Annotated in this window: 47 protein-coding genes, 1 tRNA gene and 1 riboswitch (2 of these 49 running past the window's edge); of the genes, 22 read left to right on the forward strand and 26 right to left on the reverse strand. The window is 68.0% G+C overall.

Translation table 11 applies throughout. The features are described 5' to 3' along the window. From ABD017_RS08225 to ABD017_RS08235, 3 genes are all read right to left on the reverse strand, one after another. Positions 1-686, reverse strand: the 5' end (the start) of a protein-coding gene (locus ABD017_RS08225) for a short-chain fatty acid transporter (protein ID WP_343882229.1). Its footprint begins 703 nt before the window's first position; the window shows 686 of its 1,389 coding nt (coding positions 1-686); the start codon lies at positions 684-686; its stop codon lies beyond the left edge, outside the window. 203 nt (positions 687-889) lie between these two features. Continuing rightward, on the reverse strand, positions 890-1,801 hold the full coding sequence (gene yedA / locus ABD017_RS08230; RefSeq protein WP_343881994.1) for a drug/metabolite exporter YedA: 912 nt from the start codon (positions 1,799-1,801) through the stop codon (positions 890-892). A gap of 81 nt (positions 1,802-1,882) precedes the next feature. After that, positions 1,883-2,155, reverse strand: coding sequence for a hypothetical protein (locus tag ABD017_RS08235; protein ID WP_343881996.1), 273 nt, complete (start codon positions 2,153-2,155; stop codon positions 1,883-1,885). 78 nt (positions 2,156-2,233) lie between these two features. On the opposite strand from ABD017_RS08235, the gene ABD017_RS08240 reads away from it, so the two are divergent. Beyond that, positions 2,234-2,575, forward strand: a complete 342-nt coding sequence (locus tag ABD017_RS08240) for a Rieske (2Fe-2S) protein (protein ID WP_343881998.1) — start codon at positions 2,234-2,236, stop codon at positions 2,573-2,575. Positions 2,576-2,581: 6 nt separating this feature from the next. Here the strand turns inward: ABD017_RS08240 and ABD017_RS08245 are convergent, their stop codons facing one another. Further along, the gene (locus ABD017_RS08245; RefSeq protein ID WP_343882000.1) at positions 2,582-4,423 is read right to left on the reverse strand and encodes an SLC13 family permease; all 1,842 of its coding nucleotides are present in this window, start codon (positions 4,421-4,423) and stop codon (positions 2,582-2,584) included. A 309-nt stretch (positions 4,424-4,732) separates the two neighbouring features. On the opposite strand from ABD017_RS08245, the gene ABD017_RS08250 reads away from it, so the two are divergent. Then, positions 4,733-5,080, forward strand: coding sequence for an endonuclease domain-containing protein (locus ABD017_RS08250; protein WP_343882002.1), 348 nt, complete (start codon positions 4,733-4,735; stop codon positions 5,078-5,080). A 103-nt stretch (positions 5,081-5,183) separates the two neighbouring features. Here the strand turns inward: ABD017_RS08250 and trmB are convergent, their stop codons facing one another. Then, complete coding sequence (trmB, locus tag ABD017_RS08255) at positions 5,184-5,888, reverse strand: tRNA (guanosine(46)-N7)-methyltransferase TrmB (protein WP_343882004.1); 705 nt, start codon at positions 5,886-5,888, stop codon at positions 5,184-5,186. 150 nt (positions 5,889-6,038) lie between these two features. On the opposite strand from trmB, the gene ABD017_RS08260 reads away from it, so the two are divergent. The 5 genes from ABD017_RS08260 (at position 6,039) to ABD017_RS08280 (ending at position 9,736) form a co-directional block, all read left to right on the forward strand. Then, a tRNA-Gly gene (locus ABD017_RS08260) sits at positions 6,039-6,112 on the forward strand. Between the two features lie 31 nt (positions 6,113-6,143). Beyond that, positions 6,144-6,605, forward strand: coding sequence for an ATP-dependent zinc protease family protein (locus ABD017_RS08265; protein WP_343882006.1), 462 nt, complete (start codon positions 6,144-6,146; stop codon positions 6,603-6,605). A gap of 7 nt (positions 6,606-6,612) precedes the next feature. Beyond that, positions 6,613-7,491, forward strand: a complete 879-nt coding sequence (gene rimK / locus ABD017_RS08270; protein WP_343882007.1) for a 30S ribosomal protein S6--L-glutamate ligase — start codon at positions 6,613-6,615, stop codon at positions 7,489-7,491. Between the two features lie 288 nt (positions 7,492-7,779). Beyond that, positions 7,780-8,466: a response regulator transcription factor gene (locus tag ABD017_RS08275; RefSeq protein WP_343882008.1), complete on the forward strand. Its 687-nt coding sequence runs from the start codon at positions 7,780-7,782 to the stop codon at positions 8,464-8,466. Then, positions 8,450-9,736: a sensor histidine kinase gene (locus ABD017_RS08280; protein WP_343882010.1), complete on the forward strand. Its 1,287-nt coding sequence runs from the start codon at positions 8,450-8,452 to the stop codon at positions 9,734-9,736. Before ABD017_RS08275 ends, ABD017_RS08280 begins: the two co-directional genes overlap by 17 nt. 114 nt (positions 9,737-9,850) lie before the next feature. Here the strand turns inward: ABD017_RS08280 and ABD017_RS08285 are convergent, their stop codons facing one another. The 5 genes from ABD017_RS08285 to ABD017_RS08305 all read right to left on the reverse strand — a co-directional run bounded on the left by ABD017_RS08285 (position 9,851) and on the right by ABD017_RS08305 (position 16,622). After that, the gene (locus ABD017_RS08285) at positions 9,851-10,771 is read right to left on the reverse strand and encodes a branched-chain amino acid transaminase (RefSeq protein ID WP_343882012.1); all 921 of its coding nucleotides are present in this window, start codon (positions 10,769-10,771) and stop codon (positions 9,851-9,853) included. A gap of 68 nt (positions 10,772-10,839) precedes the next feature. Next, positions 10,840-11,394: a DUF4124 domain-containing protein gene (locus ABD017_RS08290; protein ID WP_343882014.1), complete on the reverse strand. Its 555-nt coding sequence runs from the start codon at positions 11,392-11,394 to the stop codon at positions 10,840-10,842. 175 nt (positions 11,395-11,569) lie between these two features. Further along, positions 11,570-12,394, reverse strand: a complete 825-nt coding sequence (gene metF, locus ABD017_RS08295; RefSeq protein WP_343882016.1) for a methylenetetrahydrofolate reductase [NAD(P)H] — start codon at positions 12,392-12,394, stop codon at positions 11,570-11,572. Positions 12,395-12,601: 207 nt separating this feature from the next. Further along, complete coding sequence (gene ahcY / locus ABD017_RS08300) at positions 12,602-14,041, reverse strand: adenosylhomocysteinase (RefSeq protein ID WP_343882018.1); 1,440 nt, start codon at positions 14,039-14,041, stop codon at positions 12,602-12,604. Positions 14,042-14,123: 82 nt separating this feature from the next. Further along, a riboswitch (S-adenosyl-L-homocysteine riboswitch) is annotated at positions 14,124-14,233 on the reverse strand. A 61-nt stretch (positions 14,234-14,294) separates the two neighbouring features. After that, a complete protein-coding gene (locus ABD017_RS08305) occupies positions 14,295-16,622 on the reverse strand; it encodes a nitric-oxide reductase large subunit (protein WP_343882020.1) in 2,328 nt (775 codons plus the stop codon). A 265-nt stretch (positions 16,623-16,887) separates the two neighbouring features. Between ABD017_RS08305 and ppc the strand changes: the two genes are divergently transcribed. Beyond that, a complete protein-coding gene (ppc, locus tag ABD017_RS08310) occupies positions 16,888-19,599 on the forward strand; it encodes a phosphoenolpyruvate carboxylase (protein ID WP_343882022.1) in 2,712 nt (903 codons plus the stop codon). Positions 19,600-19,647: 48 nt separating this feature from the next. Here the strand turns inward: ppc and ABD017_RS08315 are convergent, their stop codons facing one another. The 4 genes from ABD017_RS08315 to ABD017_RS08330 all read right to left on the reverse strand — a co-directional run bounded on the left by ABD017_RS08315 (position 19,648) and on the right by ABD017_RS08330 (position 23,719). Then, a complete protein-coding gene (locus ABD017_RS08315) occupies positions 19,648-20,409 on the reverse strand; it encodes a TerC family protein (RefSeq protein ID WP_343882024.1) in 762 nt (253 codons plus the stop codon). Between the two features lie 361 nt (positions 20,410-20,770). Beyond that, positions 20,771-21,040: a GIY-YIG nuclease family protein gene (locus ABD017_RS08320; protein ID WP_343882026.1), complete on the reverse strand. Its 270-nt coding sequence runs from the start codon at positions 21,038-21,040 to the stop codon at positions 20,771-20,773. 4 nt (positions 21,041-21,044) lie between these two features. Then, the gene (locus tag ABD017_RS08325) at positions 21,045-21,674 is read right to left on the reverse strand and encodes a glutathione S-transferase family protein (protein WP_343882028.1); all 630 of its coding nucleotides are present in this window, start codon (positions 21,672-21,674) and stop codon (positions 21,045-21,047) included. Between the two features lie 188 nt (positions 21,675-21,862). Next, positions 21,863-23,719 carry an ATP-binding cassette domain-containing protein gene (locus ABD017_RS08330; protein ID WP_343882030.1) on the reverse strand — a complete coding sequence of 619 codons (1,857 nt, stop codon included), beginning with the start codon at positions 23,717-23,719 and terminating at the stop codon, positions 21,863-21,865. A 121-nt stretch (positions 23,720-23,840) separates the two neighbouring features. On the opposite strand from ABD017_RS08330, the gene ABD017_RS08335 reads away from it, so the two are divergent. After that, positions 23,841-26,747, forward strand: coding sequence for a serine/threonine-protein kinase (locus tag ABD017_RS08335; protein WP_343882032.1), 2,907 nt, complete (start codon positions 23,841-23,843; stop codon positions 26,745-26,747). A 117-nt stretch (positions 26,748-26,864) separates the two neighbouring features. On the opposite strand, the gene metK is transcribed toward ABD017_RS08335, so the two are convergent. Both metK and ABD017_RS08345 read right to left on the reverse strand, forming a co-directional pair. Beyond that, positions 26,865-28,064: a methionine adenosyltransferase gene (gene metK, locus ABD017_RS08340; RefSeq protein ID WP_343882034.1), complete on the reverse strand. Its 1,200-nt coding sequence runs from the start codon at positions 28,062-28,064 to the stop codon at positions 26,865-26,867. A 140-nt stretch (positions 28,065-28,204) separates the two neighbouring features. Continuing rightward, positions 28,205-30,097 (reverse strand): LTA synthase family protein, encoded by a 1,893-nt coding sequence (locus tag ABD017_RS08345; RefSeq protein ID WP_343882036.1) that lies wholly within the window; start codon positions 30,095-30,097, stop codon positions 28,205-28,207. 168 nt (positions 30,098-30,265) lie between these two features. Between ABD017_RS08345 and glnE the strand changes: the two genes are divergently transcribed. Together glnE and ABD017_RS08355 are read left to right on the forward strand one after the other, a co-directional pair. Beyond that, positions 30,266-33,106 carry a bifunctional [glutamate--ammonia ligase]-adenylyl-L-tyrosine phosphorylase/[glutamate--ammonia-ligase] adenylyltransferase gene (gene glnE, locus ABD017_RS08350; RefSeq protein WP_343882038.1) on the forward strand — a complete coding sequence of 947 codons (2,841 nt, stop codon included), beginning with the start codon at positions 30,266-30,268 and terminating at the stop codon, positions 33,104-33,106. Positions 33,107-33,197: 91 nt separating this feature from the next. Further along, positions 33,198-33,908: an MgtC/SapB family protein gene (locus ABD017_RS08355; protein WP_343882040.1), complete on the forward strand. Its 711-nt coding sequence runs from the start codon at positions 33,198-33,200 to the stop codon at positions 33,906-33,908. 3 nt (positions 33,909-33,911) lie between these two features. On the opposite strand, the gene ABD017_RS08360 is transcribed toward ABD017_RS08355, so the two are convergent. Further along, on the reverse strand, positions 33,912-34,883 hold the full coding sequence (locus tag ABD017_RS08360; RefSeq protein ID WP_343882042.1) for a mitochondrial fission ELM1 family protein: 972 nt from the start codon (positions 34,881-34,883) through the stop codon (positions 33,912-33,914). Positions 34,884-35,024: 141 nt separating this feature from the next. On the opposite strand from ABD017_RS08360, the gene ABD017_RS08365 reads away from it, so the two are divergent. The 6 genes from ABD017_RS08365 (at position 35,025) to ABD017_RS08390 (ending at position 39,901) form a co-directional block, all read left to right on the forward strand. Beyond that, on the forward strand, positions 35,025-35,618 hold the full coding sequence (locus ABD017_RS08365) for a malonic semialdehyde reductase (RefSeq protein WP_343882044.1): 594 nt from the start codon (positions 35,025-35,027) through the stop codon (positions 35,616-35,618). Between the two features lie 33 nt (positions 35,619-35,651). Next, complete coding sequence (locus tag ABD017_RS08370) at positions 35,652-36,236, forward strand: YceI family protein (protein WP_343882046.1); 585 nt, start codon at positions 35,652-35,654, stop codon at positions 36,234-36,236. 142 nt (positions 36,237-36,378) lie between these two features. Then, the gene (locus tag ABD017_RS08375) at positions 36,379-36,588 is read left to right on the forward strand and encodes a zinc-finger domain-containing protein (protein ID WP_343882048.1); all 210 of its coding nucleotides are present in this window, start codon (positions 36,379-36,381) and stop codon (positions 36,586-36,588) included. A 77-nt stretch (positions 36,589-36,665) separates the two neighbouring features. Then, positions 36,666-37,790 carry a glycosyltransferase gene (locus ABD017_RS08380; RefSeq protein WP_343882049.1) on the forward strand — a complete coding sequence of 375 codons (1,125 nt, stop codon included), beginning with the start codon at positions 36,666-36,668 and terminating at the stop codon, positions 37,788-37,790. A 78-nt stretch (positions 37,791-37,868) separates the two neighbouring features. Then, the gene (locus tag ABD017_RS08385; protein WP_343882051.1) at positions 37,869-39,140 is read left to right on the forward strand and encodes an O-antigen ligase family protein; all 1,272 of its coding nucleotides are present in this window, start codon (positions 37,869-37,871) and stop codon (positions 39,138-39,140) included. A 2-nt stretch (positions 39,141-39,142) separates the two neighbouring features. Beyond that, positions 39,143-39,901 (forward strand): glycosyltransferase family 2 protein, encoded by a 759-nt coding sequence (locus tag ABD017_RS08390; protein ID WP_343882230.1) that lies wholly within the window; start codon positions 39,143-39,145, stop codon positions 39,899-39,901. Here ABD017_RS08390 and lpxL read toward each other — a convergent pair. Then, the gene (gene lpxL / locus ABD017_RS08395; RefSeq protein WP_343882053.1) at positions 39,895-40,821 is read right to left on the reverse strand and encodes an LpxL/LpxP family Kdo(2)-lipid IV(A) lauroyl/palmitoleoyl acyltransferase; all 927 of its coding nucleotides are present in this window, start codon (positions 40,819-40,821) and stop codon (positions 39,895-39,897) included. The genes ABD017_RS08390 and lpxL overlap by 7 nt on opposite strands. A 229-nt stretch (positions 40,822-41,050) precedes the next feature. Between lpxL and waaA the strand changes: the two genes are divergently transcribed. Beyond that, positions 41,051-42,316, forward strand: a complete 1,266-nt coding sequence (gene waaA / locus ABD017_RS08400) for a lipid IV(A) 3-deoxy-D-manno-octulosonic acid transferase (RefSeq protein WP_343882055.1) — start codon at positions 41,051-41,053, stop codon at positions 42,314-42,316. A 72-nt stretch (positions 42,317-42,388) separates the two neighbouring features. On the opposite strand, the gene ABD017_RS08405 is transcribed toward waaA, so the two are convergent. After that, the gene (locus ABD017_RS08405) at positions 42,389-43,741 is read right to left on the reverse strand and encodes a TolC family outer membrane protein (protein WP_343882057.1); all 1,353 of its coding nucleotides are present in this window, start codon (positions 43,739-43,741) and stop codon (positions 42,389-42,391) included. A gap of 34 nt (positions 43,742-43,775) precedes the next feature. Next, positions 43,776-44,435 carry a protein-L-isoaspartate O-methyltransferase family protein gene (locus ABD017_RS08410; RefSeq protein ID WP_343882059.1) on the reverse strand — a complete coding sequence of 220 codons (660 nt, stop codon included), beginning with the start codon at positions 44,433-44,435 and terminating at the stop codon, positions 43,776-43,778. 284 nt (positions 44,436-44,719) lie between these two features. Here ABD017_RS08410 and ABD017_RS08415 point away from each other — a divergent pair, with 284 nt between their 5' ends. Both ABD017_RS08415 and ABD017_RS08420 read left to right on the forward strand, forming a co-directional pair. After that, on the forward strand, positions 44,720-45,319 hold the full coding sequence (locus ABD017_RS08415; protein WP_343882061.1) for a TetR/AcrR family transcriptional regulator: 600 nt from the start codon (positions 44,720-44,722) through the stop codon (positions 45,317-45,319). Between the two features lie 151 nt (positions 45,320-45,470). After that, positions 45,471-46,064, forward strand: a complete 594-nt coding sequence (locus tag ABD017_RS08420) for a ferritin-like domain-containing protein (RefSeq protein ID WP_343882063.1) — start codon at positions 45,471-45,473, stop codon at positions 46,062-46,064. Positions 46,065-46,099: 35 nt separating this feature from the next. Here the strand turns inward: ABD017_RS08420 and ABD017_RS08425 are convergent, their stop codons facing one another. After that, entirely contained in the window at positions 46,100-47,116 is a 1,017-nt protein-coding gene (locus tag ABD017_RS08425; protein ID WP_343882064.1) for a zinc-binding alcohol dehydrogenase family protein, read from the reverse strand. A 53-nt stretch (positions 47,117-47,169) separates the two neighbouring features. Then, positions 47,170-48,399, reverse strand: coding sequence for an MFS transporter (locus ABD017_RS08430; protein WP_343882066.1), 1,230 nt, complete (start codon positions 48,397-48,399; stop codon positions 47,170-47,172). Positions 48,400-48,498: 99 nt separating this feature from the next. Here ABD017_RS08430 and ABD017_RS08435 point away from each other — a divergent pair, with 99 nt between their 5' ends. Both ABD017_RS08435 and ABD017_RS08440 read left to right on the forward strand, forming a co-directional pair. Next, complete coding sequence (locus ABD017_RS08435) at positions 48,499-49,407, forward strand: LysR family transcriptional regulator (protein ID WP_343882067.1); 909 nt, start codon at positions 48,499-48,501, stop codon at positions 49,405-49,407. 46 nt (positions 49,408-49,453) lie between these two features. Further along, on the forward strand, positions 49,454-50,479 hold the full coding sequence (locus tag ABD017_RS08440) for a DUF2333 family protein (protein ID WP_343882069.1): 1,026 nt from the start codon (positions 49,454-49,456) through the stop codon (positions 50,477-50,479). A gap of 618 nt (positions 50,480-51,097) precedes the next feature. Here ABD017_RS08440 and ppa read toward each other — a convergent pair. From ppa to ABD017_RS08460, 4 genes are all read right to left on the reverse strand, one after another. Further along, entirely contained in the window at positions 51,098-51,643 is a 546-nt protein-coding gene (ppa, locus tag ABD017_RS08445) for an inorganic diphosphatase (protein WP_343882071.1), read from the reverse strand. 107 nt (positions 51,644-51,750) lie between these two features. Continuing rightward, positions 51,751-52,599 (reverse strand): 2OG-Fe(II) oxygenase, encoded by an 849-nt coding sequence (locus ABD017_RS08450; protein ID WP_343882073.1) that lies wholly within the window; start codon positions 52,597-52,599, stop codon positions 51,751-51,753. A gap of 86 nt (positions 52,600-52,685) precedes the next feature. After that, the gene (locus ABD017_RS08455; RefSeq protein WP_343882232.1) at positions 52,686-54,758 is read right to left on the reverse strand and encodes a prolyl oligopeptidase family serine peptidase; all 2,073 of its coding nucleotides are present in this window, start codon (positions 54,756-54,758) and stop codon (positions 52,686-52,688) included. 344 nt (positions 54,759-55,102) lie between these two features. After that, positions 55,103-56,886 carry the 3' portion of a sodium-translocating pyrophosphatase gene (locus ABD017_RS08460; RefSeq protein WP_343882075.1) on the reverse strand. The gene runs 268 nt beyond the window's last position, so only the last 1,784 of its 2,052 coding nucleotides appear in the window; its start codon lies beyond the right edge, outside the window; it ends in the stop codon at positions 55,103-55,105.

Below are 56,886 nucleotides of genomic sequence, written 5' to 3' on the forward strand. Positions count from 1 at the left end.
GGGGTGGAGCTTTCGCCGATGTCGAAGTCTTTCGCGGTGCGCGCGTTCGCATCCGACGGCGCGGTGAACCAGCACACCAGCAGCGAAACCACGATCAGCACCGCGGTCAGCACGATCGACTGCCACAGGAAGATGGTCTGGCTGAAGGGCAGCACGCCGGTGATCGCCAGCAGCCCCGGCGGCATGCTGGCCGGGTTAGCCTGCAACTGCGCCGCCGACGACGACAGCCCCATCGCCCAGATCGCGCCCAGGCCGAGATACGCCGCCGCGCCGGCCGCGCGGTAATCCATGTGCAATGCGTCGCGCCGCGCCAGCGCGCGCACCAGCAGGCCACCGAACACCAGTGAAAAGCCCCAGCTCAGCAGCGAGGCCAGCATGCTGACCAGGGCGATGTAGACGATCGCGCCGCGCCCGCTGCGCGGCGCCCGCGCCAGCACGTCGATGAAACGCGCCACCACCGGTGCGGTGGCCAGCACGTAACCGCCGATCACCACGAACGCCATCTGCATGGTGAACGGGATCAGGCTCCAGAAGCCGCTGCCGAATGCGTTGACGGTGGCCGTTGGCGTGGCGCCGAAGGCAAACGCGGCCAGTGCCACCACGACCACGCCCAGTGCGGCGAACACCCAGGCGTCGGGAAACCAGCGTTCCGCCCATGCGGCGCTGCGCAGGGCCGCGCGCGCCATCCAGCGGTCTTGCCGTGTGTTCATGCTGCGCACCCCCGCTTTAATGAAACAGCGCCAGCGCCGCCAACGGCGGCGTTCCGTTTGCCCCTCCCCCTGCTTGCAGGGGGAGGTTGGGAGGGGGTAGCGCTTTTGACGTGAAGATCAAAAGCACCCCTCCCCAACCCTCCCCTGCTTTGCAGGGGAGGGAGCAAGTAGCAGCGAGGCTAACGCTTCTGCTTGGCCAGCGTGATCGCCCCCACGCCGACCAGGATGATCGCCATGCCCACCAGGTCATACGGCCCCACGTGTTCGCCGGCCAGCAGCACGCCGAACAGCACCGCCACCGGCGGGTTCACGTAGGCGTAGCTTGTGGCCAGGGCGGGGCGCGCGTGCTTCAGCACATACAGGTAGGCGCTGAACGCGATGATCGACCCGAACACCGCCAGGTAGGCCAGCGCCAGCGTGGCGTGCAGGGTGGGGTGCGCGGGCAGATGTTCGCCGGCGGCATAGCCAACCAGCAGCAAGGCGACGCTGGCGCAGAGCATCTGCGCGGCGGTGTTCATCGGCCCTGGCGGCATGTCGCGGCCACGGCTCCAGACCGAGCCGAAGGCCCAGCAGGCGGCCGCCACCAGCAGAGCCAGCGCGCCCACCGGCGAGCCGGACAGGCTGCTGCCCAGGTTCAGCACGATCACGCCGGCGAAGCCGATCGCCAGGCCCAGGCTTTCGCGGCGATGGGGCCATTGGCCGTACATCCCGGAGAACAGCGCCGCGAACAGCGGCATGCTGGCCACCGACACGGCAGCGATGCCCGAGCTGACCCGCTCCTCGGCAAAGCACACCAATCCGTTGCCCATGCCCAGCAGCAACAGGCCGGTGAACGCCGCGTTGCGCCATTGCGGGAATGTGGGTGCGGCCATGCCGCGCAACCGCAGGAAGCCGTACATGGCCACGCCGGCGCACAGGAAACGCATGCCGGCAAGCAGGAACGGCGGGTAGCTTTCCAGCGCGAAGCGGATGCCGAGATAGGTCGATCCCCAGATCACGAACAGCGCGAACAGCGCCAGCGGAATCAGCAAACGGGGATCGGCCAGGGAGCGCGGCGCTCCAGCCGCCGCGCAGGTCGAAAGGTCGGACATGGTGGGGTGGGATATCCGGAGACGGCGCTGGATTATCCGCCTCTTGCCACCCTTTTTGCGCGTCTACGCGCTGGCCAGCGCTCAGTGAGCCATCGGCCGGTGGTGGTGCAGCACCACGAATTCGCCTTCCAGCACTTCCGGCTGGCGTGCGCGCGGGGCCGCGGCAGGCGCCAGCTTGCGGCCGTTCGTCCAGTACCGCCATGCCAGCAGCACCACGCCGCCCACCATCAGCACCCCGGCCACCACCAACCCGAACACCAGCAACACACCGACCAGCGCCATGCCCAGCAACAGCGACAAGGCACGGGCCAACGGATGGCGGGAGCGACGCATGGAGGGGAGTGAAAAGTGCATGTGTTAAAAATCCGTGTGGTAAAATCAATGACTTGCGAGCGCAACCATGGGGCCAACCGGCCTCCGAGGCAAGTGCCGATGGACACAATCACCACCGTTTCGCCGCTGTGCCGGCTGATGGATATTCCCGACGGCGGCGCGACAGCGGTCGATGCGCCGCTGGCCGATGGCGGGCAAAGCCTGATCCTGCTGCGCGATGGCGCGCAGGTTCGCGGTTATCGCAATGTGTGCCCCCATGCCGGCCGCCGTCTCGACTACGCGCCGGGGAAATTCCTGCTCAAGGACGACACCCTGATCTGCGCCGTGCACGGCGCCAGCTTCCTGCGCCAGGCCGGCGTGTGCGTGGCCGGCCCCTGTCGCGGCGAAAGCCTGCGCGCGGTGCCGTTGCGGGTGGAGGGCGACCAGGTCTGGCTGGCCTGAGCCCGATCAGCGGAAGACCAAGTTGATCGCCACGATGGTCACCGTGAGCACCAGCGCCGTCAGCGGCAGGCCCACGCGCAGGAAATCCTTGCTGCGATAGCCACCCGGACCGGTCACCATCATCAGCGCCGGATGGCCCGAGCTCAGCAGGAAGGTGTTGGACGAGGACACCGCCACGATCAACGCATACGCCGACGGGTTGCCGCCGGTGGCCACCGCCACGCTGATCGCGATCGGCACCATCATCACGGTGGCGCCCACGTTCGACATCACCTGCGAAAACAGCAGCGTCAGTACGCCCAGCACGACCTGCAGCACGTACGGCGAGGCGCCGCCCAGGTAATGCAGCACCTGCTGCGCCAGCCACGCGGCGGTGCCGGTGGAATCCATCGACCAGCCCAGCGGGATCAGGCAGGCGGTGACGAAGATCGTCTTCCAGTTGATCGCCTTGTACGCCTCGTCCATGTTCAGCACGCCCGACAGCAGCATCGCGATGGCGCCGGTCATCATCGCCACCGACAGGTCGAGGTTGGTGAACAGGGCCAGGCACTTGGCCATCACGAAGAAACCGACCGCCTGCCAGATCTTGCCGGGGCGCTGCTCCTGCTTGGGGATGTCGGTGACGACGACCAGGTCCTTGTCCTCGGCCGCCAGCGACAGGTCGCGCCAGTTGCTGTGCAGCACCACGGTGTCGCCGGCGCGCAGCGAGACCGCGCGCACATCGTCGCGAAACACCTGGTCGCCGCGGTTCACCGCCAGCACCGAAATGCCGTAGCGCTTGCGCAGCCGCAGCTCGCCAATGGTCTGCTTGATGAAACGCGACACCGGCGGAATCACCACCTCGGAAATGCCCGCGCGGGTCGGGTTGAACAGCTCGCCCAATTGGCGCATGCGTGGCGACAGCCGGCACAGCTGGTTGTTGGCGAACTGGCTGAGCTGCTCGCGCGGGCCCAGCACGCCCAGCACCGAGCCCACCCAGATCACGTGATCGGCCGGTGGCGCCATGCGCGCCTCATTGCCGCTCTTGATCGCCAGGATCAGCGGCGCCTCGTGCAGTTGTTCGGCCTCGCCGATGCTCATGCCCACCAGCGGGCTTTCCGCGGTGACGGTGAGCTCGGCCGTCTCGCCGCCGATGCCGTAGGTTTCGGCGAAATAGCTCTCGGTGCGACCGGGCGTCACCTTCAGCCGTTCGTCCTCGTGCCCGGGCAGCAGCTTGCGGCCGAAGAAATAGAAATAGCCCACGCCCACGAAAGCCAATGCCAGGCCAATCGGGGTGACGCTGAACAGGCCGAATTTCGGGATCGTGTGGGCGCCCGGCGGCAAGTTGGCGTTGGCGCTGGCGATCAGGTCGTTCAGCACGATCAGCGGCGAGTTGGCGATCAGCGTGGTGTTGGTGGCGGTGAGGATGCAGAACGCCATCGGCAGCAACAGCCGCGACAACGGCACGCCGGTGCGCGCCGACAACCGGCTGCTGACCGGGATCATGATCGCCGCCAGCGCCTGGCTGGGGATCACCGCGCTGAACAGGCTGGCCACCAGGTTGATCACCACGCCCAGACGCGACTCCGCCCCGCGCGCCATGCGCATCACGAAGTTGGCAGTGAGGTTGAGCACGCCGGCGCGGTCCAGCCCCTCGCCCATGATCATGATCGCGATGATCGCGATCACCGCGTTGCCGGCGAAGCCGTTGAACACGCGATCGGCAGGAATCAGCCCGGTCAGCCCGATCACCACCACCACCAGCAGCGCCACCATGTCGGCGCGGATCCACTCCAGCACCAGCATGATCATGGTGAAGCCCACCAGGCCCAGCACCAGGATCATGTCGGGGGTGAGCGACAGACCCATCAGCGTGCGTCCCGCGTTGGCGTTGCGCGCAAGTGGCTAGGCGATGGCAGTGGAAGCTTCACGCTGCGACGATTCGTCCCTGGATGGATCGCGTGAGTATAAGCGGCGCGGAGCGGTTGCTGGTGAACTGGAGGGCAAGAGCGCCCCCTCCCCAACCCTCCCCTGCTGCGCAGGGGAAGGAGCAAAGCGCAGCGCCCCTCACGATCCGAGCGATGAGGGAGTACGCGGCTCTGCTCCTCCCCCTGCTTGCAGGGGGAGGTTGGGAGGGGGTTACGCTTTTCCGCACGACAAACAGCGAAAGGATTCGCCATGCAGCGCCAATGGACCCGCGCCCGCCAACTGCGCAACGGCAGCACCGACGCCGAGCGCCGTCTGTGGCACTTCCTGCGTCGCCGTCAATTGGCTGGCCACAAGTTCCGCCGGCAGTATCCGCTGGCCGGCTACATCGTGGATTTCGTGTGTGTGCCGGCGCGGTTGGTGATCGAGCTGGATGGCGGACAACATTTGGACGCCATCGAATACGACGAACGGCGCAGTGCGGCTTTGCAACGCGAAGGCTATCGCGTGCTGCGGTTCTGGAACGACGATGTGCTGTTGCGCACGGAGGATGTGGTGAGGGAGATTTTTCGGGTGTTGGAGGAAAAGTCAAAAGCTTGACCCCCTCCCAACCTCCCCCTGCAAGCAGGGGGAGGAGCAAAAGCCGGTTGTTCTCCCTCCCCTGCTTGCAGGGGAGGGTTGGGGAGGGGTAAAGCTCTTGCTCTCAAACCCTGCGATACAACAAATCCCATACCCCATGCCCCAGTTTCAATCCGCGCCGCTCGAAGTGCGTCTCGATGCGCGAAGCAGGTTTCTCTGCGTATTGGCCGGGTCCCAGGTCATTGCGCCAATCCGGTGCCGCCTCCATCACGTCCAGCATATGCGTGGCGTACGCCTGCCAGTCCGTGGCCAGGTGCAGCAAGCCACCGGGCGCCATGCGCGAGGCCAGCAAGGCGACGAACTCCGGCTGGATCAGCCGCCGCTTGTTGTGCCGCGCCTTGTGCCACGGGTCGGGAAACCAGATGCGCGCCTCGGCCAGCGTGCCGGGGGTGATCTCGTGTTCCAGCACCTCCACTGCGTCGTGCTTGTACAGGCGCACGTTGGTGGCATCACGCTGGGCCAGCGTGTTCATCAGCCGGCCCACGCCGGGCCCGTGCACTTCCACGCCGATGAAATCGCGCGCGGCGTCATGCTCGCTGGCCCACGCCAGCGCTTCGCCGTTGCCGAAGCCGATCTCCATCACCAGCGGCGCCGTGCGCCCGAAGCGGGCCGAAAAGTCCTGCGCCGCGCCGCGGTAGTCGATGCCGAAGCGCGACCACAGCGTGTCGAACGCGCGCTGCTGCGCGGGCGTCATGCGCCCTTCGCGCAGCACGAAGCTGCGGATGCGGCGCATGTAGTGGGGGGCGTTGTCGTGCGGCGTGTCGGTCATGCGTTGATCGTGGATGCGTGGCGCGGCGGGCGGCGGGCCGGCTTGCCCGGGGCGAAGGGGCGGCCATTGTAGCGACTGCGAGCGTGCGCCCGGGCGCGTGTGGCGGGAGTTCCAACCGCACGAATCCCGGGTTACCATGCCGCGACCAGCGCGGGTGTAGCTCAATGGTAGAGCTGTAGCTTCCCAAGCTACTGACGAGGGTTCGATTCCCTTCACCCGCTCCATCCCCGGTCCCAGTCGACGTCTCGAACCTGCATGATCACCGCGGATCTCCTGGTACTGGGATGGCGCGAGCGGCTTTGCCTGCCGCAGCTGGGCATCGGCCTGCTCAAGGCCAAGCTCGACACCGGTGCGCGCAGCAGCGCGTTGCACGTCGATACGCTGGAAACCTTCGACCGCGATGGTGCCATCTGGCTGCGCTTCGGCATGCACGTGGGCCGCAGGCAGCCGCAGGCGATCCGTTGCGAGGCGCCGGCATTGGACCGGCGCGTGGTGACCGACACCGGCGGTCGGCGCACTGAGCGCTGGTTCATCCGCAGCGCGGTACAACTGGCCGGCCAGCAATTCGAGATCGACATCAACCTGGTGGACCGCCGTCACATGCTGTTTCCGATGCTGCTCGGCCGCAGCGCCCTGACCGGGCGCTTCATGGTCGACCCGGCCCGTTCCTATACCCAGCCGCGGCCGCCGATGCCGGCCGCGGCCCCTTGCCGATGACCCTTGCATGAAAATCGCGATCCTGTCGCGCAATACCCGGCTGTATTCGACCAAGCGCCTGGTGGAGGCGGCGCGCGAACGCGGCCACGTGGTGCGCGTGCTCGATCCGCTGCGCTGCTACGTGCGCATCGCGCCGGGCGCGGTGGCGATCCGCTACCAGGGCAAGGCGCTGCGCGACATCGATTGCGTGATCCCGCGCATCGGCACCTCCAGCACGTTCTACGGCACCGCGGTGCTGCGCCAGCTGGAGATGATGGGCGTGTACACGCCCAACCCGTCCGACGCGGTGCTGCGTGCGCGCGACAAGCTGCGCTGCCTGCAGATGCTGGCAGCCCAGGGCATCGACATGCCGGTGACGGTGTTTGGCGACAACCCCGACGACACCGCCGACGTGCTGGCGATGCTGGGCGACCCGCCGCACGTGATCAAGCTCAACGAGGGCAGCCAGGGCACCGGCGTGGTGCTGGCGGAAAAGCGCAGCGCCTCGCAGAGCGTGATCGAGGCGTTCCGCGGCCTGTACGCCAACTTCCTGGTGCAGGAGTTCGTGGCCGAGGCCAACGGCAGCGACCTGCGCTGTTTCGTGGTGGGCAAGAAGGTGGTGGCGGCGATGCAGCGGGTGGCCAGTGCGGGCGAGTTCCGCGCCAACCTGCACCGCGGTGGCAGCGCCGTGGCGGCCACCTTGAGCGCCGACGAGAAGCGCATCGCAGTGCGCGCCGCCTGCACGCTGGGGCTGGGCATTGCCGGGGTCGACCTGCTGCGCTCCAATCGCGGTCCATTGCTGCTGGAGGTGAACGCCTCGCCCGGCCTGGAAGGCATCGAGGCGGCCACCGGGGTCAACGTTTCCGGCCACATCATCCAGCACCTGGAGCAGCACGCGGGCAAGTGAACGGCTGGGCGACGGCGCAAAACACGCGGGGTTAACCGAGCTCTAACTTTCCAACGTCTATAACGATCCCACTGTTTTTGTCTGGCACCTCAACCGCGAGGCGGTGACGGCAGATGACGGTATCGGGGCAGTAGCTTGGGTCCAGGTGCGGCGACGGCGAGTCGTTTCACCTGGGCCTTTTTCTTGCCTGCGCTTCGGCGTCAGGAATGCAAGCGCCCTTCATCCAAGCTTTGTTAAGCTTGCAAACCCCAGCCGGCCCCTGCCGCCGGCTGCGTAGCGGAGTGACGCATGCGCGTTCTGGTGATCGAAGACAACACGGACATCGCCACCAATATCGGCGATTACCTGGAAGACCGCGGCCACGTGGTGGACTTCGCCGGCGACGGCGTCACCGGGCTGCATCTGGCGGTGGTGCACGACTTCGACGTGATCGTGCTGGACCTTACCCTGCCCGGCATGGACGGGCTCGACGTGGCGCGCAAACTGCGCCACGAGGCGCACAAGCAGACGCCGATCCTGATGCTCACCGCGCGCGATGCGCTGGAGCAGAAGCTGACCGGTTTCGAATCCGGCGCCGACGACTACATGACCAAGCCGTTCGCGCTGCAGGAGCTGTCGGCGCGGCTGGAAGTGCTGGCCCGCCGCGGCAAGGGCCCGCAGAGCCGCGTGCTGAAAGTGGCCGACCTCACCTTCAACCTCGACACGCTGACGGTGAACCGCGAGGGCAAGTCGATCCAGCTCAACCCGATCGGGCTGAAGCTGCTGCAGGCGCTGATGGAGGCCAGCCCCTCGGTGGTGACGCGGCAGGACCTGGAGCAGAAGGTGTGGGGCGAGGAGTTGCCGGACAGCGATTCGCTGCGCGTGCACATCCACGGCCTGCGCGCGGCAATCGACAAGCCGTTTGACAAACCGCTGATCCACACCCGCCACGGCATTGGCTATCGGATGGTCGAGCCGGATGCAGTCCAGGCGTAAGCTTCGCTTTCGATTGATCGTCTCCTTCGCGCTGTTCGGCTTCGGCCTCAGCGCGTTGTTTGCCGTGGCCGCGTTGTATGTGCGGGCCAAGGTAGAGGATCAGTTGGTGGTTTCCTCGTTGCAGCGAGATGCGGACAGCTATGTCCAGCAGATGCATGAATCGCCGGGACAGCCGTTTTATTCCAAGTTGATGACGGGTTGGGGCTGGAGCGATCGCACGCTCTACAAGGCGCCGCTGTCCTGGCAGGCATTGCCCAGTGGCGTGCACGACATCTATGAAACTGATCCGGATGGCGAAATACGGCATTACAAGCTTGCCGTGAGCCGGAAATACGGCTTGATCGCGTTCGTCAAATACGACGTCAGCCGCGACGACCTTGGCAAGCAGCAACTGCTGATCAGCGTGATCGGCGCGGTGTTCCTGTTCGGCCTGCTGTCGCTGGTGCTGGGGCTGTGGCTTTCGCGCAAGGTGCTCAAGCCGGTGACCGAGCTGGCCAATCGTCTGCGCGACTTCCGCAAGGTGGGCAAGGCCGAGCCGCTGGCGCCGTATTTCGCCGACGACGAGGTGGGCGAGCTGGCACACGCGCTGGACGAGTATTCAGCGCGGCTCACCGCGATGGTGGAGCGCGACCGCGAGTTCAACTCCGACGTCAGCCACGAATTGCGCACGCCGCTGGCGGTGATCGCCAGCACCACCGAGCTGCTGCAGGGTTCGCCCGATCTCACCCCGAAACTGGCCGAACGGCTGAAGCGGATCGAGCGCGCCTCGCGCCAGGCCACCGAGCTGATCGAGGCGCTGCTGCTGCTGTCGCGCGCCGAGCGTCGCGGCCCCACCCGCGGCGAAACCACCGAGGTGGGCAAGGTGGCGGCCGACGTCATCGAAAGCCAGCGTCCGCAGGTGCGCGGCAAGCCGCTGACGATCGAGCTGGCGGTGCGCGAGCCGGCGGTCAGCGTCAACGCGCCGGCCTCCGTGCTGGCGGTGGCGCTGACCAACCTGATCGGCAACGCGATCAAGTACACCCTGGAAGGCTCCGTGCGGGTCGAAGTGGGTGACGGCCGCATCGAGGTGATCGACACCGGCCCCGGCATCAAGCCAGAGGACGCCGAGCGATTGTTCCAGCGCGGCGTGCGCGGCGAAGGCGCCGGGGGCAGCGGCGCCGGATTGGGCCTCGCGATCGTGCGCCGGCTGTGCGAGCTCTACGGATGGGATGTCTCCATGCGCCCGCGCGACGACGGCAACGGCGCGGTGGCCTGCATCAAGTTCGGCTGAGCTCTTGGCTCCTCCCCCTGCTTGCAGGGGGAGGCTGGGAGGGGGTGCTTTTGACGTCGGCGAAGAGCACCCCTCCCCAGCCCTCCCCTGCTTTGCAGGGGAGGGAGCAGGCGGCTACACCTGCTCCAGCCAGCCCCACTTGTCGTGCGTGCGGCCGTCGAACAGGCCGAAGAACAATTCCTGCAGGCGCAGGGTGACGCGGCCGGCCTTGCCGGTGCCGATCTGTTTGCCATCGACGGAGCGGATCGGGGTGATCTCGGCGGCGGTGCCGCACATCAGGATCTCATCGGCGAGGTAGAGGTATTCGCGCGGCAGGTCGCGCTCGACCACCTCGATGCCGTCCTCGCGGGCCAGCGTCACCAGCGTGTGGCGGGTGATGCCCGCCAGCAGCGAGGCGCTGGCCGGCGGCGTGTGCAGTACGCCGTCGAACACCAGGAACAGGTTCTCGCCCGCACCCTCGCTGAGCAGGCCGGTGGACGCCAGCGCGATGCCCTCTCCGAAACCGAGCCGGCGCGCCTCGCGCGCGATCAGCTGGCCGGAAAGATAATTCCCGCCGGCCTTGGCGCCGGCCGGGATGGTGTTGGGCGCGAAGCGCTGCCAGCTGGACACGCAGGCGTCGATGCCGTTCTCGAGCGCTTCGGCGCCCAGGTAGGGGCCCATCGGCCAGGCGGCCACGGCCACGTCGATCGGTGTATCGGCGGACAGCCCGAAGCCGCCCAGCCCGCGATAGGCCACGGGGCGCAGGTAGGCGGCGTCGAGGCCGTTGCGGCGGATGACCTCGCGGCAGGCGGCCGCCAGCTCGTCGGCGCTGTACGGGATCGTCATGTCGTAGACGCGGGCCGACTGGTAGAGCCGGTGCAGATGGTCGGTGAGGCGGAAGATCGCCGCGCCGTCAGGTGTCGCGTAGCTGCGGATGCCCTCGAACACCGAGGAGCCGTAGTGCAGCGCATGCGACATCACGTGGGCGGTGGCGTCCTGCCAGCGCTTGATGCTGCCGTTCTGCCAGATCCAGTCGGGGTATTGCTGCTGCGCCATGGTGGGTTCTCCGTGGGGAACCACCATGATAACGCTGCCCGCCAATGCCGACGTGATGAGCCCAGCCGTCAATCCGCGTTGCGCAGCCACAGGCAGCCGGCGCGGTGCACCAGGTCGAAATGCCATTGGCGCGAACCGCTGCCCGTGCGATCGGCGACGTCCAGCACCAGCATCGATGCGGCCGGCGTGGCCGTTGCGGGCACCGCCGCGTCGGGATAGGGCGCTCCCGTGCTGTTGGCCGGCGCGGGATCGCCGGGAAACTCGATGCCCAGCAGTGGCTGCCGCACCAGGTTGGCCAGGGCCTGGATATCGGCGATGGCGGCTCCGCGGCCGTAGCCGTTCCAGAGCATCAGGCCGGCCAGCCGATTGGCATCCTGCTGCGCGAAGGCGTCCACCACGCCTTGGCGCAAGTCATCGCGGGTGGCGGCGCACAGCATCGGCGGCGCGGCTGGCGGCGCGTCTTCCGGGCTGGGCGATGCACGCACCGGCGAGGCCTGCATGGTGGCGCAGGGTTGGTCGGTGAACACGGGGTTGCCGCTGGCGCCGATGCAGCGATGGATGGCCGTCTGCGCCGGGGCCATGACGGGCAGGGCGGCGACCAGCAGGGCGAAAGGCAAGCGCATGGTAGGCAGCATAGCTCGCTACCCAGAGAGGCCCGATCAGTTCTTTGCCGTCATTCCAGCGAAAGCTGGAATCCAGTGCCTCCATGTGACAGCCGAGGCACTGGATCCCAGCGTGACCGGCCCTTCGGCCGTTGAAAAGCGTTTCGCTGGGACGACGATTCCTCAGGACTTCGCCCTACGCCAGTTGCTTCAGCACCGCCTCGGTGGCCTTGGCCCGGTTCAGCGTATAGAAGTGCAGCCCCGGCGCACCGCCATCGAGCAGGCGCCGGCACAGCGTCGTCACCACCTCGGTGCCCAGCTTGCGCACGGCGTCGGCATCGTCGCCGTGGGCGCGCATGCGCTGGGTGATCCAGCGCGGGATCTCGGCGCCACACATGTCGGAGAACCGCTGCAGCTGGCTGTAGTTGGTGATCGGCATGATGCCCGGCACGATCGGCACGTTCACGCCCAGCCGCTGCACGTCGTCGACGAAGCGGAAATAGGCATCGGCGTTGAAGAAATACTGGGTGATCGCGCCATCGGCGCCGGCGTCGACCTTGGCCTTGAAATGCTGCAGGTCGCGCAGGGCGTCGTCGGCCTGCGGATGGGTTTCCGGGTAGGCCGCCACCTCGATGTGGAAATGGCCGCCGCTGTGCTCGCGGATGAAGCGCACCAGTTCGGCGGCGTAGCGGAAATCGCCCGGCGTAGCCATGCCCGAGGGCAGGTCGCCGCGCAGCGCCACGATGCGGCGATAGCCGGCGGCGCGGTAGTCGTCCAGCAAGGCGGCCAGCTCGGCGCGGTTGCCGCCCACGCACGAAAGATGCGGCGCGGCGGACAGCTTGTGCTGCTGGTGCAGGTGGCGCGCGGTCTCGCCGGTATAGCTCAGGGTGGAGCCGCCGGCACCGAAGGTCACCGATACATAGTCCGGCTGATACGACTTCAGCGCCGTCACGGTGCGGTCCAGCTGCACGCGCTGCTCTTCGGTCTTGGGCGGAAAAAACTCGAAACTGACGGCCGGCATCGTGGGGCTCCCTGTCGTGATGCGGGCAAGTATATCTTTGTTTCGCGATGAAGCGATGGATGGCTGGGTTGGGGAGCGGGGAACGGGGAACGGGGAACGGGGGCGCTCTGGCTGGTCCGCATGGTGGACACAAAAAACGGGACGCAGCGCTGCGTCCCGTTTTCCGGGGAACCCGCTTTCCGTTCCCCGTTCCCCGTTCCCGGCTCCTCAGTACCGGTAATGCTCCGCCTTGTACGGCCCCTCCACCGGCACGCCGAGGTAGGCGGCCTGGGTGGGGGTGAGCGTGGTCAGCTTCACGCCGATCTTCTCCAGGTGCAGGCGCGCGACCTCTTCATCCAGTTTCTTGGGCAGGATGTAGACCTTGTTCTCGTAGCTGTCCTTGTGCGCCCACAGGTCGATCTGGGCCAGGGTCTGGTTGGAGAACGAGTTGGACATCACGAAGCTCGGATGGCCGGTGGCGCAGCCGAGATTGACCAGGCGGCCTTCGGCCAGCAGGAACAGCGCGTGGCCGTCGGCGAACACGTACTTGTCCACCTGCGGCTTGATGTTGATCTTCTCCACGCCGGCCAGCGCGTTGAGCGCATCGACCTGGATCTCGTTGTCGAAGTGGCCGATGTTGCACACGATGGCCTGGTCCTTCATGGCCTTCAGGTGGTCGATGGTCAGCACGTCGCGGTTGCCGGTGGTGGTGACGTAGATGTCGCCGCGGCCCAGCGTGCTTTCGACCGTGTTGACCTCGAAGCCTTCCATCGCCGCCTGCAGCGCGTTGATCGGGTCGATCTCGGTGACCACGACGCGCGCGCCGTAGGCACGCAGGGAGTGCGCGCAGCCCTTGCCGACGTCGCCGTAGCCGCAGACCACGGCCACCTTGCCGGCCAGCATCACGTCCATCGCGCGCTTCAGGCCGTCGGCCAGCGATTCGCGGCAGCCGTACAGGTTGTCGAACTTGGATTTCGTCACCGAGTCGTTGACGTTGATCGCCGGCACCAGCAGCGACTTGGCCTCGGCCAGCTGGTACAGCCGGTGCACGCCGGTGGTGGTCTCCTCGGAGACGCCCTTCCAGTCCTTGACCACGGTGTGCCAGTAGCCCGGGCGCTCGACGGCCACGCGCTTGAGCAGGTTCTTGATCACCTGCTCCTCGTGCGAGGAGGCCTTCTCGTCCACCCACTTCGAACCGTTCTCCAGCTCGTAGCCCTTGTGGATCAAGAGCGTCACGTCACCGCCGTCGTCCACCACCAGCTGGGGCCCGAGGAAACCGCCCTTGCCGTCGGGGAAGGAGAGCGCGTCCAGCGTGCAGTCCCAGTATTCCTCCAGCGTCTCGCCCTTCCAGGCGAATACCGGCGTGCCGGTTTTCGCGATGGCGGCGGCGGCGTGGTCCTGCGTCGAGAAGATGTTGCACGAGGCCCAGCGTACGTCGGCGCCGATGTCCTTCAGCGTCTCGATCAGCACCGCGGTCTGGATCGTCATGTGCAGCGAGCCGGTGACGCGCACGCCCTTGAGCGGGGCATCGGGCGCGTACTTGCGGCGGATCGACATCAGGCCCGGCATCTCGTGCTCGGCGATGTCCAGCTCCTTGCGGCCGAAATCGGCCAGCGAGATGTCGCGGATCTTGTAGTCGTGCGTGGTTTCTTTGAGTGCGGCGTTCATGGATATCTCCGGTTAGTGCGAGCTTTTGTGAAGCGTCCGGCCATGGATGGCCGGTCCTGCTTCGCGAAGCGACTCGCGTAAAAGCAACCGGGCGCCGTTGTGGAACGTGCCGCGCCGAGCCTGGCCGTTTTCCGTGACACGCGCAGGCATCCGCCTTAGCGTTCACGAACGGTCGCAGCGCCCCTCGGCGGGCAAGCGAAGCGGCCATTGTAACCGGAAGCCCCGGCGGCATGAATCCGCCGGGGCACCCTCGCTACGGCGCGCGATCGGCGGCCACGCTGCCATCGGCGCGCATCAGCCGCCAGCCCTTGACCGCGGCGATGAACAGCGGCACCGAGCCGAACACGATGAACACCATGTCGCCCGGCATGCGCATCCATTCCAGCGTCTTGGCCACCGTGTCGCCGGTGAACGCCGGCGAGCGGGCGTGCCAGTAGCCGTTCTCGATCACGTCCCACATCTGCCAGACGCCGCCGGGGAACAGGCTCAGCGCCATCATCAGCACCAGCCCGCCGTTGGTGCCGAAAAACGCCACCTTGATGTACTTCTCCACCGCCGGCCAGCGCCTGTCGTCGATGGTCTGGCGCAACACGAAGACCATCAGCGCGATCGCCAGCATGCCGAACACGCCCATCAGGGCGGCGTGGCCATGGTTGGGCGTGAGGATGGTGCCGGTTTCGTAATAGCTGACGATCGGCAGGTTGATCAGGAAGCCGAACACGCCGGCCCCCACGAAATTCCAGAAACCCACCGCCATCAGGAAATAGAACGTCCACTTGTGCGGGATGTTGATCGCCTTGCCGCATTCGTCGCACTGGCCGCGCGTGGTGCGCACGAACGCCCACGCGTCGAGCGTCAGCAGGGTCAGCGGCACCACTTCCAGCACCGAGAACAGGCCGGCCAGCGCCATGTTGATGTGCGTCTGCCCGCTGAAGTACCAGTGGTGCCCGGTGCCGACCAGGCCGCCCAGGAAATACAGGATGGCGTCCAGGTAGATCACCCGCAGCGCGGTGTTCCGGCGGGCCAGGCCCAGCTGGTAGAAGGTCAGCGCCACCACCGTGGTGGCGAACAGCTCGAAGAAGCCTTCCAGCCACAGGTGGATGATCCAGAAGCGCCAGGTGTCGACCACGGTGAAGTTGTCGTGCGATCCGATGAACAGCGCCGGCACGTAGAACACCGGTACCGCCAGCGCGGCAATCAGGAACATCACCGCCAGCGGCCGCGCCTGCGCCGTCACCACGCGCGGGCGCACCAGCGTCCACAGCATCGCGAACCACGCGAACAGGCCGACCACCAGCAGCACCTGCCAGAGTCGTCCCAGTTCCAGGTATTCCCAGCCCTGGTTGCCGAGCCAGTACCACCACTGGCCCAGCTGCTGCGATACGCCGGCCCATTCACCCAGCAGGCTGCCCACGATCACCACGGCGAAGGCGCCGAACAGCAGGTGCACCCACAGCGCGAACGAGCGCGGCTCATCGCGCCGCAAGGTGCGTCCAAGGAACAGCGCGGCCGCCACGTAGGCGGTGGCGATCCACAGGATCGCGGTCTGCAGATGCCAGGTGCGCAGCAGGTTGCTGGGCAGGATGTTGTCCAGCGGGAACCCGTAGAAATCGCCCGGCTCCGCCCGCGAGTGGGCGATGGCGCCGCCCACCAGCGTCTGCATCAGGAACAGCGCCGTCACCACCACGTAGAACTTCACCAGCGCACGCTGGCCGGGGCTGGCCGCGCCCGGCAGCACCTGCGGGTGCACGTGGTGGCCGTGGCTGATCCAGCCCAGGTTCTCGAAGCGCCCGAAAATCAGCAGCACCGTGGCGATGCCCGCCAGCAGGACCACCAGGCTGAGCGCGCTCCACAGCACGGCGCCACCGGTGGGCACGTTGCCCACGCTGGGGTCGTACGGAAAATTGTTGGTGTAGGAAAAGTTCTTGCCCGGACGATTGGCCACCGACGCCCACGCCGCCCAGGTCACGAACGCGCTGAACTGGCGGATCTCGGTGGGGTCGGTGATCAGGTTGGGCTTCAGTCCGCCATTCTCGGCGGAGCGCTTGAAATAGCCGGCCCAGTGCGGAATCTGCTTGCGGTACGCGTCCGCTTCGGCCGCGGTCAGCCGCAAGGTGTCGCTGTCGGCATCGTAGCGGTTGGTTTTCAGGACCACCGCCGTCTCGGCGCGCAGCGCGGCCCGCGAACCCTCATCCAGCTGATCGGATGGATTGCCGAAGCGTTGCAGCGCCAGCGCCTCGGAGACGTCCATGCCGATCATGTGCAACGCCAGCGCCGAGTAGTCCGGGCCCAGGTAGGCGCCATGGCCCCAGATGCTGCCGTTGTCCATCAAGCCGTAGCGCAACATCACTGCCTGGCCGTCGCGGATGTCCGCGCCGGTGAACAGCGTGGTGTTTTGCGCATCGACCACCTTGCCGGGGATCGGCGGCGCATGCCGGTAGGCCAGCGTGGTGATCATCACCAGCAGGGCGAAGCCGCCCACCATCACCATCACCAGGGTGCGCACCCACCATGGCGACACCGGGCCGTCATCGCCCAGCAACGGTTCGGAAACGGTATGAGCGTCGACCGGCGTAGTCATGATCAATCCCCTGGCGGCTGTGGAAGACAGGCACGGCGAGTGGGCGAACGGACGGCTCATGCGGCGGCAGGCGCCGCGTCGCGATGCATGGTTCGGTCCCGCTGCAGCAGATAACGCGCCGTGCGCGAACATCATGTGTCGCGTTCCGCCACGGATGCAAGTGGGCGGCCATGGCGAAAGGGCAGTAAAGACGTCCAAAGCAAAAATTTTCCGCTGCGCTGCACAATTCGCTAAACTGGCACGCTGACCAGGTTGGAGCGCACCCATGCAAGACAATCGCGAACTCGAGTTTCTGCCGCATGACGGTCCCCTGCGCGAGGACGTCAGCCGCCTGGGCGCGATGGTGGGGTTGATGCTGGCCGAGCAGGAAGGCCCGACCTTTTTCGAGCGCGTGGAGCAGGTGCGCACGGCGGCGATCCGGCGCCGGCGCGAGGGTGCCTCGGTCGATGAACTGGGTCATTCGCTGGCGGGGCTGGACGCCGCGGATGCCGAAACGCTGGCGCGCGCGTTCGCGACCTATTTCCAGGCGGTCAACACGGCCGAGCGCGTGCACCGCATCCGCCGCCGCCGCGATTATCAGCGCGAGGGCGGCACGCCGCAGCCCGAATCCCTGCTCGACGTGCTGGGCCGGTTGAAGGCCGAGGGCGTGCAGGCCGACGAGCTGCTGGGCTGGCTTGAGCAATTGTGGATCGAGCCGGTGTTCACCGCCCATCCCACCGAGGCGGTACGCCGTTCGCTGCTGGAGAAAGAGCAGGCGATCGTGAAGTCGCTGGTGGACAACTTCAACCACAACCGCACGCCGCAGGAGCGCATCGAGGACGACGACCGCATCTACATGGCGTTGTCCGCCGGCTGGCAGACCGCCGAGGCCTCGCCGGTGCGGCCCAGCGTGCAGGACGAATACGAGCACGTGGGCTATTACCTGGCCAATCCGGTCTACCGCATCGTGCCGGCGCTGTACGAATCGCTGGCCCGCTCGCTGCAGGAGGTCTACGGCGTCGCGGTCAAGCTGCCACGGCTGCTGAGTTTCGCCAGCTGGGTGGGTGGCGACATGGACGGCAACCCCAACGTGGGCTCCGACACCATCGCCTCCAGCCTGGCGTCGCAGCGCGCCCAGGTGCTGGAGCGCTACCTCGAGGACGTCGACGCGCTGGCCCATCACCTCAGCCAGACCGAAGGGCGGGTGGGCGTGGCGCGCAGCCTGCGCGCGCGGCTGGCGGAATACCGCGAACGCTTTCCGGCGGCCGCGGCAAAGATCCGGCCACGCCACCTGGACATGCCGTATCGCTGCTTCCTGGTGCTGATCGCCGCGCGGCTGCAAGCCACGCGCGACGATCAAAAGGACGGCTATACGTCCGCCGCCGAATTGACCGCCGACCTGCAGCTGATCGCCGACAGCCTGTTCGACAACCTCGGCCTGCACGCTGGCGCGTATGCGGTGGAGCGGTTGATCTGCCGCGTGCGCAGCTTCGGCTTCCACCTGGCGCGGCTGGACCTGCGCCAGGATTCGCGCGTGCACGACGACGCGCTCGCCGCCCTGCTGAACGATGCCGACTGGGCCAGCCGGCCCAAGGCGGAGCGCGCCGACCGCCTGCGTCCCTACGCCAGCGGCGAACAGGCGTTCGGCGACTGCGACGACGAGGCGGCGAAGAACCTGCAGTCGGTGTTCATCACCTTGCGCGAGAGCCGCCAGCGTTACGGCATCGACGCCACCGGGCTGTACATCATCAGCATGGCGCGCTCGGCCGCCGACGTGCTGGCCGTGCTGGCGCTGGCGCGGCGCGGCGGGCTGGTGTCGCCGGAGCCGCCGCACGACGTGCCGTTGGACATCGCGCCGCTGTTCGAGACGGTGGACGACCTGCAGAACGCGCCGGCCTCGCTGCAGGCATTGCTGGACGACCCGGTTTATCGCCGCCACCTGGCGGCGCGCGGCGATCAGCAGTGGGTGATGCTGGGCTATTCCGACAGCGGCAAGGACGCCGGCACGCTGGCCTCGAAGTGGGCCCTGCAGCGGGCCCAGGGCGAGTTGCTGGAGGTGGCGCGCAAGGCCAGCATCCAGCTGGCGTTCTTCCATGGCCGCGGCGGCTCGGCCAGCCGCGGCGGCGCCCGCATCACCCCGGCGTTGATGTCCTCGCCGCGCGGCGCGGTGGCCGGCGTGCTGCGCGTGACCGAGCAGGGCGAGGTGATCCATCGCAAGTACGGCATCCGCGCGCTGGCCCTGCGCGGGCTGGAGCAGACCGTGGGCGCGGTGTTGCGCGCCTCGCTGCGGCCGCGCCAGGCCGACCCGCGCGAGGTGCGCTGGTCGGAGGTGATGACTGCGCTCTCGGCCGCGAGCCGCAAGACCTATCGCGCCTTCGTGGACCGCGAGCACTTCGTGGAGTACTTCCGCACCGCCACGCCGGTGGACGTGATCGAGAAGATGACACTGGGCTCGCGTCCGGCCAGCCGCCGCAGCATGCGCGGCGTGCAGGACCTGCGCGCCATCCCGTGGGTATTCGCCTGGACCCAGTGCCGCTCGATCCTGCCCGGCTGGTATGGCCTGGGCAGCGCGCTGGAGCAGGGCGTGGCGCAGTTCGGCGAGGACACCCTGGCCGAGATGGCGCGGCACTGGCCGTTCTTCAGCAACATGCTGGACGACGTGGAAATGGTGCTGGCCAAGTGCGACCTGGACATCGCCGAGGCCTTCTCCGCCTTGTCCGGCCCGCTGCACGAGGAGTTCTTCAGCCTGATCCGCGACGAGTTCGAGCGCACCCAGCGCTGGCTGCTGCGGCTGAAGAGCACCGGCACGCTGCTGCACGACTCGCCGCGGCTGGCCGTCTCGATCCGCCTGCGCAACCCGTACATCGATCCGATGAGCCTGCTGCAGGTCGACCTGCTGCGCCGCTGGCGTGCCGGCAACGGCACCGACGATGCCTTGCTGCAGGCGCTGGTCGCCTGCGTCAACGGTGTGTCGCAGGGTCTGCAGAACACAGGCTGATTGCCGGGACGGCGGCGCGCATGTACTGCGCGCCGCCGCCGCGCCGGGTCAGCCCGGCTCGCCGCGGTATTTCTCGTGCAGCGCCACCGGCGCGACCTGGCTGGCGGCGCGGCGACGCATCCACAGGTTGATCAGCTCCACGAACACCGAGAAGGCCATCGCGGTATAGACGTAGCCCTTGGGGATGTGCTGGCCGAAACCGTCCGCCATCAGCACCAGGCCGATCATGATCAGGAAGCTCAGCGCCAGCACCTTGACGGTGGGGTGGCGCTCCACGAACTCGCCCAGCGGCCGCGCGAACGCCAGCATGAAACCGATCGAGGCCAGGATGGCGGTGACCATCACCCAGCGCTGATCGACCATGCCCACGGCAGTGATGATGGAGTCCAGCGAGAACACCACGTCCAGCAGCATGATCTGCACGATCACCCCGCCGAACGTGGCCGCCGCCGTGCCCGCCGTCACCTGCTCGGTGGCGCCTTCCAGCTTCTGGTGGATTTCGTGGGTGGCCTTGGCGATCAGGAACAGGCCGCCGCCAATCAGGATCAGGTCGCGCCACGAAAAGGCGTGGCCGAACAGCGAAAACAGCGGCGCGGTCAGCCCCACGATCCAGGCGATCGTCAGCAGCAGTCCCAGCCGCGTCACCGCCGCCAGCATGATGCCCAGGCGGCGCGCCTTGTTGCGCTGCTCGACCGGCAACTTGCCGGCCAGGATCGAGATGAAAATGATGTTATCGATGCCAAGCACCAGCTCAAGTGCGGTCAGCGTGGCGAGGGCGATCCAGATTTCGGGATTGGCCAGTAGTTCCATGGGAATCTCTCGGGTGGACGGGAGCGACGGCAACGCCGCCGATCATGCGCCGCGTGGCGGGTGGGGAAGTGAAAAGCATCGCGACTGAGGCCGCCCCGCGGCGGTGCGGTCAGCCTTGTGGGAGCGGCTTCAGCCGCGATGCTCTTGTCCGGGTTTTCGGTGCGGCTCCTGCGGGCTCATGGGCCACGGCCGCCAGCTGGTCCGGATGGACGCGCCTTCGCCGTGGATCGGCGAAGGTCTTGCTCGCAAACCGCCTGGCGGCTTGCCGCTGCGCCGGGGCGGATGCCCGTAATGACGACGGCAGCGATTGGGAGCTACTCCCCTTCCTGGACGATGCTAGCACGGCGCCGGGCGCGCGATGTCACGGTGACGTTCGCTCGCGCAACGCCGCGATGCGCCGCGCCCGTGGCAGCCGCTTCCAGGCGATCTCCAGCCGCAGCGCGTCACCGTGGCTTTCGACCCAGACCCAGCCCAGCAAGCGCTTCGGCGGGTTGGAGCGGGTGAAGCGCGCGCCCTTGCCGGCGAGGTGAGTCGCGTAGCGCTGTTCGGGGTCGCGGGCGATACCGGTGTAGACGCGGCCGTCGGCGCATTCCAGCAGGTACACCGCCCAGGCAGCGGCGGCCTCGCTCATGCGGTCAGGCCCACTCGACCAGTCCTTCGGCATCGCACACCCGTTTCCACGACGGTCGCGCCTTCAGGCGCGCGGCCAGTGCCGCCAGCTGCGGCCACTCGGTGGCCGGCCTGGGCATGTTGCGCGACCAGCGCATCAGCATCAGCGTGTACAGGTCGACCACGCCAAACGTGTCGCCGAGCAGGTAAGGGCCGTGCGCGGCGAGGTGGCTGTCGAGCTTCGACCAGCACTTCTCGATGCCGGCACGCGCGGCCAGCCTGATCGTGTCCGCGCCTTCCGGCAGGTGGTCGCCGGGATAGAACCACTGGCGAAACAGCGGTTGCAGCGAGTTGGCCAGATAGAACATCCACTGCAGGTAGTCCGCGCGCAACGGGCTGGCCGGCGCCGGTGCCAGGGCGGCCTCGGGGTGACGCTCGGCCAGCAGCATCGCCAGCGCGGCCGCCTCGCCGTGCGGCACGCCGTCGATCACCAGCGTGGGCACCACACCGTTCGGATTGATCGCCAGATACGCCGCACTGCGCTGCTCGCCAGCGTCCAGATCCACCCGCTTCAGCGTGTGCGGCGCGCCGATTTCCAGCAGCGCCAGGTGCACCAGCAGGTTGGCCGAGCCGGGGGCGTAGTAGAGCGTGTACATGGACGTGTCCGCGAATGAGGTCAGCAGATGATACGGCGGAAGCGTCCCCCCATCCGCCCTTCGGGCACCTTCCCCCGTTGCACGGGGGAAGGAAGCGATCGAACCTCTCGCAACAACCAGTTTCCTTCCCCCGCTTGCGGGGGAAGGTGCCCGAAGGGCGGATGGGGGCGCTTTTCCGCCCCGCCCGATCAGCCATCCAGCTCCGCCCAACGCGCATAGGCCGCGTCGAGTTCGGCCTGCAATGCCACCAGCGCCTCGTTCGCCTTGACGATCGCGGCGCTGTCCTGCTGGAAGAAGGCCGGTTCGTTCATCGCGGCGGTGCGCGCGGCGATGTCGCTTTCCAGCTGCTCGATGCGGCCGGGCAGCTGCTCCAGCTCGTGCTGCTCCTTGAAGCTGCGTTTGCGCTTGGCTGTCGGCGGCGCGGCGGGGGGCGGGGCAGGCGACTTGGCGGTGGCGGCCGTGCTGCGCGGCGCCGGCCGCTGCCGCAGCCAGTCGCTGTAGCCGCCCACGTATTCGCCGATCCGGCCTTCGCCCTCCAGCACCAGCGTGCTCGACACCACGTTGTCGAGGAAGGCGCGATCGTGCGAGACCAGCAGCAAGGTGCCCTGGTAGTCGGTCAGCAGTTCTTCCAGCAGCTCCAGTGTCTCGACGTCGAGGTCGTTGGTCGGTTCGTCCATCACCAGCAGATTCGACGGCTGCGCGAACAGCTTGGCCAGCAGCAGGCGGTTGCGCTCGCCGCCGGAGAGGCGGGTGATCGGCGCGCGGGCGCGCTCGGGCGAGAACAGGAAATCCTGCAGGTAGCCGATGATGTGCTTGCGCTGGCCGTTGAGCTCGATGTACTCGCGGCCTTCGGCCACGTTGTCCAGCGCGTTGAGCTGGTCGTTGAGCTGCAGCCGGTGCTGGTCGAAGTAGGCGATCTCGATGTTGGTGCCCAGCTCGGCGCTGCCGCGTTGCGGCTTGAGCTCGCCCAGCATGATCTTCAGCAGGGTGCTCTTGCCGGCGCCGTTGGGGCCGATGATGCCGATGCGGTCGCCGCGCATCACCGTGGTGCTGAGGTCGTCGATCAGCACGCGGCCGTCGTAGGACTGGTGCACGTGCTCGAGCTCGATCACCTTCTTGCCGGAGGCCTGCGCGTTGGCCGCGGTCATCCTGACGTTGCCGCCCAGCTCGCGACGCTGCGCGCGCTCGGCGCGCAGGGCTTTCAGCGCGCGCACGCGGCCCTCGTTGCGGGTGCGCCGCGCCTTGATGCCCTGGCGGATCCACACTTCCTCCTGCGCCAGCTTCTTGTCGAAAGCCGCGTTCGCCTGGGCCTCGGCGTGCAGGCGCTCCTCGCGCCGGCGCAGGTAGTTGTCGTAGTCGCCGGGCCAGTCGGTGAGTTGGCCGCGGTCGATCTCCACGATGCGGGTGGCCAGCGCGCGCAGGAAGCTGCGATCGTGGGTGACGAAGACGATGCTGCCGGCGAAGGATTTCAGGAAACCTTCCAGCCAGCCGATCGCCTCGATGTCGAGGTGGTTGGTCGGCTCGTCCAGCAGCAGCACGTCGGGCTTGCGCACCAGCGCCTGCGCCAGCAGCACGCGGCGCTTCATGCCGCCGGACAGCGCGGCGAAATCGGTCTCGCCGGGCAGCTCCAGCTGGGTGATCACGTCGCCGACGCGGCGATCCAGGTCCCAGCCATGCCGTGCCTCGATCTGCTGCTGCACGTCCCCCAGCGCGTCGAAATCGCCCTGCTCGAGCAGGTGGTGGTAGCGCGCCAGCAGCCGGCCCAGGTCGCCCAGCCCCTCGGCGACCACGTCGAACACGCTGCCGGCGGTGCCCTGCGGCACCTCCTGCGCCATGCGCGCGATCACCACGCCGTTCTGCACGCGCACCTCGCCGTCGTCGGCCTGCAGCTCGCCGGCGATCAGCTTCATCAGCGTGGACTTGCCTTCGCCGTTGCGGCCGACGATGCACACCCGCTCGTTCGCCTCGATCGACAGGTCGACATGTTCGAGCAGGAGCGGGCCGCCGATGCTGAAGTCGACGCGTTGCAGTTGGATGAGGGACATCCGCCCATTGTAGCGGCTACGGCTTGGAAAGCCGTCCGGCGGCGGTTTGCGGGCCGCGCCCGCAGGGGCCGCAACCGGCGCGCCAGGCGTCTATACTGGCCGACCAACACGGGGGTGGGGGATGACCAGGCAACTGACCGATCGCTATCGCGAGGCGAAGCTTATTGCCATGGCCGCGATCGAGCTGAGCGGCGAGGCGCGGGCGGCGATGATCGCCTCGGCGGTGGGTGACGACGAGGATCTCGATCGCGAAGTGCGCTGGATGATCGACGCGATCGAGAGCAGCCACACCGCGCCGATGCCCGGCGACCAGATGCAGACCGCCGACCTCAGCGGCCACGATGCGCAGGCCGCGGCGCCGCGGCATTACCGCTTGCTGCGCCGGCTGGGCGAGGGCGGCATGGGCACGGTCTACCTGGCCGAGCGCACCGACGGCGATTTCGTGCAGCAGGTGGCGCTGAAATTGCTGCAGGCCTCGGCGGAGGGCTCGCCGGTGCTGCTGGAACGGTTCACCCGCGAGCGGCAGATGCTGGCACGGCTGGAGCACCCGGGCATCGCGCACCTGCTCGACGGCGGCGTGTTGACCGACGGCAAGCCGTTCCTGGCGATGGAGTACGTCGAGGGCGAGCGCATCGACGCCTGGTGCGAACGCCACGGGGCCGACCTGCGCGAACGCGTGCTGCTGTTTCTGAAGGTGTGCGCGGCGGTGGAATACGCGCATCGCAACCTCATCATCCATCGCGACATCAAGCCGGCGAACATCCTGGTGACGGAATACGGCGAGCCGAAACTGCTGGATTTCGGCATCGCGCGCATCATCGACGAGCAGGCCGACGTCGCCGCCACCGCCACCGGCGCCCACGTGCTCACCCTGGCGTATGCCAGCCCCGAGCAGATCGAACGCCAGCCGCTGACCACTGCCGCAGACGTCTATTCGCTGGGCGTGGTGCTGTACCAGCTGGTGTCCGGGCGGCGGCCGTTCCAGCACCTGGTGACGCCGCACCTGCTGACCAACGCCATCATCGGCGGCGCCGTGGTGGCGCCCAGCCGTGCCGCGAAAACCGCGACGAGAGAGCCGGACAGCGCGAAGGCGCCCGGTTTTCCGGTACCGGCCGATATCGATGCGATCGTGCTGAAAACGCTGCGCCGGCATGCGGCCGAGCGCTACGCGACCGTGGGCGAACTGGTGGCGGACCTGCGCCGCTTCCTGGCCCGTCATCCGGTACATGCGCGGCGCGGCGTGCGGCTGTACCGCATGCGTCGCTTCGTGCAGCGCAACCGCTGGCCACTGGCGGCCGCCTCGGTGCTGTTGATTGCGGTACTCGCCGGGCTGGGTTCATCGCTGTACGCGCTTGGCCAGGCGCGCACCCAACAGCAGCTGGCCGAACGCCGGCAACAGCAACTGGAGCGCATCGTGCACTTCCAGCAGTCGATGTTCGACAGCGTGGACATCGATGCGATGGGGCATGCGATCAAGCGCGACCAGGAGCGGCAACTGGCAGCCATGCTCTCGACCGCCAAGGGCGCAAGCGCGCGCGACAAGAGTGCGGTCGAAGAGATGCAGCGCACCTTTGCGGGCATCTCGGCCACCGACACCGCCCGCAACGTGCTCGATACCTACGTGGTGACGCATGCACTGGACAGCCTGGACGCGGCGTTCGCCGATGCGCCGAAGCTTGCCGCCGACATGCGTCAGTCGCTGGCCCGCGTGTTGATCAACATCGGCAGCTACCCGCATGCCGTGGCCGAGCTGCGCAAGGTGTTGGCGGCGCGCGAGACGGCCACGCCGGCAGACGCCCAGGCGCGGCTTTCGGCGCAGGTGGACCTGGCCGTGGCGCTGTACCGCAAGGGCGAGCTGGGTGCCGCGGCGCAGCTGTTCGAACAGTCCAGCGGGGAAGCATCGTCGCTGCCGCTGGCCGCGCCGCTGCGCGTTGCCGCCGAGGCCGGTCGCGCGCGGGTGCTGGCCGCGCAAGGTCATCTGCAGCAGGCACTGGCGCTGCAGCAGCAGCTGTACAAGCAATTGGAGCCATTGCTGCCGGCGACCGACGCCGGCGTGATGGAGCTGCGGCAGGATCTGGTGACCACGCTGATCGGCCTGGGCATGCGTGACGAGGCGCGCAAGCAGGCCGAAGCGCTGGTGGCGCTGGATCGCAGCAAGCTGGGGCCGGAGCACCCCGAAACGCTCAAGGCGATGGTGGTGCTGGCCAAGCTGCTGCACTACCGCCACGAGTACGAGAAATCGCTGGCGCTGGCGCGCGAGGTGGCGGTCATTCGCGAGCGCAGGCTGGGCGCCGATCATCCCGAAACGCTGAGCGCGCAGAACATGGTGGCCACCGACCAGGTCTACCTGGCGCAGGACCCGGCCGCGTTCGCGCAGGCCCACGCGCTGCTGGACCGCGTGGTGGCGGCGCGCGAGCGGCGGCTGGGGCCGGATCATCCGGACACCATGGCTTCGCTCACGGTGATGGTGCGGCTGCTCTCCAAGCAGGGGCATTTTGCCGACGATCCGGCCACCGCGCAGGGGTTTTACGCAAAAGCCATCGCGCTGGAGCGGCGGATACTGGCGTCGCATGAACGCATGCTGGGGCCGGATCACCCGCACACGCTGATGGCCCACGGCAGCCTGGCCAGCCTCATGAACGCGGCCGGCCAATACAAGAGGGCATTGGCCGAGGCCGAGCTCACGCTGGCCGGCCAGCGCCGCGTGCTGGGCAACGAGCATCCCATCATTTTCGGCACGTTGACCCTGATTGGCGACATCAACAGCGATGCCGGCAACTGGAAGGCCGCCCGCGACGCCTACCGGCAGGCGTTGGAGGGAAGGGAGAAACTGCTGGGGCCGCGTGACGCGCATACGATCGAGAGCGCCTCGCGCCTGCATTACGCGCTGGCAGAACTGGGCGCCGAACGTGCCGCCCAGGGTGTTCGCCAACAGTATCTGGACCCCGTGATCGCGATGAACCCCGCCAACCTCAACGCCAGCATGCGAAGCGTGCGCGACGAGGCCATCCGCATGCTCACACCCTGACCCCTTCGCGCTTCTTCCCCCCGGGCAGCGCGGGAGAAGCGCAGTCCGGCTGCCGTGAAACGCGAAAGGCCCCGCGCGGGCGGGGCCTTTCGTCGAGCGACCCATGGCGGACGGTGCTTACTTCAGTTTCGCATCCGCGCGCAGCGCCTCGGCGCGGTCGGTCTTCTCCCACGAGAACGAGGTGAACTTGTTGCCGTTCGCGTCGGTCAGCTCCTGCGGCGTGCGGCCGAAGTGGCCGTAACTGGCGGTCTGCTGGTACATCGGGTGGATCAGGTCGAGCATCTGCAGGATGCCGAACGGGCGCAGGTCGAAGTGCTTGCGGATCAGCTTCTCGATCTTGTCGTCGCTGATCTTGCCGGTGCCGAAGGTGGTGACCGAGATCGAGGTGGGATGCGCCACGCCGATGGCGTAGCTCACCTGCACTTCGCAGCGGTCGGCGATGCCGGCGGCCACGATGTTCTTGGCCACGTAGCGCGCGGCGTAGGCGGCGGAACGATCCACCTTGGACGGGTCCTTGCCCGAGAAAGCGCCGCCACCGTGACGGGCCCAGCCGCCGTAGGTGTCCACGATGATCTTGCGGCCGGTGAGGCCACAGTCGCCCACCGGCCCGCCGATGACGAACTTGCCGGTCGGGTTGATGTGGAACTTGGTGCCCTTGTGCAGCCACTTCTCCGGCAGCACGGGCTTCAGGATCAGCTCGCGCACGCCCTCGATCAGGTCTTTCTGCTTGACGCCCGGATCGTGCTGGGTGGACAGCACCACCGCGTCGATGGCTACCGCCACGCCGTTCTCGTAGCGCAGCGTGACCTGGCTCTTGGCGTCCGGGCGCAGCCACGGCAGCGGCGAGTTCTTCTTCTTGCGCACCTTGGCCTGCTGCTCGACCAGGCGGTGCGAGAAGTGGATCGCCGCCGGCATGAAGGTCTTGGTTTCGTTGGTGGCGTAGCCGAACATCAGGCCCTGGTCGCCGGCGCCCTGGTCTTCCGGGTTCTTGCGGTCCACGCCCTGGTTGATGTCCGGCGACTGCTTGCCGATCAGGTTCAGCACGCCGCAGGTAGCGCCGTCGAAACCGACGTCGGAGGAGTTGTAGCCGATGTCCAGGATCACCTTGCGGGTCAGCGCCTCCAGGTCGATCCAGGCGTTGGTGGTGACTTCGCCGGCGACAATCGCCACGCCGGTCTTGACCATGGTTTCGCAAGCCACGCGGGCGCGCGGGTCCTGCGCGATGATGGCGTCGAGCACCGCATCGGAGATCTGGTCGGCGACCTTGTCCGGATGGCCTTCGGAGACCGATTCGGAGGTGAACAGGTAGTTGGACATCGCGGTCTATATCCCTTTGTACGGATAGAAAGATAAAGAAAGGCCGGCATGATACAACGCCGTCCCGGCTTTTGCAGCCCGGCGCCCACGCCCCGCCGCGGCAATGCCCGCCTTGTTCAGCGCGTCGCCTGCGTCGTCGTTCACAGCCCGAGCGCGGCGGCCTGCGGTTGCGCCGGTGCCGCCTCGCGGGCGACGCCGCCGATGGGGGGCAGCACGTTCGGCAGCAGGGCATCGAGCTTTCCGCTCATGCGCAACTGGTCGATGCTGGACATGGCCTGGTCGAGCTTGCGCTGCTCCTCGCCTTCCGTCGGCGGCGGGGCGCCGGGCGCCTCGGTGAGCGTCGCCAGCTGCGGGCCCACCAGCTGGGTCAGCGCGAAATAGGCGTCGTCGTGGATACCCACCTGCTCCAGCAGTATGCCCGGCAGCAGCCACGAGGCGGTGTCCAGCCGCACCGGCTTGATCGGGCGCTGCGGCTCGATCAGCAGCCAGGTGCCGGCCTGGCTCAGCATGTTTCGGCCGTCGACGAAGCCGGTGATCTGGTAGCTGTTGCTGAGCGCCGGCAGGTGGTCGCCATAGAACAGCAGCAGGCTCGGCCGGCGGCGCGCGGCCAGCTGTTTCACCAGCCGGCCCAGTTCGGCGTCGGCGTGGCCGATGTGATAGAGGTAGGTCTGCAGCTCCAGCTTGTCGCGGCCCTCGATGCCGGCGGGCACGGCGATGGCGTCGCGTTCGGCGGTGTGGGTGGGCTCGATGTCGTAGGGCCCGTGCGCCTCGATGCTGATGGCGAAGATGAACTGCGGCGGGCCGCTGTCTTTGAGCTGGCGCAGGATCTCGTCGGTCATGGCGCTGTCGGCCATGTACTTGCCATCCAGCGGCGCATCGGCGGGGAACGACGCCTGCGACACGAAACGATCGAAACCCAGCGCCTTGAACGCCGCCGTGCGGTTCCAGAACGCGGGGTCGTTGCCGTGCAGCGCCACCGTGTCGTAGCCGTGCCGGTTGAGCGCGCGCACCAGGCTGGGCACGGTGGCGTGGCTCAGCTGCAGGTAGGGAAACTGCAGGTTGTCGAAATAGCGCAGCGACAAGCCGGTCAGCATCTCGAACTCGGTGCGGATGGTGCCGCCACCGAAGGTGGGCACGTGCAGCTCGCCACTGGTGCCGTGTTGCGCCAGCCGGCGCAGGTTGGGCGTGAAGTCGCTGTTCTCGTAACCCTTCATGATGGTGGGGTCGAAGAACGATTCGCTCTGCACCACCACGATGTCGGGCAGGTCGCCGGGGCCGGCCGAGGGTTGCTGCAGGCGTTGGCGCAGCGGGTGGTCGTAGTCGGCGATCAGCTCCCGCGCCAGGGCGAGGTTCGGCTTTTTCTGGCCGTGGCCGTAGTGCAGGTCGAACATGATCAGCCCGCTGATCAGGCCGGCGTGTTTGGCGGTGGACATCGCCGACCACGGCTCCAGCCACAGCACGCGACCGTTGTAGAGGCGCTCCCAAGTGGTGACGCCCAGCAGCAGGCTGAGCAGCGCCGCCGCCAGCACGCTGCCGGCAAGCAGGCGCTTGCCGCCCGTGCGTCGCGGCAGCAGCGGTGGTTCGTAGCGCCACATCGCGATGACTACCGCCAACCCCGCCAGCAAGCCCAGGTACGGCCACGGGCTGTGCGGCAGGTAGCCGGACAGCAGATGCATGCCGCCCTTGCGCAACTGCCCCACCATCTGGAAATCGGCCGGGAGCAGCGGTGTGCCCAGGTTCGCCACCTTCAGCGCGTTGACCCCGTAGACCACGCCTTCGACCAGCAGCACCAGGCCGAACGACAACAGCAACCGGCGGGTGATAACCAGCAGCACGCCGGCCAGCAGCAGGCCGGGCAGGGCGTTGGCGAACGGAAAGCGCGCCTGGTCCAGCATCCGCCGGGGCACCACGCCGACGCCACCGTCGATCCAGCCGGTCAGCAGCACGAAACCCAGGATCACGGCCAGCAGCGCCACTGCGCGCCAGGCCGTGGCGCGCCAGCGGCGCGGAGGGCGGGTGGGTTTCAACGGCATGGCAGTCCTGCTGCTGTCATCGCGGGGCAGCGAATGTAATCAAGCCAACATGAACCGCACGTTGGACGGATCGCGCAGTTTCGGGCCTGCGCGGCCGCGCTTCAATGGGTGCGCCACGTTCGTCCGCAACGGTGTCGGCTGCACGCCGCACTGCGGCACAATGCCGGCATGCCTGTCCATGCCTCCCCGGCGCTGCGCGCGCTGATCGACGACCGCTATGGCGACCTAGCGGCCCGTTGCCGCGCCGCCGGCATCCCGCTGCACGACGACGCCGGCGTGGCCGAGCGCATCCGCTGCACCTTGCTGGCCAGCGATTTCGCCTTCGACGTGTGGTGCCGGCAGCCGGAGCTGCTGGCGCCAGGCCTGCAACGGCTGCGCGCCGGCAGCGACGCGTCCGCGCGCATCGCGGCGCTGAAGCTGCCCGACGACGAGGCGGCCTGCATGGAAACGCTGCGGCGCTTTCGTCACGCCGAGGCCTTGCGGCTGGTGTTCCGTGACGTCAACGGCCTGGACGAACTGCCCGAGACGCTGTCCGCCACCAGCGCCCTGTACGAGGCTTTGCTGAGCGCCGCGCTGGGCTGGTCGGAGCGGTGGATGGCGGCCCGCTATGGCCAGGCACGTGATGCTGACGGTGCCGTGCAGCGGCTGGTGGTGGTGGGCTTCGGCAAGCTCGGCGGCAGCGAGCTGAATTTCTCGTCCGACATCGACCTGGTGCTGGCCTACCCGCACGGCGGTGAAAGCGACGGCGCGCGCACGCTCGACAACAGCGAGTACTTCGTGCGGCTGGGCCGCCAACTGGTGCGGCTGCTGCACGAACCCACGATGGATGGCATCTGCGCCAGGGTCGACCTGCGCCTGCGCCCGTTCGGCAACGCGGGGCGCCTGGCGCTGTCGTTCGCGGCGATGGAGCAGTACTACCAGAACGAAGGCCGCGACTGGGAGCGCTACGCCTGGATCAAGGCCCGGCCGGTGGCCGGCGACCGCCAGGCCGGTAAGCAACTGCAGGAGTTGTTGCGGCCATTCATCTATCGCAAGTATCTCGACTACACCGCCTTCGCCGGGTTGCGCGAGATGAAGGCGTTGATCGACGCCGAGGTGGCGCGCAAGGATCTGGCCGACAACCTGAAGCTGGGCCCCGGCGGCATCCGCGAGATCGAGTTCATCGTGCAGCTGACCCAGCTGATCCGCGGCGGCCGCGAACCGTCGATGCGGGTGCGCGGCCTGCTGCCGGCGCTGACCGCCTGCGAGGCGCGCGGGCATATCGGCGCCGCGCGGGCACGCATGCTGCGCGAGGCCTACGTGTTCCTGCGCCGGCTGGAAAACCGGGTGCAGATGCTGCGCGACGCGCAGACCCACGACATCCCCGACGACGCGCTGAGCCGCGAGCGCATCGCGCTGGGCCTGGGTCATCCGGACTGGGCCACGCTGGAGGCCACGCTGGCGCACCACCGCGCCCACGTCAGCGAGGAGTTTGCCGCCGTGCTGATGCCGCAGGGCGGGCGCGCGGCCAAGGTGCCCGCGGCTGACAACGTGCTGTGGCAGCACGCCTGCGACGAGTCGCTGGAGGTGGGCACGCTGGAGGCCTCGGGTTTCGTGCCCGGCGCCGAGCTGGCCGACGCGCTGCTGAAGCTTCCCCAGGCCTCGCCGGTGCGCGCGATGTCGGCGCGCTCGCGCGAACGGCTGGACCGGCTGATGCCGCAGCTGTTCGGCGTGGCGCGCGAGAGCGCGGCGCCGGTGGCCTGCATGCTGCGGCTGTGCCGGCTGGTGCAGGCGGTGGCGCGTCGTTCCGCCTACCTGGCCTTGCTCGAAGAGCAGCCGCTGGCGCGCAAGCGGCTGGCGCGCCTGTTCGGCGACAGCGCGTTCCTGGCCGAGCGGGTGATCACGCAGCCGTTGCTGCTGGATGACGTGCTCGACCCGCGCATCGACCAGCTGCCGCTGAAACGCGCCGACATCAGTGCCGAGATCACCCGCGTGCTGGGCACGCTGGACGAGCGCGAGGCCGAGGCGGAGCTGGAGCGCATCGCCGAGTTCAAGGCCAGCACCGCGTTCCGGCTGGGGCTGGCGTTCAACGACGGTCGCGCCGACGCGGTGGCCACCGCGCGCCGCCTGGCGGCGCTGGCCGAATCGGTGGTGGCCACGGTGACCTCGCTGGCCGAGCGCGAACTGGCCGTGCAGCACGGCCGGCTGCCGGGCGAGGGTTCCGGCTTTGCCGTACTGGGCTACGGCAGCCTGGGCGGCGAGGAGCTGGGGTTCGCCTCCGACCTGGACCTGGTTTTCGTCTACGACGGCCGCCGTGCGCAGGCGATGAGCGATGGCGCGCGCCCGCTGGAAGGCGCGCGCTGGTACCAGCGGCTGGCCCAGCGGGTGATGAACTGGCTGACCGTGCTGACCCGTGGTGGGCGCATGTACGAGGTCGACACGCGCCTGCGGCCGGACGGCTCCAAGGGCTTGCTGGTCAGCAGCCTGGACGGCTTTGTCGCCTACCAGCGCGGCCGCGCCTGGACGTGGGAGCATCAGGCCTTGCTGCGCGCCCGGCCGGTGGCCGGCGACCGCGCGCTCACCGCGCAGTTGGCCGAGGTCCGCCGCGAAATCCTGGCCGTGCCGCGCGATCCGGCCGCCGTGCTGGCCGAGGTCAGCAGCATGCGCCAGCGCTGGCGCGCCGAGCGCGACCGCTCCGATGCGGCGCAATTCGACCTGAAGCAGGGCCATGGCGGCCTGTTGGACATCGAGTTCGCGCTGCAGGGGCTGGTGCTGGGGCATGCCCAACTGCCGGGCCTGCTCGACGTCACCGCCAACGCCTCGGTCATCGGCGCCTGCCACGACGCCGGCCTGTTGAATGCCAACCAGGCCGCCGTGCTCGGCGCCGCCCACGCCGAGCTGCTGCATCGCGCACTGCGCTGCACGATGGACCTGCGTTCGCGGATCGCGCCGCGCGACGAGGCGCTGGCGACGCTTTGCGCCAGCGTGCGCGAGGTCACCGCGGCATTGGGTTTCACTTTCGAGGAATGATCGCCGTGGCGGGGCCGCGTGCGGCTTGCCGCCGCCTTGCGCGGGGCGACGAGGACGAGGTTGTGCGGTTCGACGGATCACGGAGGCGGGCATGATCGATACGTGGGAAATACTGCAGCGGCTGCTGCTGGCGGCGGTCCTCGGTGCCGTCATCGGCGCCGACCGCGAGCGGCGCGAATGGGCCGCCGGCCTGCGCACGCACATGCTGGTGTGCGTGGGCGCGGCGCTGGCGATCATCGTGTCGGCCTACGGGTTCGGCGAGGCGCTGAAAAACCCGGGCGTGGTGCTGGACCCGTCGCGCGTGGCCGCGCAGGTGGTCAGCGGCATCGGCTTCCTGGGTGCCGGCACCATCTTGTTCATGCAGCGCGAGCAGGTGGTGCGCGGCCTGACCACCGCCGCCGGGCTGTGGGCGGTGGCGTCGATCGGCCTGGCCGCGGGCGCCGGCCTGTATGCGGCGGCCGCGATGACCACCGCGCTGATCTGGATCATCCTGGTGCTGCTCAAGCCCTTGCAGCGGCGCCTGTTCACGCGCAGCAACCTGCGCCCGCGCGTGCTGCTCAGCCTGGCCGGCGACGGCGCGGTAGCCCGTGTGGAGTCCGTGGTGGCGGCGCAGCGGCTGCCGCTGTTCAAGCTGATCCTGAATTGCCGCAGGGATGGCGACGACCAGCTCGTGCTGATTTTCGAGCGCGGCGTGGACGGCACCCGACTGGCCGCGCTGACCGACGCGCTGCGCGTGCTGGAAGGGGTTACGGCGATCCGGTTGGGGGTGGCGGTTCGCCATGGCGCCGGCGCCGCGCGCTGATGTTCAGTCGCGCTGTCGCGCTGCCATGCGCGCCAGCAACTCGCGGGCAAGTGCCGCCGTTTCGCGCAGTGGCGGTTGCGACAATGCGCTGGTGTCGTCGATGTCGTGCAGCAGACCCGCCTCGCGCAGCGCCTGGTGGAAGCGGGCGATCCGGGGTGGCAGCGGCGCCAGGGTAAAAGTGTGCACCGGGCAACCGACGGCGCAGGCCTCCGACAGCATGTTCACCGAATCGGGGGTCACCACCAGCCGGTCGGCCCAACCCAGCACGCCGGGGAAGGGGTTGCGACCGTCGTCGGGGCCGGCCCAGACAATGCCGGGCACGTCGCGCAGTGCGCCGCGAAAGCGCTCGATGAGCGTCGCGGGCGTGCGCCGCGAGGCCAGTACCAGCACGCTGCCGCCCTCGCGCCGGTGCCGGGCCAACAGGTGGCCCAGCAACCGATCGGCGTAATCGTCATGAAGATCGATGCCTCGCCGCGGTCCGCCCAGCAACACGCCGACCCGCGGCTGCGGCAGCTCGCCCAGCAAGGGGCAGGCGTCGCGTCCATCGGCCAGCCAGCGCTCGTCCACCGTGTTGAGCGAGCCCAGCGGCCGCAGCACGTTGGCGCCGTCGAGGCCATCGTGCCGTGGCGCGATCACCGCGTCCCAATGGCCGGGGTCGATGCGCGGGTCCAGGATCTGCACCGTGTAGCAGCGCCCGCCGGAAAGCGGCCGCAGCATCCGCGTGAGCAGCGCGGCGGAACGGCCGCAGCCGATCGCCAGCTCGGGCCAGGGCGGGGCGAACAAGCGCCGCTGCGCCACCGGCAAGGCCAGCGTGCCGCCGATGGCGAAGCGCGGCGACAGCCACGACCACGGCGCGCGCAGCCGCAGTCGCAGATGGCGCACCGGCCGCTGCATGTGCTCGGCCAGCGCAAGCGCCTGGCGCTGGTTGCCGGCAGCGTCGTCGGTGATCACCCAGCACTCGTCGCGCCTCAGCATGGCGGCGTTTTGCGGGCGATTGTTTCGCTGGCATGCACAGTGCGTTCCCCTCGGCCGTGATCTGATCGCGCCGCACCACCACTACACTCGTCGTTTGCGATCGCGCTGCCGGTTGGCGTTCGCATGCCCTGGAGGATACCCATGAGTGATTCGCTTTCGGAGTTGGCGCTCGATCAATTGTTTCGCGAGGCCCGCACGTTCAACGCGTGGCTGCCGCAGGAGGTGAGCGACGAGCAACTGCATCGATTGTACGAACTGGCCAAATTCGGCCCCACCAGCGCCAACGCCTCGCCGATGCGGGTGGTGTTCGTGAAATCGGCCGAGGCCAAGGCGAAACTGGCGCCGCATCTGTCCGAGGGCAACCGCGCCAAGACGATGGAGGCGCCGGTCACCGCCATCGTCGGCACCGACCACGCATTCTACGAACGCCTGCCGCAGCTGTTTCCGCACGCCGACGCGCGCAGCTGGTTCGTGGGCAACCAGCCGCTGATCGACGCGACCGCCTTTCGCAACAGCAGCCTGCAGGGCGCCTACCTGCTGATGGCGGCGCGGGCGCTGGGCCTGGATTGCGGTCCGATGTCGGGGTTTGACCAGGCCGGCGTGGATGCGGCATTTTTTGCCGGTACCGCGATCAAATCCAACTTCCTGATCGCCATCGGCCATGGCGATCGCAGCCGCAATTTCTTCCCGCGCAGTCCGCGCCTGTCGTTCGACGAGGCCTGCCGGATCGCCTGATCCTTCCTCCCTTTGTCCACCCGGAGATTCACCATGCGCGCATTTCGTTATCTCGTCGCAGCCGGCCTGCTCGGCGCCGCCGTATCGGCGCAAGCCGCCCCGGTGACCTACAAGCTCGATCCCGGCCACACGATGGTGCTGTTCAGCTGGAACCATTTCGGCTACTCCAACCCCACCGCCGACCTGGGGCTGGGCGAGGGCACGCTGGTGTTCGACGAGCAGCACCCGGCGCAGTCGAGCGTGGAGGTGACCTTGCCGCTGGATCGCCTCGACACGCATGTGCCGGCGTTGGACGAACACCTGAAGAAGCCGGATTTCTTCGACGCCGCGAAATACCCGACGGTGACCTTCAAGAGCACCGCCGTGCAGCCGCTGGGCGGCAACAAGTTCAAGGTCACCGGCGACCTCACCGTGCACGGGGTGACCCGCCCGATCGTGCTGGACGCCACCTTGAACAAGGTCGGCCCGCACCCGATGAGCAAGGCGCAGTCGATCGGTTTCGACGCCACCGCCAGCCTGAAGCGCTCCGATTTCGGCGTGGGCGCCTATGTACCCAGCGTCAGCGACGAAATCACCATCCGCATCACCACCGAAGGCTCGGTGCCCAAGGCGAAATGACCCCACGGCAGTCCGTGGCAGGCAGGGGCGGCTTCGGCCGCCCCTTGTCGTATGGCCGGCCAAAAAAAAGGCTGCCGGTCAGTCTGCAGTTGGCCGCGCCTGCTACCATTTGCGGCCTGATGGTCTGTCTGGAGTTCCGTCCATGTCGCGCCCCCTTTCCGCGGCCGTTCCGCTGATACCGGCAAATGCCGAAAATCGTTACGAAGTGACGCGCGCTGACCTGCCGCTGTCCTGTCCGATGCCCGGCATGGCGCTGTGGAATTCGCATCCCAAGGTGTACCTGCCGATCGTCGATGACGGCGGCGAGTCAACCTGCAGCTACTGCGCGGCCCGTTACGTGCTGCGCGACTGACGACGGGCGCGGCGTGATGCGGCCGGCGGCATGGTTTCTGCTTGTCACCCGCGATGATCGCCCCGAAACCTGAGCCCATGTCCAGCCACGTCGCCGCGCCTGCCAAGCTGACCGTCGTCCAGCTGATTCCCGCCCTGCACGCGGGCGGCGCGGAGCGGTCCGCGCTGGAGATCAGCCGTGCGCTGGTGCAGGCCGGCCACCGCTCGGTGGTGATCTCCGCGGGCGGCCGGCTGGTGCCGCAGCTGCTGGCCGACGGCGGCGAACACATCACCCTGGATATCGGTCGCAAGTCGCTGGCCACCCTGGCCCGGCTGGGCGCCCTGCGCCGCGTGTTGCGCCAGCTTCGCCCCGACATCGTGCATGCCCGCTCGCGACTGCCCGCGTGGCTGGGCTGGTGGGCGATGAAAGGGCTGGCACCGCGGCCGCATTTCATCACCACCGTGCACGGGCTCAATTCGCCCTCGCGCTACAGCGCCATCCTGCTGCGCGGCGAGCGCGTGGTGGCGGTCTCGCAGACGCTGCGCGACTACGTGCTCAGCCACTACCGCTGGCTGGAGCCGGGCCGGGTGCGGGTGATCCCGCGCGGCATCGACCCGGCGGCGTTTCCCTACGGCCATCGCGCCGACGATGGCTGGAAGACCGCGTTCTTCTCCGAGTACCCCTCGTTGATGGGGGCGCCGCTGCTGACGCTGCCCGCGCGCGGCACCCGCCTGAAGGGGCACCGCGACGCGATCGAACTGGTGGCCGACCTGAAGGGCCGCGGCATCGATACCCGGCTGCTGCTGCTGGGCGTGATCGAACCCGGCCGCGAAGCCTACGTGGACGAGCTGAACGACCTTATCCGCGCCCGCGGCGTGGGCGCCCAGGTGGTGCTGACCCCGCAGCGCGACGACGTGCGCGACATCTACGCGGTGTCCACCCTGATCCTGCAGCTGTCGAACCAGCCCGAATCGTTCGGCCGCACCGTAGTCGAGGCCTTGTCGATGTGCCGGCCGGTGCTGGGTTATGCGCACGGTGGCGTGGGCGAACTGCTGGCCGAGCTGTACCCGGCCGGGCGCGTGCCGCCGGGCGACCGCGAGCGCCTGGCCGAACGCGCGGCCGAACTGCTGCGGGTGGCGCCGTCGATCGCCCCGCTGCAAAGCTACCGCCTGAGCGACATGCAGCAGGCCACGCTGGCGCTGTACCACGAGATTGCCGGCTGACACCGCCACCCGTTTTGTAGAAAACACCCCTGCGCCGCTCGCCTACAATGCGGCTTTCCCTCCCGCCCGGGTTTGCGCATGACCTCCCCTGGAACCACGCTGGGTGCCGCGTTGCGCTCGCCATTGCTGCCGTTCTGGCTGGTAATCGCGCTGCTGCCGTTCGGCCGCAGCGCGGAAGCGGGAACCTTGCTGTGCCTGCTCGGCGTGGCGTTCCTGTTCGCCCGCCAGCACCATGCACTGCGCGAGCACGCCGGCGCGCGGCTGGTGCTGTGGCTGCTGGGCGCGTACGCCACCGCGGCGCTGTTGTCCGCGTTCGACTCCGTCGCGCCGGGCAAGAGCTGGGGCACGGTGGCGGGCTTGCTGCGCTACGTTCCGCTGGCGCTGTACGCCTGTTTCGCGCTGCGCCGGGACAGCAAGCTGCAGTCGCTGTTTGTCGCGGTGGCGCTGGTGCTGGCGCTGTGGGTGCTGGACGCCTGGATGCAGGCCTTGACCGGCTGGAGCCTGGGCGGGCATGCCGAGGCCGAACGGGTGTCGGGCATTTTCGGCGCCGACAATCTCAAGCTGGGCCCGACCCTGGCGGTGCTGTCGCCGTTCGCGCTGTGGGCGGCGCGGCAACGCTGGGGCCTGCCAGGGTTGCTGGCCGCCTTCGTGCTGGTGCTGGGGCCGGTGTTGCTGGCCGGCTCGCGTGCGGCGTGGTTGAGCTATGCGCTGGTGGCGCTGGGCTTTGCCTGGCATGAGGCGCGGTCGCTGCGGCGGTTTGCGCTGTTCTGCGTGGTGGGCGCGAGCCTGCTGGCGCTGGCTGGCGCGCTGGCCTGGAAAACCTCGCCGCGCTTCCAGGCACGGATGGATCGCACCATGCTGGCCTGGCAGGGCACGGATGGCTCGCTGGATGCCGCGCTAAGCGGGCGGCTGGATATCTGGGACACCAGCGCGCGCATGATCGCGCACCATCCGGTCAATGGCGTGGGCGTGCGCGCGTTCCGCTACGCCTACCCGCACTACGCGCCGCCCGATGACCATTTCCTGGTGGCCGAACCCTGCGGTGCGGGCCTGGGCGCCTGCCATGCGCACCAGATCGTGCTGGAGATTCTCACCGAAACCGGCGCCCTGGGCCTGCTGCTGTGGCTGGCGGCGGTGGCGCTGGCGTGGCGCGCGTGGCGCCGCGTGGGTGCGGCGGCGCGTTCGCGGGCCTTTCCCGTCTCCCTGGCGCTGGGCGTGATGCTGTTTCCGCTCAACACCAGCCTGGCCTTCTATTCGGCCTGGTGGGGCCTGCTGTTTGCCTGGTTGCTGGGGCTCTGGTGCGCGGCGCTGTACGTGGTGGCGGATGTCGACGGGGTGAGCCGTCGATGACGGTGACGCGCGAACCGGTGTCGGTGGTGGTGACCAGCTTCAACAGCGCCGCCACGCTGGACGCCTGCCTGCGCGGCGTGCAATGGGCGGACGAGATCGTGGTGCTGGATTCCGGCTCCACCGATGCCACGCTGGCGATCGCCGCGCATTACGGCGCGCGCGTCCATGTGCAGCCGTTTGCCGGCTACAGCGCGCAGAAACAGGCGGCGATCGATCTGGCCAGCCATCGCTGGATATTGCTGCTCGATTCGGACGAGTCGCTGGACGCGTCGGCCGCCGCGCCGCTGCAGCAGGCGCTGCGCGCGCCGACGCACGTGGCGTTCCAGCTGTGGCGGCGCGAGTGGCAGTTCTGGCGCTGGCAGTCGCGCCGCGCCCGGCACAACCATTACGTGCGCCTGTTTGATCGGCAACACGCACGCATGAGTGGCCACGCGGTGCATGAGGAAGTGTGTGTCGACGGCTCGGTCGGCGTGCTCGACGTCACCATCGATCACCATGGCGAGCGCGATATTGCCGGGCGCGTGGCCAAGGCGGATCGCTACTCCAGCCTGCAGCTGGACGATCTCGCCCGGCGGCGGGTGCGCGCGTTGCGCCTGCGCATGGTGGGCTATCCCATGGTGGCCTTTCTGCGCTTCTATCTTTTGCGCGGGCACTGGCGCTCAGGCTGGGCCGGCTTCATCGCCGCGCGCATCCATGCGTTCTACGCGTTCCTGAAATACGCCAAGCTGTACGAGGCGCGACGCCGCCGACGCGATCAGTAGACCGCTGGCTGGCCCGGCGGCCGCGTCTTGAAGCGCTTGTGCGCCCACAGGTACTGCGCCGGCGCCTCGCGCACCATCTGCTCGATGCAGTGGTTGATGCGGGCCGTGTCCTCGCGCACGTCGGGGCCGGGGAAATCCTGCAGCGGCGCGCCCAGCCGCAGCACGTAACCCTCGCTGCCGGGCAGGCGCCTATGGAAGAACGGGATCACCAGCGCGCCGGACATCCGCGCCAGGTGATGGGTGGCGGTGATGGTGGCTGCGGGCACGCCGAAGAACGGCACGAACACGCTGTCCTTGCTGCGCATGTCCTGGTCGGGCGCGTACCACAGCGTGCCGCCGCCGCGCAGGTATTTCACCGTGCCGCGGATGTCCTCCTTCTCGAACATCGCATCGGCGTAATCCAGCCGCGCACGCAGCACGTTCCACTCGAACACGTCCGAATCCATGCGCCGGTACATGCCGGCGATGCGGATGCGCTGCGACACCAGCCGCGCACACAGCTCCAGGTGCGAGAAGTGACCACCCACCAGCAGCACGCCCTTGCCCTGCGCACGCGCCGCGGCGAGATGTTCCAGCCCTTCCACCTGCAGCGGGATGCGCGCGATCTGGCGGTCGCTGCCCATCCAGCCCAGCGCGAATTCCACCAGCATCAGGCCCACGTCGCGCAGGTTGGCGTCGATCAACGCGGTCTGTTCGGCGACACTCAGCTCGGGAAAGCACAGCCCGATGTTGACCTGCACGATGTGCCGCCGCGGCGACGGCAACCACTGCACCAGCGCACCCAGGCGCCGCCCCAGCCACAGCAGCACGGGATAGGGCAGCCGCGCGATCAGCCGGATCAGCCCCACGCCCAGCCATGCCGGCCAGTGACGGGGCGACAACAGGGAGCGGGCGAAAGGGGGACGGGAGGCACCGGGCATTGCGGATAGTGTAGTTGGCGGGGAATGGCAGGGGGGATTGGGAGCATCGCGCACTTTCACCGATCGCCCTGAGCGTAGCCGCGGAGGCGAAGTCGAAGGGGTTACGGTGAGGCTTCGACTTCGCCGCTACGCCGCTACGTTCAGCCCGAACGGCTAAGGGAAGATTGGAGCAGTGAGCGTCCCCATTCCCCGCTCCCCGTATACTTCTCCGCTCCCCGGGAGCCCGCGCTTGCGTTATCTCTACACCTTCGTGATGTACCTGGTGATGCCGCTGATCGTGCTGCGCCTGCTGCTGCGCGGTGTGCGGTCGCCGCCTTACCATCGGCGTTGGCGGGAGCGTTTCGGTTTCTTCGACGCGCCGGGCTTCAATGGCAGCCTGTGGGTGCATGCGGTGTCGGTGGGCGAGGTCAATGCGGCCGAGCCCCTGGTCAAGGCGCTGCGCAAGGATTACCCCAACGCGCCGCTGGTCATCAGCACCGTCACCCCGACCGGCATGGCGCGGGTACACCAGCTGTTCGGCGACGCGGTGTTTCACGTCTATCTCCCCTACGACCTGCCGTTCGCGGTGAACCGGTTCCTGCAGCGCATTCGTCCGCAGCTGGCCCTGATCGTGGAAACCGAGATCTGGCCGAACCTGTATCACGCCTGCCATGAGCGCGGCATCCCGTTGATGATCGTCAACGCGCGTCTTTCCGATCGCTCGCTGCGTGGTTATCGCGCGCTGCGCGGCACCGTGCGTTCGGCGCTGCAGTGCGTGCAGGTGATCGCGGCGCAATCGGTGGCCGATGCGGCGCGCTACCGCTGGCTGGGCGCCGAGCCGCAGCAGATCGTGGTCAGCGGCAACATGAAGTTCGACATGCGCATACCGCCCGATGCCGCCGCCGCCGGCGCCAGCATGCGCCAGCAGTGGGGTCGCGAGCGGCCGGTGTGGATGGCCGCCAGCACGCACGAGGGCGAGGAACTGGCGGTACTGGAAGCGCACCTGCAGGTGCTCGGGCGGTTTCCCGACGCGTTGCTGCTGATCGCGCCGCGCCATCCCGAACGGTTCAAGCTGGTGGAGCATGCGGTGCGCACGCTTGGCTTTTCGCTGGCCACGCACAGTGCCGAAGGGCTGCCGGCGCCGTCGCACCAGGTGTTCCTGATCGACGCGATGGGCCTGCTGATGCCGTTCTACGCGGCGGCCGACCTGGCCTTCGTGGGCGGCAGCCTGGTACCCATCGGCGGCCACAACGTGCTGGAGCCGGCGGCGCTGGCGAGGCCGGTGCTGGTCGGGCCGCACACGTTCAATTTCGCCGAGATCACGCGCACGCTGATTCGCGAGGGCGGTGCCGAATGCGTCGGCGCCAGCGACCAGCTCGGCGCCGACGTGCTGCGGTTGCTGCTCGATGACGACAAGCGCGCCCGGATGGGGCGCGTGGCGCACCAGGTGTTCGACCGCGAGCGTGGCGCCGTGCGCCGCGTCATGCAGATGGTGGATGCCCTGCTGCAGGAATGAATCGGGCCGCCGCTGGCGCACAAAAAAACGGCCGGGCATGCCCGGCCGTTTTTTTGTTCATGTGACGACGGTTTACTGCAGCAAGGCGTTGATCGCTTCCATGTCCTTGATGTCCGCCGTGCCCGAGGACTGCTTCAGCAACAGCTTGTTCAGCACGAACTGGTGGCGCGCCTGCGAGTACTCGCTTTCGGCCTGGGTGAGGTTCTGGATCTGGATCAGCACGTTGGTCATCGTCTGCGTGCCCACGTCGAAGCCTGCGCGGGTCGCCTCCAGCGCCTTCTTGCCGGAGTCCACCGCCGCGCGGGTCGACTCGACCTGCGAAATGCCGGCGATCACCGAGCGGTAGTTGTTGAGCGTGGTGCGGATCACCTGCCGGCGCTGCGACTCGAGCGCGTCCTGGGCCGAGTCGCGCTGGTAGATCGACTGGCGCACCCGCGACTGGGTGGCGCCGCCGGAGAAGATCGGCACGTTCAGGGTCAGCCCGATGGTGGTGGCGCCGCGATTGTCCTGGCGGCCGCTGCCGATGTTCTGGTACCAGCTGGCGTTCTTGCCGTAGCTGACGTTGGCGGTGATGGTGGGCAGGTGGCCGGCGCGCGCCGCGCTGATGTTGTGCTCGGTGGTCTCCACGTTGCTGCGCTGGGCCAGCAGGTCGGGGTTGGTCTCCAGCGCCTGCTTCACCCATGCGTCGGGATCGTTCGGGGCAGGCGGCTGCATCGGCAGGTCTTCGCGCAGCTTCTTCAGCTCGCCGGTGGGCTTGCCGGTGATCTCGGTCAGCGCCTCGCGGGCATCGTTGAGCGCGTTTTCCGTGGCGATCGTGTTGGCCTTGGCCGCCTCGTAGTAGGACTTGGCCTGGTACACGTCGGTGACCGCCGAAAGGCCGACCTTGTAGCGCTGGTTGGACTGCTCGTACTGCTGGCGGTAGGCGTCCTCGTTGGCCTTGGCGTAAGCCAGCTGATCCTCGCCGGTGAGCACGTTGAAGTAGGCCTGGGTGACGCGCACGTACAACTGCTGCAAGGCGGACTGGTAGAGCTCGTCCTGCGCCTGGGCGGCGGAGTGCGCGGCCTTGAGGTTGGCGTACTCGCTGAAATCCAGGATCGTCTGGCTGAGCTGCGCACTCATGTTGCGCGTGCGGGTGTGGCCGAACTGGCTGGTGTCGATCGTGCGGTTGGGATTCGTCGGGTCCTGGATCACCTCGTGGTTGCCACCGTTGGTCTGCTGCAGCGTCAACCCGGCGGAAACCTGCGGCAGCAGCAGCGCGCGCGCCTGGTCCACGTTTTCGCCGATGGCCAATCGCGTGGCGTCCGCCTGCATCAGCACCGGATCGTTGGCGCGGGCTTCACGGTACGCGTCCAGCAGGTCCTCGCCATGGCTGGGCAGTGAAACGGCGGCCATCGCCAAGGCCAGTGTGAGCAGCTTCAAACGCATGGGTTGCCTCGTGGGGAAGTCGGGGGCGGAGAAGTCAGAGAACGAAGGGTTGCAGCGGCTCGGCGTGCTTCAGGTAGGGCAGGTCGGTTTCGAACAGGATCTCCTCGCGGAAACGCCCTTCGCCCTCGAGCGTCAACAAGGTGGCGTGCTGCACCGGCGACTTGCCGCGCACGACCACCGCGCGGCCGTTGGGCTTGAGCCAGCCCAGCCAGCGTGGCGGCAGGGTGGCCACCGCGCCGGTAACGACCAGCGCGTCGAAGACCTCGCCAGGCTGCCAGTCGTTGACGGCTTCGCCCGTCGCCAGCTTGACGTTGGTGACCTTGGCCGCCTGCAGCCGCTGCGCCGCCGCGGCGGTGAAATCGGCGTGGATGTCCACGCTGGTGACGTGCCCGGAGAGCCCCGCCAGGCAGGCGGTGAGGAAGCCCGAGCCGGTGCCGATCTCCAGCACGCGATCGGCGGGCAGCAACTCCAGCGCCTGCAGCACGCGGCCTTCGACCACGGGCTTCATCATCACCTCGCCATGGCCGATGGGCAGGCACAGGTCGGCGAACGCCAGTCGGCGGTGTTCGGCGGCAACGAAATCCTCGCGCCGCACGCGGCCGATCACGTCCAGCACGCGACCGTCCAGCACTTCCCAGGGCCGCACCTGGTTTTCGACCATGTTCAGCCGCGCCTGCTCGAAATTCATTGCCATTTCAGCGGATGTCCCGTCAATCGGAAAAGGTGAAGAAGAATAAGCGTCTGGCCACATTCCGACAATCACAGCGTGACGGCCCGGCCCGCCGCCACGTAGTGCCGGAAGTCATCGCGAAGGGTTGACGCACGTCATTGAGCGCCGGTGACAGGCGCAGAAGAATGGCGTTTCTGGAAAATAATTGTACCGTCGCGTATAATAAAGGCCAGACTCTCATTTGTGAAGGTGCGGGCATGACCAGCGGCGCGCAAACAAAGCCACAGGGACCGGGCCGCCCCAAGGACATGGAAAAACGTGCGGCGATCCTGGCCGCAGCCAAGGCCTTGTTCATACGCAATGCGTTTGCCGGTACCAGCATGGATGCCATCGCCGCCGAGGCGAAGGTTTCCAAGCTGACCGTGTACAGCCATTTCGGCGACAAGGACAACCTCTTCCGCGAAGTGATCCGTTCGCGCATCGAGGATCTGCTGCCCGAGGACATCTACCGGTTCGATCCCGACGTGGGCATCGAGCAGACCCTGCACGCCATCGCGCAGGCGCACATGCACATCGATTGCCAGGCCGAGCACGTGGGCACGTTCCGGGCGATCCTCAGCGATTGCCGCCAGGGCAATCCGCGCTACGGCAAGCTGCTGTGGGAAGAGGGCCCGGCGCGCATGCACCGGCTGATGGAGAACCTGCTGCAGCAGGCGGTCGACCACGGCGCGCTGGACATTCCCGTGGTGAAGACGGCCAGCGTGCAGTTCTTCTCGCTGATCAAGGGCGACATGCTGTTGCGCCGGCTGTTCGGCTGCGACGAATGCCCGGAGACCGCCGCCGCGGAAATCGCGGAGATGGCGCGCACCGGCGTCAATACCTTCCTGCGCGCCTACGCCCCGCGCTGAGCGCGGACATCCCTGCCGTTTGCTCCATCGCCGCGCGCCTTGCTGGTCGGGGCGCGCATCGCTACTGGCCGTCCGCGTTTACGCGGTCACCACAGGGGCGCGGCGTAAGCTCGCCGGATACGTGATCCGACCCAAGCTTGAGGAAACCTGCATGGCCGCCAACAACCAACCGTTCCTTTCCGATATCCAGACCATCCGCAGGCGCGCGCGCGAGCACATGCAGCAGGGCGCGGTCACCGACAGCTACACGCTCGATCGCGACACCGTGCTGAAGCTGCTGAACGAGGCGCTGGCGACCGAGCTGGTCTGCGTGCTGCGCTACAAGGCGCACTACTACCTGGCGTCGGGCATCAATGCCAAGAGCGTGGCGGCCGAGTTTCTCGAGCATGCCAACGAGGAGCAGGGCCATGCCGACCAGATTGCCGAGCGCATCACCCAGCTCGACGGCACGCCCAATTTCGAACCCGATGGCCTGTCCGCCCGCAGCCACGCCGAGTTCGTGGTGCCCGACGATCTCGCCGCCATGATCGAGGAAAACCTCGTCGCCGAGCGCATCGCGATCGACAGCTACCGCGAAATCATCAACTTCGTGGGCGATCGGGACACCACCACCAAGCGCATGCTGGAAGGCATCCTGGCGGTGGAGGAGGAGCACGCCGAGGACATGAAGACGCTGATGGAGGATTTCGGCAAGAAGGGCGAGCCGGCCAAGCCGTCGTCCGGCTCCTCCGCCGTCGCCGGCTGAGCTTCCGAGGGTGGCGTGGCCACCCTCGTCAGGGGTCACCAGCTGGCCACAACCAGCTTGCCGATTGTCGTGCCCGATTCGAGCAGGCGATGCGCTTCACGCAGGTTTGCCGCATGGATGGGCGTGAGCGTATCGGTACGCGTGCCACGCAGTTCGCCGGCGTCGATCAGTTCGGCGACACGATCGAGGATGCGGCCCTGTTCGGCCTGGTCGGCCGTTTTGAAGCGTGGCCGGCTGAACATCATTTCCCAGTGGATGCCGATGGCCTTGGCCTTGTATGGGTCGCCGATCCGTAGCGCGCCTGCGGGCTCCACGATCAGGCCGACATGGCCCAGCGGGGCGATGAGCTCGCCCACGGTTTCCCAGTAGCGATCGGTATCGGCAAGGTTCAACACCGCGTCGACCTGGCTCATCCCCAGCGCCTTCAACTGCGGCGCCAGCGGCTCACGATGGTTGACCACGTGTTGCGCGCCCATTGATTGGCACCACGCCACCGTTTCGTCGCGCGATGCGGTGGCGATCACCGTGAAGCCCGCACGCCGCGCCAGCTGGATCGCGATCGAACCCACGCCGCCGGCCCCTCCGATGATCAGCAAGGTCTTGCCCTCGCCGCCGTGCTCGCTGTCGAACGGCATGCGCTGGAACAGCAATTCCCATGCGGTGAGCGTGGTCAGTGGCAGCGCTGCCGCGTCCGCCAGATCGATCGATTTCGGGGCGTGCCCGACCAGTCGTGCGTCCACCGCCTGGTATTGCGCATTGCTGCCGGCGCGGGTGATGTCGCCGGCGTAGTAGACGCGGTCGCCGGGGCGGAACCCTTCCACGCGGGCGCCGACCGACTCGACCACGCCGGCCGCGTCGTAGCCCAGAATCTTCGGTTGCGTTTCCACCTGCGGCTTGGGCGAGCGCACCTTGGTATCGACCGGATTCACCGACACCGCCTCCACCCGCACGAGCAGGTCGTATGCGCCCGGTTCGGGCATGGGCAACTCCACGTCGACGAGGGAGGCAGGGTCGTTGATGGGCAGGTAGCGGGTGAGGGCAACGGCTTTCATGCGGGTCTCCTTGAAGGTGAGGCGATCAGTGATGCGGTAGCGTTCCAGTAAAGCTAATCGGAATAACGTGGCGTGACGGCGCATGCGCTACCGGCGATGTCCGGTTCGCGGCGCGGACGGTCCAGCCGCACGCTGTACAGCGCCACGGCCAGACCGAGCAACGGCAGCAACGCGGCGGCCCAGGTCACCGCGTCCAGGCCCGGCCCATGGCTGATCACCACGCCGCCCAGCCCGGCGCCGATCGCATTGCCGAGATTGAACGCGGCGATGTTGAAGCTGGACGCCAGCACCTGGCCGCCGGTGGCTTTCTGCAGCACGCGCAACTGCAGCGGTGCCACGGTGGCGAACCCCACGATGCCGAACAACGCACTGAACGCGATCATCGCCGGCTTGCTGTGCAGTGCGAACGTCATCGCGCCCAGCACGATCGCCAGCGCGACCAGCGAGCCGAGCAGCGTCATCACCAGATGCTTGTCCGCCAGCCGGCCGCCGAGAAGGTTGCCCAGCACCATGCCGCCGCCGAGCACCAGCAGGATCGGCGACACCGCACTGTCGGCGAAGCCGGTGACGCGGGTGAGGATGGGCTGGATGTAGGTGAACATCGCAAACACCCCGGCAAAACCCAGCACGGTGATCAGCAGGCCGAGCAGGACTTGCGGATGCGCGATGCCCTTCAATTCCTCGATGAACTTCATCGGCGCGTGCTCGCCGCGGTCGGCGGGCACCAGGGTGGCGATGATGGCCGTGGCCAGCACGCCGATCGCGCTGACCGCCCAGAACGTGCTGCGCCAACCGAAGTGCAGGCCCAGCCACGCACCGGCCGGCACGCCGAGCAGGGTGGCCACGGTCAAGCCGGTGAACATGATCGAGATCGCCGACGCCTTGCGATCCTCCGTCACCAACCCGGTCGCCACCACCGCACCCACGCCGAAGAACGTGCCGTGTGCCAGCGAGGTCATCACCCGCGCGATCATCAGTGCCGCGTAGCTCGGTGCCAATGCGCTGGCCAGGTTGCCGAGGGTGAAGATGATCATCAAGGCGATCAGTGCGGTCTTGTGCGGCAACCGGCTGGTGGCCGCCGTGAGCAGCGGCGCACCCACGAACACGCCCAGCGCATAACCCGAGATCAGCAGGCCGGCCGTGGCGATGCTCACGTGCAGGTCGGCGGATACCTGCAGCAGCAGGCCCATGATCACGAACTCGGTGGTGCCGATGCCGAACGCCCGAGCGGTCAGCGCGTACAGCGCCAGCGGCGTGCGTGGTCGGGTGGAAAGGGCGCGCATGGTGGCAATCCCGAAGAAACGATGCGGCAGCTTAGGCAGTTGCGTTTTATTCCGGAACCATCAAGATGGCTAATCATTTTCAACAAATCATTGATTGTCATGGACCGCATCGGCGACCTCGGCCTGTTCCTGCGCGTGCTCGACCTGGGGTCGATCAGCGCCGCCGCGCGCAGCCTCGATCTTTCGGTGGCGGTGGCCAGCCAGCGCCTGAAGCGGCTGGAGCGCGAACTGGGCGTGCGCCTGCTGCACCGGACCACGCGCCAGTTGCACGCCACGCCCGAGGGCCTGCTGCTGGCCGAACAGGGCCGCGCGCTGGTGGAGGATCTGGAGTCGCTCACCGATGGCCTGCGCCAGGGCGCCACCGACGTCAGCGGCGTGCTGCGGGTCACCATGTCGGCGGCCTTCGGCGGCCAGTACATCTCGCCGCTGCTGCCGGAATTTCTCGAGCGCCATCCGCGGGTGAAGCTGAGCGTGAATCTCGATGACCAGATCGTGGATCTGGTCGGCGCGGGCTTCGATCTCGGCATCCGCATCGGCGACATGGGCGATTCCTCGCTGGTGGCGCGCCGGCTGGCGATCAACCGGCGCGTGCTGTGCGCATCGCCGGCGTACCTGCGCAAGCACGGACGGCCGCGTACGCCGGCGGAGCTGGCCAGGCACGACTGCCTGCTGCTGGTCGGCCGCCAGGGTCGGCAGGATGTGTGGCACTTCACCGATCGCAAGGGGCGCGACCTCGCGCAACGGGTGCGGGGCCGTTTCGAGAGCAACCAGGGGGCGCTGCTGCGCGACGCGGTGGTGGCCGGGCTCGGCATCGCGATGCATTCGCTGTGGCATGTGCACGAGCAGCTGCGCAGTGGCCAGTTGCAGCTGCTGCTGCCGGACTATCCCCTACACGCCACCGGCATCTACGCGGTGATGCCGCAGCGACGGCTGGTGCCGCCGCGGGTACGTGCCTTCATCGATTTCCTGGCCGGACGGTTCGGCGATCATCCGCCGTGGGAGCGCTGAGCGGCGTTGTAAGCTTGCCGCATCCCCGCCAGCCACAGGAATCCCGATGCCCACTCCGGATACAACGAATCCGCCGCGCCGCGGCCTGCTGCGCGGTATCGCCGCCGCCGTTGCGCTGGTATTGCTACTGGTGCTGGCGCTGATGTGGTGGTGGGATGCCGAGCCGCCGCTGTTCGATCCACCCGCCGAGGCGCGCACGCAGTTGCAGGACCTGAAGCGGCCCACCAGCGTGGGCGCCACCACCACGGCCACCCTGATCGCCTCGGTGCGCACGCTGCTGGACAAGCGCGGCGGCTACCTCAGCAACGACAAGCTGCCGCCGGGCGCGTGGATGGACAACGTGCCGAACTGGGAATTCGGCTCGCTCACCGCCTCGCGCGACCTGGTGCGCGCCCTGCGCAACGACTTCAGCCGCTCGCAGGCGCAATCCACCGAAGACAAGGACCTGGCCGAGGCCGACCCGCTGCTCAACAGCCCCAACGACCGCTGGCTGCTGCCCAGTTCCGAGAGCCAGTACCGCAAGGCGATTGGCCATCTAAACGGCTATCTGTCGCGCCTGGGCGATGACGAGGGCGCGTCGGCGCATTTCTACGCCCGCGCCGACAACCTGGCCGATTACCTGCAACTGGCGTCGTCGCGGCTGGGCTCGTTGTCGCAGCGGCTGTCGGCCAGCGTGGGCCAGCTGCGCATCGGCGATCCCGGCGCCGACCAGCCGGCCCGTGCCGGCACCGCCGCCATGGCGGCGACCGCCCGCAGCCAACTGGTGAAGACGCCCTGGACAAAGATCGACGACAACTTCTACGAGGCGCGCGGCTACACCTGGGCATTGCTGGAGCAGCTCAAGGCCATGCAGCACGACTTCGGCCCCATCCTGCGCAGCAAGCACGCCGACGTGAGCCTGCAGCAGGTGATCCGCGAGCTGGAGGAAGCCCAGCGGCCATTGAACAGCCCGATGGTGCTGAACGGCTCGCCGTTCGGCTTCTTCGCCAACCATTCGCTGGTGATGGCCAACTACGTCTCGCGCGCGAACGCCGCGATCATCGACTTGCGCGAATTGCTCAAGCGGGGGTGAGCGGAGGGGCGAGGGGCGAGGGGCGAGGGGCGAGGGGCGAGGGGCGAGGGGCGAGGGGCGAGAGGCGAGAGTCGAGAGTCGAGAGTCGAGAGTCGAGAGTCGACGCGGCTCGATGAGGCCGTAATTGCCGCACCTCAGCGCCAGAGAGCACCGTAATACCCTCTCCCCTGCGGGGAGAGGGCAGGGGAGAGGGGGCCGGTGCTTGCGGGAGAGCCGATTCCGCGGCTTCCGGACGTCGTGAAGAAGCTCCGCTGGAACTTCCCCGCGGCGTGTCCCCCTCTCCCTACCCTCTCCCCGCGGGGGAGAGGGGATTACGGCATTTGCGGGCGTTGAGGTGGGGCGGGTGTGGCTTCTGGGCATCGGGGAGAAGCTCCGCTGGAACTTCCCCGCGGCGTGTCCCCCTCTCCCTACCCTCTCCCCGCGGGGGAGAGGGGATTACGGCATTTGCGGGCGTTGAGGTGGGGCGGGTGTGGCTTCTGGGCGTCGGGGAGAAGCTCCGCTGGAGCTTCCCCGCGGCGTGCCCCCTCTCCCTACCCTCTCCCCGCAGGGGAGAGGGGATTACGGCTTTGCGAGCCTTGAGGCGTGCTGTTACGGCAGCGTCCGGCTTGCCGGTTCGCCTCAGGCTTTCGCCGCCTTCTCTGCCTGATACCGGGCGATGCCGGCGGTGATTTCGGTTTTGGCCTCTTCGGCGCCGACCCAGCCGGCGACCTTCACCCACTTGCCCTTCTCCAGGTCCTTGTAGTGCTCGAAGAAGTGGCCGATGCGCTCCAGCCAGTGCGGCGAGACACCTTTCATGTCGTTGATGTGCGCGTAGCCGGGGAACACCTTGGGCGAGGGGATCACCACCAGCTTCTCGTCGCTGCCCGCCTCGTCGGTCATCTTCAGCATGCCGACCGGGTGGCAGCGGATCACCGAACCCACGGTCAGCGGCAGGGGCAGGATCACCAGCGCGTCCAGCGGGTCGCCGTCGCCGCCCAGGGTGCCCGGCACGTAGCCGTAGTTGCACGGGTAGCGCATCGGCGTGGACAGGATGCGGTCGACGAAGATCGCGCCGCTTTCCTTGTCCACCTCGTACTTGACCGGCTCGGCATCCTTGGGGATTTCGATGATGACGTTGATTTCTTCCGGCACGTTGCGACCGGCGGGGACGAGATGCAGACCCATGGGGTGTCCTAGGCAAGAGAGGGAGGAAAGTCAGCCGCCTAGGATACGCCAAACCTTGCTGCATCGCAGCGACCGGGCCGCTTGCGCGTGTCGTGGCAGGTGGTCGATCAGCGCTTCGAGCCTTGCCCGAAAGGCCGTTCGCGCAGCCACAGGGTGGCGATCCACTTCTCGCCCTGGAGCACCGGCAAGCCGGCGTGCAGCGACCTCTGGTCGCCGCCTTCGTAGGCGAAATAGACGGCCGAACCACGCCGCGCCGTCACGGTGAGCCCGATCTCGGGAAACGCCGTGCCGCCGCCGCGCTCGGGGGTGTTGAGGTACATCACCACGCTGGCGATGCGCTGCCCCGCGTGAGCGGTGAGCTTGTCGTACCCGGGCAAGGCCGGATCGAACCAGTCGTAGTGCGGCTCGTATTCCTGCCCGGTACCGTAATGCAGGATCTGCAGGCCCTCGCCGTGGCTGGCCGGCACGCCCAGCAGATGCGCCAGGCGCTGTTCGATGGCGGCCACCAGCGGCGTTTCGGCGGTGCGGAAGAACATGCCCTCGCTGGTGCGCCGGTGGTCGATCTGCTCCCTGCCGCTGCTGTCCACGGTCAGCGCGCGCTGCATGCGCGGCCGAGCCAGGTCGATCAGGTCGGCGCATTCCCGTTCCGACAGCAGGCCATCGAGCACGCGCAACGCCGGCGCGTCGACGCTGACGGGAATGCCGATGGTGCGCCCGTCGATGACGGCCTCCGGCGCTTCCGGGTGCCTCGTGCGCACACCCCGCGGTTTGCCGGTGGTGGCGTGCAGGGCGGCCAGCGGCAGCTTCATCACCTCGGCCACGATGCTGCGGCTTTGCCGCGGGTCGTAGCCGTTCTCCTTCATCAGGCGCAGGACGTCGTCGACGCCATGGCCGGCCCGGGTGGTTTCGAGAATCCATTCGCGCAGTGCAGGGGTGATGGTGACGCGTGGATGCATGTGACGGCCGTCGGGCTGATCGGGGAGGCGCAAAGCTTACCTGCCGGACTGCCGGCAGGTCGCGATATCCCGGTGCCGGCGTTGCGCTATTTCAACTGATCCCACAGGAAGTCGTACGCCATGGCGTGCATGTGCGCTGATTGCTTGTTGTCCGCACCCGCGCCGTGGCCGCCTTCCAGGTTCTCGTAGAACCACACGTCCGGGTGACCCTGCGCCTGCATGCGGGCGGCCATCTTGCGTGCCTGCACCGGGCCCACGCGGTCGTCGCTGGTGGCCGTGTAGAACAGCACCGGCGGGTAGTCGACGCCCTTTTTCACGTTCTGGTACGGCGAGAAGGTCTTGATGAAATTCCAGTCGGCGCTGTCGGGGTTGCCGTATTCGGCCATCCACGAGGCGCCGGCGGAAAGGTGGATGTAGCGCTTCATGTCCAGCAGCGGCACTTCGCAGGCGATGGCGCCGAACAGCTGCGGATACAGGATGAGCATGTTGCCCATCAGCAGGCCGCCGTTGCTGCCACCCTCGGCGCCGAGATGGTCGGGCGAGGTGACGCCTCGCTTGATCAGGTCCTGCGCTACCGCCGCGAAATCCTCGTAGGCGCGCGGGCGATTCGCCTTCAGGGCGGCCTGGTGCCATTGCGGGCCGTATTCGCCGCCGCCGCGGATGTTGGCGATCACGTAGACGCCGCCGCGCTCCAGCCAGGCGCGGCCGATGCTGCCGCTGTAGTGCGGCTGCAGCGAGACTTCGAAACCGCCGTAGCCATACAGCAGCGTGCGGTTGCGGCCGTCGAGCTTGATGTTCTTCGGGGCGATCTCGAAATACGGCACGCGGGTGCCGTCCTTCGAGGTGACGAAATGCTGGCTCACGGTGAAGGCCGATGCGTCGAAGAACGCCGGGTCCTGCTTGATCGTGGTGGCCGGCTCGCTGCCCAGCACGCCGCGCTGCAGCGCGGTGGGCGTCAGGAAGCCGGTGACGTCGAGCCAGTATTCGTCGCTGTGGTCGGGGTCGGTGCCGACCACGCTGATCGTGCTCATCGCCGGCGCGCCGGGCAGGCTTTCGCGCTTCCAGTCGCCCGCCTGCGGCGTCAGTACTTCGAGCCGGCTCTTGACGTCGTCCAGGATGTCCAGGATCAGGTGGTGCTGCGTCCAGTCGTACGAAGCCAGCGAGGTGTGCGCGTCGGGCTTGAACAGCACGGTGAAATGCGGCTTGCCGGCCATGAACGCGTCGAAGTCCGCCGCCAGCAGCGCGCCGGACGGGTAGGTGCTGCCGCCCACCGTCCATGGCGAGCGCGTCTGCACCAGCAGCCATTGGCGATGCACATCGGCGCTGGCGTCGGTAGGCACGTCGACGCGCACCAGTTTGCCGTCGATGCGCTGGTACAGCTCGCTGTGGAAAAAATCCTTGGCGACGGAGACGAAATCGCGCTCGAAGCCCGGCGTGCGGTCGTGGTAGGCGCCGACCGCCAGGTCGCTGGATTTGCCTTCGTACACGGTGGTGGCCGATGACAGTGGCGTGCCGCGCTTCCACTCCTTCACGATGCGCGGATAGCTCGACTCGGTCATCGTGCCGGGGCCGAAATCCGTGCCGACGTAAACAGTATCTTCATCGATCCAGCCGGCCTCGGTCTTCGCCACCGGCAGGTCGAAGCCGCCTTTCACGAACGACTTGGCGGCAATGTCGAATTCGCGCACGGCCACCGCGTCGCCGCCGTCGGGCGACAGCGAGATCAGGCAGCGGTTGTAATCCGGCTTCAGGCATTGCGTGCCCTTGAACACCCAGCGCTTGTCTTCGGCCTTGTTCAGCGCATCCACGTCCAGCAGCACTTCCCACGTCGGGTTCGCCTTGCGGTATTCGGCCAGCGTGGTGCGGCGCCATACGCCGCGCGGATGCGCCTTGTCGCGCCAGAAGTTGTACAGGTAATCGCCACGGCGGCTGACGTCGGGGATGCGCGCGTCGGAGTCGAGCACCTCGAGGATGCTGTCGCGGGTTTTCTCGAAATCCGCGCCGGCGGCGAACCGCGCCGTCGTCCTGGCATTTTCCTTTTCCACCCACGCCAGCGATCGGCTGCCGTGGATGTCTTCCAGCCACAGGAAGGGATCGTCGGTGGCTGTCGCGGTGGCGGGCTGAGCGGGCGTCTTGTCGCGGGCATGGGCATCGTTCATGCCCACCAGTGTGACGCCCAGCGCCAGCATCAGCCAGAGCGATCGATTCATTGTCATGGGAGGTCCTGCGGTAGGTGATCGTCCGCCAGTGTGCCATCGCGCCGTGGTGGGCACGTGTGGCTAAAGTCAGTGCGGAAGGTTGGGTGTGGGGCGGAAAAGGCGAACCCCGCGTGGGCGGGGTTCGGTGGGATGCGTTGGAGTGTCTGCCTCGGCCGAGCGCGCGAGATAGGTGATTTGGTCTGCGCTTGAGCTCCCTCTCCCCAACCCCTCTCTCCCGCAAGGGGACTTCCTTCGGTCGCCGCAAGCGGGAGAGGGGCGATCGTGCCGGGCAGGCGCTGCTTCGGCTACAGCAAGGGAATGAGTAGCAACGCCACGATGTTGATGATCTTGATCAAGGGATTCACCGCGGGGCCTGCGGTGTCCTTGTACGGGTCGCCCACGGTGTCGCCGGTGACGGCAGCCTTGTGGGCTTCCGAGCCCTTGCCGCCGTGGTTGCCGTCCTCGATGTATTTCTTGGCGTTGTCCCAGGCGCCGCCGCCGGTGGTCATCGAGATGGCCACGAACAGGCCGGTGACGATGGTGCCGATCAGCACGCCGCCCAGCGCCTGCGCGCCGGCCTCGGGGCCGCCGAGCCATTTGAAGCCGACGATCACCAGCACCGGCACCAGCACCGGCAGCAGCGAGGGCATGATCATTTCGCGGATGGCCGAACGGGTCAGCATGTCCACCGCGCGCGAATACTCCGGCTTGGCGGTGCCTTCCATGATGCCGGCGATCTGGCTGAACTGGCGGCGCACCTCGACCACCACGGCGCCGGCGGCACGGCCGACCGCCTCCATCGCCATCGCACCGAACAGGTACGGGATCAGGCCGCCGATCAGCAGGCCGATGATCACGTAATGGTTCGACAGGTCGAAGCTCACGATGGAGCCCTCGAAATGCTGGCTGAGGTTGTGGGTGTAGTCGGCGAACAGCACCAGCGCGGCCAGCGCGGCCGAACCGATGGCGTAGCCCTTGGTCACCGCCTTGGTGGTGTTGCCCACGGCGTCCAGCGGGTCGGTGACGCCGCGCACTTCCGGCGGCAGGTCCGCCATCTCGGCGATGCCGCCGGCGTTGTCGGTGATCGGGCCGTAGGCATCCAGCGCCACCACCATGCCGGCCATCGACAGCATGGCGGTCGCCGCAATGGCGATGCCGTACAGGCCGCCCAGCGCGTAGGCGCCCCAGATCGCGGCGCATACCGCGATCACCGGCCATGCGGTGGATTTCATCGACACGCCCAGGCCCGCGATGATGTTGGTGCCGTGGCCGGTGGTGGAGGCCGCCGCGATGTGCTGCACCGGCTTGTACTGGGTGCCGGTGTAGTACTCGGTGATCCACACAATGGCGCCGGTCAGCGCCAGCCCGATCAGCGTGCAACCCCACAGGCTCATCGCGCCGTGGCTGAAGTCGGGCATCAGGTGCGTGGTGATCGGGTAGAACGCCACCGCCGCCAGCACCGCCGACACCACCACGCCCTTGTACAGCGCACCCATGATCGAGCCGCCGGGTTTCACCTTCACGAACAGCGTGCCGATGATCGAGGCGATGATCGACACCGCGCCCAGCAGCAGCGGATACAGCACCGCGTTGGCACCCACGTCGGCCACCATCAGGCTGCCCAGCAGCATGGTGGCGATCACGGTGACCGCATAGGTTTCGAACAGGTCGGCGGCCATGCCGGCGCAGTCGCCCACGTTGTCGCCCACGTTGTCGGCGATCACTGCCGGGTTGCGCGGGTCGTCCTCGGGAATGCCGGCCTCTACCTTGCCGACCAGGTCCGCGCCCACGTCGGCGCCCTTGGTGAAGATGCCGCCGCCCAGGCGCGCGAAGATCGAGATCAGCGAGCTGCCAAAGGCGAAACCCACCAGCGCATGCAGCGCCGGCTCGCCGCTGATGCCCATGCGGGTGAGGATCAACCAGTAGCCGGCCACGCCCAGCAGGGCCAGCCCCACCACCAGCATGCCGGTGATGGCGCCACCGCGGAACGCCACGTCCATCGCCTTGCCCAGGCCGCCGCGCGCGGCTTCGGCGGTGCGCACATTGGCCTGCACCGAGACGTTCATGCCGATGTAGCCGGCGGCGCCGG

Source organism: Rhodanobacter caeni (genome assembly GCF_039523575.1).
Classification (GTDB): Bacteria; Pseudomonadota; Gammaproteobacteria; order Xanthomonadales; family Rhodanobacteraceae; genus Rhodanobacter; species Rhodanobacter caeni.

Coding starts and splice junctions, on each gene's coding strand:
- yedA (WP_343881994.1), bottom strand. CDS start 1,801: ATGTCCGACCTTTCGACCTGCGCGGCGGCTGGAGCGCCGCGCTCCCTG.
- ABD017_RS08235 (WP_343881996.1), bottom strand. CDS start 2,155: ATGCACTTTTCACTCCCCTCCATGCGTCGCTCCCGCCATCCGTTGGCC.
- ABD017_RS08240 (WP_343881998.1), top strand. CDS start 2,234: ATGGACACAATCACCACCGTTTCGCCGCTGTGCCGGCTGATGGATATT.
- ABD017_RS08245 (WP_343882000.1), bottom strand. CDS start 4,423: ATGGGTCTGTCGCTCACCCCCGACATGATCCTGGTGCTGGGCCTGGTG.
- ABD017_RS08250 (WP_343882002.1), top strand. CDS start 4,733: ATGCAGCGCCAATGGACCCGCGCCCGCCAACTGCGCAACGGCAGCACC.
- trmB (WP_343882004.1), bottom strand. CDS start 5,888: ATGACCGACACGCCGCACGACAACGCCCCCCACTACATGCGCCGCATC.
- ABD017_RS08265 (WP_343882006.1), top strand. CDS start 6,144: ATGATCACCGCGGATCTCCTGGTACTGGGATGGCGCGAGCGGCTTTGC.
- rimK (WP_343882007.1), top strand. CDS start 6,613: ATGAAAATCGCGATCCTGTCGCGCAATACCCGGCTGTATTCGACCAAG.
- ABD017_RS08275 (WP_343882008.1), top strand. CDS start 7,780: ATGCGCGTTCTGGTGATCGAAGACAACACGGACATCGCCACCAATATC.
- ABD017_RS08280 (WP_343882010.1), top strand. CDS start 8,450: ATGCAGTCCAGGCGTAAGCTTCGCTTTCGATTGATCGTCTCCTTCGCG.
- ABD017_RS08285 (WP_343882012.1), bottom strand. CDS start 10,771: ATGGCGCAGCAGCAATACCCCGACTGGATCTGGCAGAACGGCAGCATC.
- ABD017_RS08290 (WP_343882014.1), bottom strand. CDS start 11,394: ATGCGCTTGCCTTTCGCCCTGCTGGTCGCCGCCCTGCCCGTCATGGCC.
- metF (WP_343882016.1), bottom strand. CDS start 12,394: ATGCCGGCCGTCAGTTTCGAGTTTTTTCCGCCCAAGACCGAAGAGCAG.
- ahcY (WP_343882018.1), bottom strand. CDS start 14,041: ATGAACGCCGCACTCAAAGAAACCACGCACGACTACAAGATCCGCGAC.
- ABD017_RS08305 (WP_343882020.1), bottom strand. CDS start 16,622: ATGACTACGCCGGTCGACGCTCATACCGTTTCCGAACCGTTGCTGGGC.
- ppc (WP_343882022.1), top strand. CDS start 16,888: ATGCAAGACAATCGCGAACTCGAGTTTCTGCCGCATGACGGTCCCCTG.
- ABD017_RS08315 (WP_343882024.1), bottom strand. CDS start 20,409: ATGGAACTACTGGCCAATCCCGAAATCTGGATCGCCCTCGCCACGCTG.
- ABD017_RS08320 (WP_343882026.1), bottom strand. CDS start 21,040: ATGAGCGAGGCCGCCGCTGCCTGGGCGGTGTACCTGCTGGAATGCGCC.
- ABD017_RS08325 (WP_343882028.1), bottom strand. CDS start 21,674: ATGTACACGCTCTACTACGCCCCCGGCTCGGCCAACCTGCTGGTGCAC.
- ABD017_RS08330 (WP_343882030.1), bottom strand. CDS start 23,719: ATGTCCCTCATCCAACTGCAACGCGTCGACTTCAGCATCGGCGGCCCG.
- ABD017_RS08335 (WP_343882032.1), top strand. CDS start 23,841: ATGACCAGGCAACTGACCGATCGCTATCGCGAGGCGAAGCTTATTGCC.
- metK (WP_343882034.1), bottom strand. CDS start 28,064: ATGTCCAACTACCTGTTCACCTCCGAATCGGTCTCCGAAGGCCATCCG.
- ABD017_RS08345 (WP_343882036.1), bottom strand. CDS start 30,097: ATGCCGTTGAAACCCACCCGCCCTCCGCGCCGCTGGCGCGCCACGGCC.
- glnE (WP_343882038.1), top strand. CDS start 30,266: ATGCCTGTCCATGCCTCCCCGGCGCTGCGCGCGCTGATCGACGACCGC.
- ABD017_RS08355 (WP_343882040.1), top strand. CDS start 33,198: ATGATCGATACGTGGGAAATACTGCAGCGGCTGCTGCTGGCGGCGGTC.
- ABD017_RS08360 (WP_343882042.1), bottom strand. CDS start 34,883: ATGCTGAGGCGCGACGAGTGCTGGGTGATCACCGACGACGCTGCCGGC.
- ABD017_RS08365 (WP_343882044.1), top strand. CDS start 35,025: ATGAGTGATTCGCTTTCGGAGTTGGCGCTCGATCAATTGTTTCGCGAG.
- ABD017_RS08370 (WP_343882046.1), top strand. CDS start 35,652: ATGCGCGCATTTCGTTATCTCGTCGCAGCCGGCCTGCTCGGCGCCGCC.
- ABD017_RS08375 (WP_343882048.1), top strand. CDS start 36,379: ATGTCGCGCCCCCTTTCCGCGGCCGTTCCGCTGATACCGGCAAATGCC.
- ABD017_RS08380 (WP_343882049.1), top strand. CDS start 36,666: ATGTCCAGCCACGTCGCCGCGCCTGCCAAGCTGACCGTCGTCCAGCTG.
- ABD017_RS08385 (WP_343882051.1), top strand. CDS start 37,869: ATGACCTCCCCTGGAACCACGCTGGGTGCCGCGTTGCGCTCGCCATTG.
- lpxL (WP_343882053.1), bottom strand. CDS start 40,821: ATGCCCGGTGCCTCCCGTCCCCCTTTCGCCCGCTCCCTGTTGTCGCCC.
- ABD017_RS08405 (WP_343882057.1), bottom strand. CDS start 43,741: ATGCGTTTGAAGCTGCTCACACTGGCCTTGGCGATGGCCGCCGTTTCA.
- ABD017_RS08410 (WP_343882059.1), bottom strand. CDS start 44,435: ATGGCAATGAATTTCGAGCAGGCGCGGCTGAACATGGTCGAAAACCAG.
- ABD017_RS08415 (WP_343882061.1), top strand. CDS start 44,720: ATGGAAAAACGTGCGGCGATCCTGGCCGCAGCCAAGGCCTTGTTCATA.
- ABD017_RS08420 (WP_343882063.1), top strand. CDS start 45,471: ATGGCCGCCAACAACCAACCGTTCCTTTCCGATATCCAGACCATCCGC.
- ABD017_RS08425 (WP_343882064.1), bottom strand. CDS start 47,116: ATGAAAGCCGTTGCCCTCACCCGCTACCTGCCCATCAACGACCCTGCC.
- ABD017_RS08430 (WP_343882066.1), bottom strand. CDS start 48,399: ATGCGCGCCCTTTCCACCCGACCACGCACGCCGCTGGCGCTGTACGCG.
- ABD017_RS08435 (WP_343882067.1), top strand. CDS start 48,499: ATGGACCGCATCGGCGACCTCGGCCTGTTCCTGCGCGTGCTCGACCTG.
- ABD017_RS08440 (WP_343882069.1), top strand. CDS start 49,454: ATGCCCACTCCGGATACAACGAATCCGCCGCGCCGCGGCCTGCTGCGC.
- ppa (WP_343882071.1), bottom strand. CDS start 51,643: ATGGGTCTGCATCTCGTCCCCGCCGGTCGCAACGTGCCGGAAGAAATC.
- ABD017_RS08450 (WP_343882073.1), bottom strand. CDS start 52,599: ATGCATCCACGCGTCACCATCACCCCTGCACTGCGCGAATGGATTCTC.
- ABD017_RS08455 (WP_343882232.1), bottom strand. CDS start 54,758: ATGAACGATGCCCATGCCCGCGACAAGACGCCCGCTCAGCCCGCCACC.